This window comes from Arthrobacter yangruifuii (genome assembly GCF_009192775.1).
Classification (GTDB): Bacteria; Actinomycetota; Actinomycetes; order Actinomycetales; family Micrococcaceae; genus Arthrobacter_B; species Arthrobacter_B yangruifuii.
In genome coordinates this window covers 227,274-283,154 of record NZ_VTFX01000006.1, presented here as the reverse complement: position 1 = coordinate 283,154, position 55,881 = coordinate 227,274, and the positions used below count along the sequence as shown (strand labels likewise).

Below are 55,881 nucleotides of genomic sequence, written 5' to 3'. Positions count from 1 at the left end.
GCGCGGCGTTCCGGGACGATGACGCCGTGGGCGCTGAAGGCCGAGGCGGACCGGATAATCGCGCCGAGGTTGCGCGGGTCCGTGATGCCGTCCAGCGCAACGAAGAGCGGCGCGTTGCGGATGTGGCCCTTCTTCCAGGCCTCCAGGGTCTCGGACGCCAGATCTGTGGGGTCCGCGTACTCGTACGGCGGGATCTGCAGGACCAGGCCCTGGTGCACGGCCTCGTTGGTCATGCGGTCCAGCTCGGGCTTGTGCGTCTCCATCACCGGCAGGCCGCGCTCGGCGGCCATCTTCAGCGATTCGCGGACACGGTCATCCATGTCGATCCGGACGGCAACGTGCAGGGCCTTGGCCGGGATGCCGGCACGCAGCGCCTCGACCACGGAGTTGCGGCCGGTGACAACCTCTTCAGCCACCTTGCCGCGGACGTTAGTGCCGCTGCGGCCGCCGGCGCGGGCATCGCCGCGCTTGGGGTCACCGCGTTTGGCGGCGGAGCGCTCGGCGAGCTGCTTGTTCTTGAACGCCTTGTGATAGGGGCGCTCTTCAGCCTTGGGTGTGGGGCCCTTACCCTCGAGGGCCTTGCGGCCGAGCCCACCGGTACCGCCGCTGGGACCCTTCTTGGCTTTGCGCATTGCGCCGGGACGTCCATTGTTGGCCATCGGTTACACCTTTACTAGAAGAAAGCATTCTCTTCCAGTTTACGCAGTCCTTCGACGGGTTGGCGGACAGGTGGGCAGCAGCTCAGGCCAGGCTCCATGTTGCGCCGTCGGCAGAGTCCTCCACGGTGATGCCGGCGGCGGCCAGTGAATCCCGGATGGCATCCGCCCGGGCCCAGTCCTTCGCGGCCCGAGCGCTGCGGCGCTCCTCCAGCTGCGCCTGGACCAAGGCATCGAGGGCACCGTGCTCCTGGCCGCCCTGCATTGCAGGCTGCTGCACGGCATCAAGTCCGAGGACGTTGGTCATCGCCAGCGCCGAATGGAGGGCAGCCTTCACGGCTTCCGCGTCATCCTGTGCCAGGGCGGTGTTCCCGGCCCGCACGGTTTCGTGCAGCACGGCCAGCGCCTGCGGAACGTTGAGGTCATCGTCCATGGCTTCGCCAAAGGCCGGCGGCATGGACCCGTGGGTGTCCACAATGAATCCGTAGTCCCCGGGACCGTAAGTTTTCAGGTGCGCCTTGGCAATGAACCCGTCGATGCGTTCGACGGCGGATGCGGCCTCCTGCAGGGAGGTGGGGCGGTAGTCCAGCACGGAGCGGTAATGCGCCTGCCCCAGGTAGTAGCGCACCACCCGCGGTGACGCCTCGGCCAGCATCTGCGCGGGGCTGACCGTGTTGCCGATGGACTTGGACATCTTCTCGCCCTCGAAGGTCACCATGCCGTTGTGCATCCAGTAGTTGGCGAACCCGTCCCCGGCGGCCTGCGACTGGGCCATCTCGTTCTCGTGATGCGGGAAGCGCAGGTCCAGTCCGCCGCCGTGGATGTCGAACTGCGCGCCGAGGTACTTGGTAGCCATGGCCGAGCACTCCAGGTGCCAGCCCGGCCGGCCCCTGCCCCACGGGCTGTCCCAGGCGGCGGTTTCCGGCTCGCCTTCCTTGTGCCCCTTCCAGAGGGCGAAGTCCCGCGGGTCGCGCTTGCCCCGGGGGCCGGCGTCGGGCGCGGCCTGCATGTCATCAATGTTCTGCCGGGTCAGGGAGCCGTACGCATCCCAGGACCTGACGTCGAAATAGACGTCGCCGGAGCCGTCCAGCGCCGGGTACGCGTGACCGGCCTCGATGAGCCGGGCAATCAGGGCGTGCATTTCCGGGATGTGCCCGGTGGCCCGTGGTTCATAGGTGGGACGCTGCACCCCGAGGATGTCATAGGCCTTGGCGAATTCCTGCTCGAACCGGTAGGCCAGCGCCCACCACGGCTCGTTCGGAACCACGTCGTCCCCGGCCGGGGCGTCCAGGCCCATGGACTCGGCGGACTTCGCCAGGATCTTGTCGTCAATGTCCGTCACGTTGCGGACCGTGGTGACCCGGTAGCCGCGGAACTCAAGCCAACGGGTGAGCTGGTCGAAGACGATGGCGGAGCGGATGTGCCCCACATGCGGACGGCCCTGCACGGTGGCACCGCAGTAGTAGAGGCTCACCTCCCCCGGCTTCAGGGGAACGAAGTCCCGGACCTGCGCGGTTGCCGTGTCATAGAATCTCAAGCTCACTGCTCTAGGCTAGCCGAAACGGCGGACCCTCAGCCTGCGGCGGTCCCGGCTGCAGCCACGACGGCGGTTGCCACCGCCGCAATTCCTTCCCCGCGTCCGGTGAAGCCCAGGGCATCGGTGGTGGTGGCCGACACGCTGACCGGTGCGCCCGCGGCCGCGCTGAGCACTGCTTCGGCCTCGGCCCGGCGGGGGCTGAACTTGGGCCGGTTGCCGATGAGCTGGACGGCAATGTTGCCGATCTCGAAACCGGCTGCCCGCACAATCCGTGCCGCTTCCCGCAGCAGCACCGTCCCGGCGGCACCGGCGTATTCCGGCCGGTCGGTGCCGAAGTGGGTGCCGAGGTCCCCCAGGCCGGCGGCGGAAAAGAGGGCATCGGCTGCCGCGTGGGCCACCGGGTCGCCGTCGGAGTGTCCGGCCAGGCCGCGTTGGCCCTCCCAGTGCAGCCCGGCCACCCACAGCTCGCGCGGCGCGTCGTCGGGCGCGAAGGCGTGGACGTCCACGCCTATTCCGGTACGGGGCAAAGCCATGTCAGTTCTCCTGGCGGTGATGTCCGCCGGCCAGGATCGCTTCCGCGAGCACCAGGTCCAGCGGGGTGGTGATTTTCAGGGACAGCTGCGAGCCTTCAACCACGTAGACCTCGGTCCCAAGGGACTCCACCAGCATGGCGTCATCGGTGACCGCGGCCGCCGTCCCGGCGTCGAAGCTCAGGGCTGCCGCATGGGCCCGGCGCAGCAACGCGGCAGCAAAACCCTGCGGGGTCTGCACCGCGCGCAGCCGGGACCGGTCAGGCGTTCCGGTGACAACGCGTGCGGCGGCGGCCGCAGCGGCAGGTGCGGGAGCCGTGTCCTTCACGGTGTCCACGACGGGCACGGCGGGGATGACGGCGTCGGCACCGGCGGCCAGCGCGGCGGCGACCCGGTGGAAGACCTCCGGCGGAGTGAGGGCACGGGCAGCATCGTGGACCAGCACGGCCTCCAGATCCGCGGGCAGCACCCCCAGGGCGGCCCGGACGGAGTCGGAGCGGGTGGTTCCGCCGTCGACGACGGAGACCTCTCCCGGGAAGCGGGCGCAGATGGTGCGCATCAGGGTGTCACCGGAGGGAACGGCAACGGCGATCACCGCGTTCGGCAGGGCCGCCTGCACGGCGCGCAGCGCATGGAGGAGCATGGGTTCGCCGGCAAGCGGAACCCGGGCCTTGGGTATGCCGTAACCGAGCCGCTGGCCGGATCCGCCGGCTACTACGACGACGCCGGTCCGGAGCGGGCGGGAAAGGGAAGGGGACACAGTTCCACCCTAACGCCGGCGGACCGGTGCTTAAAAAGCGATTGCCGGCCCCGAAGGACCGGCAGTCACAGGAAATACTTTGGCAGCCTAGCTCGCGAGAACCTCGTCGAGCACGGCTGCGGCCTGGTCTTCATCCGTCTTTTCAGCAAGTGCCAGCTCCGAAATCAGGATCTGGCGTGCCTTGGCGAGCATTCGCTTCTCGCCGGCGGACAGCCCGCGGTCATGATCGCGGCGCCAGAGGTCGCGGACGACCTCCGCTACCTTGACGACATCACCGGACGCGAGCTTTTCCAGGTTCGCCTTGTAACGGCGCGACCAGTTAGTGGGCTCTTCGGTGAGCTCGGCCCGCAGAACGTCAAAGACGTGCTCCAGACCTTCCTTGCCCACTACATCGCGCACCCCAACGAGGTCGACGTTTTCAGCCGGTACTTCAATGGTCAAATCACCCTGGGCCACCTTAAGCTTGAGATACATTTTCTCTTCGCCCTTGATGGTTCGCATCTTGATCTCTTCGATCATCGCGGCACCGTGGTGAGGATAAACTACTGTTTCGCCAACCTCAAAAACCATGTGGTCTTTCCCCTTTCCCGGCCCTCAGTTTATCAGAGATGCGACACGCCGAGTAGAGTTTTCGCAGGTCAGGTACCTCATGGGGGTTGGTGTAGGTAGTATTCCGCCTTTCACGGGTAGCCGAAGCCTGTCCCTGCGGCCTCCAGATGTCCGTCCGGAGCCGCCGTAGAATCCAGTTTTTCCGCGTTTTACGGATAGGCTAGGCAGCAAAGATAGCCTTAGGTCGGTAGACCGCAATACTTCAGGAGTTTGTGCTGTGAGATTCACACCCAAGAACCGGGTCCGGCGCACCGCTGCCGCCGGTGTCATCGCGCTGGCCATGCTGGGCTCGGCAGGCTGCAGCGCTGTGAACGAGCAGGCAACCACCATCGAGTACTCCCCGTCCGACGGGATCGTGGAGAACGCGGGCGATCTGCAGCTGCGCAACATCCTGGTGGTCAGCAACGGCTTCGGCGAGCCCGGCCGGCTGATCGGAACGGTGATCAACGACGGCGACGCAACGCAGGAGTTCACCCTGACCGTCGGCGGCGCCCCGCTGACCTTCGAGCTGGATGCCGGCGACAAGGTCGTCTTTGAAGACGAAGACGAAGAAGCGGTGTACGTCCCCGAGGTAGAGGACGAACCCGGAACCGGCATCGAAGCGGAGCTGGACGCCAGCGGCGAAACCACTGCCCTGAACATTCCGGTAGTCAACGGCGACCAGCCGGATTACCGCCCGTACCTGCCCGCCGAGTCGGACTACACGCCGCGGCCTACCGAGGAGCCGTCCAGCGCTGCCGAGGGCCACTAACCAGCACTCCCTGTCTGGCAGGCACACCTGACAGACGCAGAGCCTGACAAACACAGAGAAGGGGCCGGCGCCGCGCGCCGGCCCCTTCTCTGTGTCCGGGTTACGCCTCGAACTTGTAGCCCAGCCCCCGGACGGTCACGAGGTGCTGCGGCGCCGAGGAGTCGGCTTCGATTTTCGCCCGCAGCCGTTTCACATGGACATCCAGGGTTTTGGTGTCCCCCACGTAGTCCGCTCCCCAGACACGCTCGATCAACTGGCCGCGGGTCAGGACCCGGCCGGAGTTGCGCAGGAGCAGTTCCAGCAGTTCGAATTCCTTCAGCGGCAGGGCCACCCTGGTGCCGTGGACCTGCACCTCATGCCGGTCCACGTCCATCCGGACCGGACCGGCCTCCAGCGCCGCGCCGGCGAGGTCGCCGTTCTCCCCCCTTCGCCGCAGCACCGCCCGGACCCGCGCCAGCAGTTCGCGGGAGGAATACGGTTTGGTGACATAGTCGTCCGCCCCGAGCTCCAGCCCCACCACCTTGTCGATTTCGGCGTCGCGTGCGGTCAGCATGATGACCGGGACGTCCGAACGCTGGCGGATCCGGCGGCAGACTTCCGTGCCGGAGAGCCCGGGCAGCATCAGGTCCAGCAGGATCAGGTCGGCGCCCGCACGTTCGAAGACCGCGACGGCATCGGTGCCGTTGTCCACGATGTCGACGTCGAAGCCCTCCCGCTCCAGCAGGTAGGAAAGGGGATCGCTGAAGGACTCCTCGTCTTCGACAATCAGAATTCTGGTCAAGCGGTAACTCCCTGTTTCGCTTCGCGGATGTCCGCGGGGTCCATTTCCGGCAGCCGTACGGTGAAGGTGGATCCCTGTCCCGGGCGGGACCACAGGTCCACCTCTCCGCCGTGGTTGGCGACGACGTGTTTGACGATGCTCAGCCCCAGCCCGGTGCCACCCGTGTGCCGGGACCGGGCGGAGTCGATCCGGTAGAACCGTTCAAACACCCGCTCCTGTTCCTCGGGGGCGATGCCGGGACCCTGGTCCGTGACGGCCACCTGCGCCATGCCGTTGCGGGACTGCAGCCCGATCCCCACGCTGCTGCCTGCGGGTGAATAGCGGATCGCGTTGTCGATCAGGTTCCGGAAGGCGGTGGTCAGCATGGGGGCGTCGCCGTAGACCGCGGCGTCGGACCTGCCGCCCAGGACCACCTCGATGTTCTTGTTCTCGGCATTGAGCCGGTTGGCTTCCACGGCGTCCTCGAGGATCCGGTTCACGTCCACGGGCTTGGCCCGGTCCACAATGTCCGTGCTCTGCAGGCGGGACAGCTCGATGATGTCCTGCACCAGGGCGGTAAGGCGGGCGGATTCGCGGTGCATCCGGCCGGCGAACCTGCGGACGGCTTCCTCGTCGCCCGCAGCGTCGTCCAGTGCTTCGGAGAGCAGCGAGATGGCACCCACCGGTGTCTTCAGTTCGTGGGAGACATTGGCAACGAAGTCGTTGCGGACTTCCTCGGTGCGGGTGATCTCCGTGCGGTCGTCGGCCAGGATCAGCACGTATTCCTCCCCCACGGTGGCTACCCGGACCTGCAGGATCAGGGAGCCTTCACCGAGCGGCCCGCGGGGAAGCTCCAGCCGGGCCTCCTCGATGACGCCGTCGCGGCGGACCCGCGCGCTGATCTCCAGCAGCCGGTCATTCACGATGGTGTGCCCGCGCACCAGGCCAAACGCGTAGGCGCCGGGGCTGGCCCGGACGACGCCGTCGATGGCGTCGGCAACAATGTAGGCCCGTCCAATGACGCCGAGCACCTCTGCGGCACCCTCGGGGACCGAGGGCTCGGAGATTTCCGTCAGCTCCCGCCGCTGCCGCTGGCTGGCTCCGTACGCGAGGACACCGAAAACGCCCACAGCCAGTCCGAGGGCGCCGGCCAGCAAGGCCAGCAGTACAGGATTCACTCTCTTAGCTTAGGCCGCTCTTGGCTCCCCGGGACGAAAGCCGGTGGCTTTGGACCATTCGTTAAACTAACGTTCATCTAAGGGGACCGTGGGGTTCACGGCCGGCTGGCATCCTGATAGTGCGGCAACCGGTGCAGGATGTATGCCGCACCGCCCCGCAGACCGCCTACGATCCACCCGTTTTTTGAGAGGACCCTTCAGTGCGCAAGGTTTTCCAGGCCGAGCTTCACCAGATCGGTGAAGAACTGACTCAGATATCCCAGCTCGTCACAGAGGCGATGCGCAAAGCGACGCTCGCCTTCGAAGGCGCCGATATCGAACTCGCGCAGGACGTGATCGCCGCCGACGCGCGGATTGATTTCCTGCAGAATGACCTCGACGAGCGGGCCATCGACGTCCTGGCCCTGCAGGGTCCCGTGGCCAGTGACCTGCGCATGATCGTGGGATCGCTGCGGATGAGTGCCTCCCTGGAGCGGATGGGGGATCTGGCCCGGCACATTGCCCAGCTGGCCCGCCTGCGCTACCCGGCCAATGTGGTGCCGGAGGCCATGGTGGACACCTTCCGCGAAATGGCCCAGCTGGACATCCGGATTTCCGAGCAGCTCAGCGAACTGCTGGAGACCCGCAATCTGGAAATGAGCAAGGACATTTATGCGGCCAACAACCGCATCAATGAACTGCATGCCGGGGTTTTCAAGTCCATCGCCTCCCCCGACTGGGACGTTCCCGCCGTCAGCACCGTGGACCTGACCCTGGCAAGCCGCTACTTCGAGCGTTTCGCGGACCACGGAGTATCCGTCACCCGCAAGGTCAACTACCTGGTGACCGGCGAATGGCACCCGTTGTCCGAGTCGGGTGTGTAACCCGCACACCCTTCCGTAACCGGCCGGCACTGAACCGGCACTGAACACAGATAAGGGCGGCCCCCGCACGGGGACCGCCCTTATCCGGTGCCGGGGCCAAGGCCCTCCGGAGCAGTGCTACTTCTTTTTGCCCTGGTTGGCTACGGCCTTGATGGACGCGGCGGCAGCCTCGGGATCGAGGTAGGTACCGCCGGCCTTGATGGGCTTGAGGTCCTCATCGAGTTCGTACACCAGCGGAATGCCGGTGGGGATGTTGACGGCGGCGATATCGGCGTCGCTGATGCCGTCCAGGTGCTTGACCAGTGCGCGCAGCGAGTTGCCGTGCGCAGCGATCATCACGGTCTTGCCGGTGCGGATGTCCTTGGAGATGTCCGATTCCCAGTAAGGCAGGAACCGCTCCAGGACGTCCTTGAGGCACTCGGTGCGGGGCAGCTCGCTGGGATCCAGGTCTGCGTAGCGGGGATCATGGGCCTGGGAGAAATCGCTGTCATCCGGCAGGGGCGGCGGCGGGGTGTCGTAGGAACGGCGCCACAGCATGAACTGCTCCTCGCCGTATTCGGCGAGCGTCTGGGCCTTGTCCTTGCCCTGGAGTGCACCGTAGTGCCGCTCGTTCAGGCGCCAGCTGCGCTTGACGTCGATCCAGATGCGGTCAGCGGCGCCCAGGGCCAGGTTGGCGGTGTTGATGGCCCGCTGGAGCCGGGAGGTGTAGAGGATGTCCGGAAGAACGTTGTTCTCAACCAGCAGCTGTCCGCCCCGGAGAGCTTCCTCACGTCCGAGGTCTGTCAGATCCACGTCCACCCAGCCGGTGAACAGGTTCTTTTCATTCCATTCGCTCTGCCCGTGGCGCAGAAGGATCAGTTTGTAGGTCATATAAGCATGGTATCCGAGTGCGTACCGGGCAGGGAGGGCACCTGCCGCTGAACCGGGCGGGCAGCGGTTTCCGGTGGCTACCGTGAAAAATGCCTCCCCCGCCGGCCGGTAACCTTGGTTGGTGCAAAAACCGCTGAAACCCGTAGGAACTGTGACCCGGGGCACCACAAACCCCAATCGGCTCCGGCGGGTGGACCGCTGGCTGGCGGGACCGGCACGGTGGCGGCTGCGGCAGGCCTCCGATCCCCTGATTGTGGATCTGGGCTACGGTGCCGCCCCCACCACCGCCGTCGAACTCCACGGCCGCCTCGGCCGGGTGCGGGCTGACGTGGAAGTGATCGGGGTGGAGATTGATCCCGCCCGGGTCCGGGCGGCCAAACCCTTGGAACGGGCGGGCCTCAGCTTCCGCCAGGGCGGTTTCGAACTGCCGGTGGACGGGCGGCGGCCGGTCATGGTCCGGGCTTTCAACGTCCTGCGGCAGTACGCGGAGGAGGACTATGCCCAGCATTGGGAGATGGTCTGTTCCCGTCTGGCACCGGGCGGGATATTCGTGGACGGCACCTGTGACGAAATCGGCCGGCGGGCAACTTGGGTGGAACTGGACGCCTCGGGACCGGTATCGCTGAGCATTTCCCTCCGGTTCGGTGCCTTCGAACGCCCTTCCGATGTGGCCGAGCGGCTGCCGAAGGCCCTGATCCACCGCAACGTGCCCGGGGAGCGGGTCCATACCTTCCTGCAGGCAATGGACCGGGCGTGGGAGGAAGCCGCACCGATGGCCTCCTACGGAAACCGGCACCGGTGGCTCGCCATGTGCGCCGCGTTGAAGGGCGCCGGCGTTCCGCTGCTGACCGGGCCGTCCCGCTGGCGGCTGGGCGAGATCACCGTGGCATGGGATGCCGTGCGCCCGTCCTAGCCGTCCGGGTTAACGACGTCCGCCCCGGAAGGAACCCCTCTCGGGGCACCTTCCGGGGCGGATCAAAACCGGAGGAAGGACTACCAGGGTCCGTAGGGGCCCTGGTTGCTGCCGCGTCCCCGGGAGGTGCCGATGGCGGGCTTCACATCGGCCAGGTAGACGCAGGCGGCAATAACGGCGGCCAACTGGAACAGGATCAGGCTCAGCGACGGCACCACTGCGGAGAGCACGCCAACCGCTGCGGCTCCGCCGGTCAGTCCCAGCCAGAATCCCTTGGTCCGCTTCGAGGCGCGCTCGAAAACTGCGGGCTTGCGCCGGGCGCAGTCGAAAAGCGCCCAGAGTTCAATGCCCAGCGCCACGAGGCCGAGCGCGAGGTAAAGGTAGTACTGGATCATGATCATTAGGGCCACAGCGCTAGCCTACCGTGTAAGTGCCTGCTGTAGGTCCCTCCAGAGGTCCTCAGCATTTTCGATTCCGACGGAAAGCCGCAGCAGCCCCTCCGGAACCGTGTGCGGCTCCCCCGGCTGCCGGCGTCGTCGTTCAATCAGCGACTCCACCCCGCCGAGCGAGGTGGCCGGCAGCCACAGTTCCACGGCTTCGGCCACCTTCTCCGCCGCGGCGGCACCTCCGGCCACCTCAATGCAGACAATGGCCCCGAACCCGGACATCTGCGCCGCGGCCCGCAGATGCCCCGGGTCCTCCGGCAGGCCCGGGTAGCGGACGCGTTCCACCTGCTCCAGCGCCTGCAGCCGGCGGGCGAGTTCCAGGGCGGTGGCCTGCGAGCGCTCCATCCGCAGGGCCAGGGTGCGCAGGCCGCGCAGTGCCAGCCACACCTCGAACGGTCCCGCCACGGCCCCGTGCAGGGACCGGTGCCGGAGCAGGCGCTCACGCAGGTCCGGGTCCGAGGTCACGGCCGCGCCCAGCACGACGTCGGAATGCCCGGCCAGGTACTTTGTCACCGAGTGGACGACGACGTCGGCCCCGAGGTCCAGGGGGCGGGTCACCAGCGGCGTGGAAAACGTGTTGTCGGCAACCACCAGGGCGCCGGCGGCGTGCGCCGCCGTCGCCAGCACCGCGATGTCCGCGACCTCGAGCATGGGGTTGGTGGGGCTCTCCACCCAGAGCATGGACGCGCCGTCGAGCTGCGCGATCACTTCCCCGGTGTCCGCGATATCGACCGTCCGCACGGAGAACCGGCCGTTGGCCGCTTCCTCCGCGGCAAGCAGCAGCGACCCCTGGTAGCTGTGCCGCGGCATGACAACCACCCCGCCCGCGGGCACCAGGGACAGTGCGGCGGTGACGGCCGCCAGCCCGGAACCGAACACCAGGGCCGGCAGGTCTGCCCCCTCAAGCCCGGCGAGCGCCTGTTCAAAGGGATCCCAGGTGGGGTTGGAGTACCGCCCGTAGCCGCGCTCCCCGGGAACGGGTGTTCCGGTGCCGAAGTACGTGGAGGACAGCACGATCGGCGGATTCACCGGCGCATCGTGCCCGCGGACCGGTCGGCCTGCGGAGACAACGAGGGTATCGGGCGAAACAGCGGGTCCGTTCGGGGAGGTGTGGCTCATAGCAATCAGCCTAGCCCGGCATGGTCCGCAGCATCCGGCGGCTCTCCCAGCCGGACTAGGTAGGCTAGGCGGGTGAGCAACTCTATTCTCCCCGGAACCCGCGGCCTGTTTATTGCCATGGAGGGCGGAGACGGCGCCGGTAAATCCACCCAGGCGCAGCGGCTGGACGCCGCCCTGCAGGAGACCGGCCGAACGGTCCTGCGCACCCGAGAGCCCGGCGGCACGCCGGTGGGTGAGGCGCTGCGCACCCTGGTCCTTGAACACGGCAACGGCGAAATCGATGCGCGCACGGAGGCACTGATTTTCGCGGCTTCCCGCGCCGCGCACGTCCAGCAGGTCATCGAGCCGGCGCTCGCCGCCGGAACCGTGGTGGTCTGTGACCGTTACGTGGACAGTTCCATTGCCTATCAGGGTGCCGGCCGGCAGCTGGGCACCGAGACGGTCCGCACCCTGAACGAATGGGCCACCGGCGGCCTGCAGCCGGACCTCACCATCCTGCTCGACGTCGACCCCGAGCGCGGACGGGACCGCCGGACGGCCGGCCGGGCTGCCGAAGACCGGCTGGAATCCGAGCCGGACACCTTCCACCAGCAGATCCGCCTGGCATTCCTCGAAGCGGCACAGACGGCTCCGGACCGGTACCTGGTGCTGGACGCCGGCCGCCCGGTGGACGAACTCGCCGCCGCCATTCGGCGCCGCGTGGAAGAGCTGCTGCCGTGAGTGTCTGGGACGATCTGCAGGGGCAGGACCCCATCGTGGAGCAGCTGCGCCGCGGGGCAGCCGAAGCCCGACCCAACCACGCCTGGCTGTTCACCGGCCCGCCCGGCTCGGGCCGCTCCAATGCCGCCCGCGCCTTCGCCGCGGCGCTGGTGTGCGAGCAGCAGGACCCGGCCCTGCGCGGCTGCGGCGAGTGCAAGGCCTGCCGGACCGTCCTGGCCGGCTCCCACGCCGACGTCACCTCCGTCACCACGGAAAAGGTCACCATCAGCATCGACGAGGCCCGCGAGCTGGTCCGGAAGGCACAGGACAAGCCCTCCACCGGCCGCTGGCGGGTTCTCATTGTGGAAGACGCGGACCGGATGCAGGAGCGCAGCACCAACGTGCTGCTCAAAGCCATTGAAGAGCCCCCGCCGCGGACCATCTGGCTGCTCTGCGCCCCCAGCCCGGGCGACGTCCTCGTCACCATCCGCTCCCGGTGCCGGCCTGTGGGGCTGCGGCTGCCGCCGGTGGAGGACGTGGCGGAACTGCTGATCCGGCGCGACAACATCGACCCGGACGTGGCCCTGGAGGCCGCCCGGGCCGCGCAGAGCCACATCGGCGTCGCCAAGCGCCTGGCCACCGACGAAGGGGCACGGCAGCGCCGCCAAAGCATCGTGCGGCTGCCGTTGGCGCTGCGGAATGTCTCCGGGGCGATGAAGGCCGCCGCGGATCTCGTGGCCCTGGCCGAAGCGGAGGCCGCCAGTTCCTTTGAACAGCGCGACGCCGCCGAAAAGGAAGCACTCCTCGCCTCGCTGGGCGCACCCGCCACCGGCACCCTGCCGCCGTCGCTGCGCAGCCAGGTGAAACGGCTCGAGGAAGACCAGGTCCGCCGGGCCAAGCGGTCCAAGAACGACTATTTCGACCGGGCCCTCACGGACCTGCTCTCCTTTTACCGGGATGTGCTGATGATCCAGCTGGGCGGCGGCGGCCCGCTGGTGAACGAGGGGCTGCGCCGCGAGCTGGAGGAATTCGCTGCCTACGGCTCTCCGGAACAGACCCTGATGCGCATGGAGGAAATCAACACCGTGCGCCGCCGGCTGGTGACCACCAACGTCGCACCCCTGCTGGCCATCGAAGCGATGGCAGTGAGCCTGCTGTAATGTCCATTTATCCGCCGCGTCCCGCCAGCCCGGCCGGCCCGCGTCCCCAGCCGTTCCAGGAGCAAGAATGAGCACTGCCACCGCCCGCCGCCGTTTTACGCGGCTGGCCGCCGCCGCCGCTTCGGTGGTGCTGCTGGCAGCTTCCGCCGCCTGCACTCCGGATCCCGGGCCTGATCCCGGGCCGGACGCCGCCGGGACCGGGGGCGGGAACGTCTCCACCACCGCGCCGGCCAACGTGATCGGCGACGTGCCCGAGGAGCTGCAGGAGTTCTACGGCCAGGAAGTCACGTGGACGGAATGTAACGGGGACTTCCGCTGCGCCACCATCACCGTTCCGATGGACTATGCGGATCCGGACGCCGGAACAGTGGAACTGGCGGCCATCCTGGCCGAATCGGACAAGGACGCCCAAGGCACCATCCTGATCAATCCCGGCGGTCCCGGCGGATCGGGTTACGACCACGTCAGCAAGTATCTCGAAGACGTCACGAGTGACCGGCTGCGGGAGAACTACAACATCCTCGGGTTTGATCCGCGCGGCGTCGGGCGGTCCACCCCGGTCCGGTGCCTGGATGATGAGGAAATGGACGAGGCCCGGGCCGAGTACTTCGATCCGGGCACCCCCGAGGGGCTGGCCGCCTCCCGGATCAGCGCGAAGGAATTCGCGGATGCCTGCGCGGCGGAGACCGGCGAACTTCTCGGCTTTGTCGATACCGCCAGCGCGGCCCGTGACATGGACATCCTGCGCGCCGTTGTGGGCGACGAGAAGCTGAACTACCTCGGCTTCTCCTACGGCACCTACCTCGGCGCCACATACGCCGAGCTTTTCCCGGAAAAGACGGGACGGCTGGTGCTCGACGGCGCCCTTGACCCGGCGTCCACCAATGAGGAAGTCACGCTCGGGCAGGCCGCGGCCTTCGAGAAGGCCATCCGCGCCTATGTGGAGGACTGCGTGACGGGCAGCAACTGCCCGCTCGAGGGCAGCGCCGACGAGGGCGTGGAAACGCTCCAGGCGCTGCTGGCCTCCGTCGAGGCAAGTCCGATGACGGCGGCGGACGGGCGCGTAGTCACCGTGTCCACCTTCGTGAGCGGCTTCATTGTTCCCCTGTACGACGACAGGAACTGGCCCGTCCTCTCGCAGGCACTAAAACCTGCAATGGAAGGCGATCCGACCCTCATGCTCCGCCTGGCGGACCTCAGCGCCGACCGTGCACAGGACGGCACGTACCAGTCCAACAGCACCGAGGCCTTCAACGCCGTCAACTGCCTGGACTACCCCATGGTCAGCGACGACGCGGAGATGGCAGCGGACGCCCGGGACCTCCAGGCGGCTTCCCCGACCATCGGCAGGTACCTGGCTTACGGCGGGATCACCTGCGAGGCCTGGCCGTACGCTCCCGTGAACGCACCGCACGCCATCAAGGCGGCCGGTGCGGCAGACATGCTGGTCATCGGCACCACCGGCGATCCCGCCACCCCGTACGAGTGGTCCCAGGCCCTGGCGGCCGAGCTGGAGTCCGCAGTCCTGGTGACATGGGAGGGCGAAGGCCACACCGCCTACGGGCGCGGCAGCCGGTGCATCGAGGACGTGGTGGACAACTACTTCGTGGACGGAACCGTGCCGGAGGACAACACGGTCTGCTGAGCCGGCACGGCCGCCATTTTGACCCGCGCCCCGGGGACGTATAAAGTAGTTCCTTGTGGATTCTGCCCGGTAACGGACAGGTGAAGCCCGCCTCCTTAGCTCAGTTGGTAGAGCGTCTCACTCGTAATGAGAAGGTCGCCAGTTCGATTCTGGCAGGAGGCTCAGACAAACCCCCGGCATTTTGTGCCGGGGGTTTTCTGTTGCTGGGTCAAACCGGAGGCGCCGGCGTCTTGCGGAAAAGCTGCGCAGATTTTGTGACCGTCTTGCGCAGATCTTTAGGGTTTTCTGCTGTCCGCACCCATAGTGTCGTGGCAGTCGCGGCGAAATACAGCATGTCTCAGCCGCCGGCTCCTTGATACGCCCGGCCGTCCCCGGGCAACAGACCAGGAACCCCCGCCGTTTTCCCCAAGAAAGGGCGGGGGTTCCTGCTGTCCGGGGAACGCCTCAGAGGCGGGGATTGCCGAGGATAAAACACTCAGCACGTAAAAGGTGATGGCCGGCTCCGGCTACGAAGCAGGCGGTCCGGTGACGGGCGGATCCGTTTCGGGCGGAAGCATCCTGCCCGCGAGCAGCGCCTTGATGCGCTCTTCGGCGTCCGGCGCCGCGGCACTGGCGGCCACATTGGCCTCTTCCACTGCCCGCAGCACCTCCTGGCGCTGGATTTTGACGCCCCGGGGAGCATCGATGCCGATGCGCACGCCGTCTCCGCGTGAGTCCAGGACGGTAATGACAATGTCATCCCCGATCAGGATCTGCTCCCCGGACTTGCGTGTAAGCACCAGCATCCGCCCACTCTACCCCACACCGGTGCCGATCCCACGAGCTGTCACGGCGCCGTGAGCGGACTGTGCGCTGCCGCGCGGCACAGATGTCAGAGCACCGGCACGGGCGAGGGGCCGCCGTCGAGCCAGCCGATCGGCAGGCCCAGTGCGTTGACGGACTGCGGTGTCCCGGTGGTGTCGATGCCTTCGACGGCAACGGCATCCACCTCTGCCGCGGAACGCACCGCAGCCACCCAGGCGGCGGTGTCTTCCGGTTTCCGCCCGGCGTCCACCGCGACCCAGACCTGGTCGGCAGCCAGCGCGGAAATCAGTGCCGAATGCCGGCCCATCCCGGTCCCGGAGCGCCCCAGCCCGTAGGCGAGGAAGATGCTGTGGTCCGCCATGACGCCGGCAGCCCGTGCGGTGGCCACCGCACGCCGGTCCCCGGCCCGGCCCTGGCCGTCGGTTTCCAGGACGCCGGCCACGCGGACGGCTGCCGCCCCCGCGCCGGATAGCTCAGCCATGGACCGGCACACTTCCAGGGCGTCATCGCCCAGGCCAACCACCATCACCAGGTCTCCGGCACCGTCCAGCGGTACGGGAGCCGCAGGCACTCCGTGGCGCTGGGCCGGTTCCAGGCGTTGGTGAATCCAGCCCGCAGACGCGGGGTCCGGCTGCGGGCCGGGAGCGGGGGCAGGGGCACCCGTTGCCTGGGTCTCCGCCGGGGTTCCGGTGTTCGCGGCGAGGGCGTCCATCAGCTCGGCGAACGCGTGGGAGCCGGTGGAGACGGCAGGCGCCGCCGGAAAATCCGGAAAAACCGGAGCCGGGGGCGCGGTCGGGTGCAGGGTGGATTCGGCCCGTTCCGCTTCTTCAAGCAGGGCAGAAATTCCGGCTTTGCCGGGCACGGTCCGGGCGGGCAGGTCCGCTTCCACCGGGGCACGACGCCGGCCGCTGGGCGGCAGCTCCACGGTCACCTCGTAGTGCTGGCGGGACAGGAACCCGCCGATCCCGCCGACGGTCACCTTCTCCGCGGCGATAATCCGCGCCCGGGGGCCGTGTTCGGCCAATACCTGGGCCTTCAGGACGTCAAGCGACGGCCCCTCAAGCTGAAATCGTCTCGGTTCCACGCACCACCCCTACAGTCTCGATACCGACATTACCTGCTGTGGCTTCGGAGTAGGACAGCACCGGCAGGCCGCCGGTCTGCGCCGAAACCAGCCGCCGGATCGCCGGGCGCAGCGCCGGAGCGCAGACCAGCACCGCGTTGTAGCCGGCGTTTTCGGCACCGGCCACGGCGGTCTTCAGCGAGGCCAGCACGGTTTCCAGGCGAGCCGGGTCAAGCAGGATCTGGCTGCCCTGGTCCGAGGGCCGCAGGGCTTCGAGCATGGACTGTTCCAGTGCCGGGTCGATCATGATCACGCGCAGGACGCCGTCGGCAATGTACTGGGCAGCCAGCGCCGGGCCGAGAGCGGTCCTGGCGGTTTCAATCAGTCCCTCCGGGTCCGGGGAGACCTTGGCGCGCAGCAGCAGCGACTCGTAGATCCGCGGCAGGTCATTGATGGGGATCTGCTCCGCCAGCAACCCCTGCAGCACCCGCTGCACTTCGGCCAGCGAGAGCACGTTGGGGATCAGTTCCTCCACGGCGGAAGGGTTCACCAGCTTCACCCCCTCGGTCAGCACCCGGACGTCCTCCCGGGTGAGCAGCCGGGCGGCGTTGGCCGTGATGACCGCGGAAAGATGCGTCACCAGGACGGAAACCCGGTCAATCACGGTGGCTCCGGACATTTCCGCGGCGTGCTGCATTTCCGCCGGAACCCATTTGCCCGCCAGGCCGAACACCGGTTCCACGGTGGCGGTGCCGGGCAGCCCGTCCAGATAGTCGCCCAGTGCCAGGATCCTGCCGGCCGGGGCATCCCCCCGCCCGGCCTCCACGCCGGCGATCCGGATGACGTAGGTGGAGGCGGGCAGGTCCACGCTGTCGCGGGTGCGGACCGGGGGCACCACAATGCCAAGGTCCATGGCGATCTTGCGGCGCAGCGACCGTACCCGGGCCAGGAGGTCATCGGAGCCGCCGGTGACAATATCCACCAGGTCCGGGGCCAGCAGGATCTCCAGGGCGTGGACACGCATCTGTTCGATCAGGTCCTCGGTGGTCTCGGAGACGGGCGGTGAGTCCAGGGCCGCCTGTGCCAGGTCCTTGTCCGCCTGGTCGGATGCTTCCTTCGTTTTGATCCGCTGCGAGATGAAGATCAGCAGCGCACCGATGACGATGAACGGGAGTTTCGGCATGCCCGGAATGAGGGCCATGACAATGGCAGCTCCGCCGGCGATCATCAGGGCGTTCCGGGACTGGCCCAGCTGCGCGCCGGCCGTGGAGCCCATGTCCGCCTCGGCGTTGGACCGGGTGACGATCATGCCGGTGGAGACGGCCATCAACAGGGCCGGGATCTGGGTGACCAGGCCGTCGCCGATGGTCAGCAGGCTGTAGGTGCTGACCGATTCGCCGACGGACATGCTCCGCTGGAGCATGCCGATGGCGATGCCGCCGATGAGGTTGATGATGATGATGATCAGCCCGGCAATGGCGTCACCCTTGACGAATTTCGACGCACCGTCCATGGCTCCGTAGAAATCCGCCTCGGCGGAAACCTCGGCCCGGCGTTCCCGCGCCTGGGTATCGGTGATGAGCCCGGCGTTGAGATCGGCGTCGATGGCCATCTGCTTGCCCGGCATGGCGTCTAGCGTGAACCGTGCCCCGACTTCGGCCACGCGTTCGGCACCCTTGGTGACCACCACAAACTGGATGACCACCAGGATCAGGAAGATCACCGCGCCGATGATCAGCGAACCGCCCACGGCCACGTGCCCGAACGCTTCAATCACCTGCCCGGCGTACCCCTCCCCCAGCACCAGGCGGGTGGAGGCCACGTTCAGGCCGAGCCGGAACAGGGTGGCCACCAGCAGCAGGGACGGGAACACCGAGAAGTCCAGCGGCTTGCGCACAAACATGGTGGTCAGCAGGATCACCAGGGCCAGCAGGATGTTGATGATGATCAGGATGTCCAGCAGCGCCGCGGGGATGGGCACCACCAGCAGCAGGATGATGCCGATGACGCCCACGGGGACGGCGAGTTTCAGGAGGTTGCGGTTGCGGTTCACGACGCGGCCTTACGGTGTTGTGGGGTTCGGGTATCGGGCGGCGCGGGCGCCATGGTGTGGACGCCCTGTGCGGCGCCGCGCCGCTTCAGGGCCATGACAAAGGCCAGGACGCGGGCGACGGCGTTGTAGAGTTCCACGGGAATTTCCTCGTTGAGCTCGCAGGCGCTGTGCAGGGCACGGGCCAGCGGAATGTCGGAGACCATGGGGACGCCCTGCTTTTCGGCTTCCTCGCGGATGCGGGCGGCAATGTTGTCCGCACCCTTGGCCACGACCCGCGGCGCGGATTTGCCCGGCTCGTATTTGAGGGCCACGGCCACGTGCGTGGGGTTGACGAGGACGACGTCGGAATCCGCCACGGCGGCGATCATCCGGTTCCGGCTCATGGCCAGCTGCCGGGACCGGCGCTGGGACTTGACCATCGGGTCGCCGTCGCTGTTCTTGTTTTCGTCCTTGACTTCCTTTTTGGTCATGCGGGTGCGTTTGCGGTTGCGTTTCATCACCACGAAGATGTCCGCCGCGGCGAGGATCAGGCCGGCGGCGACGGCGGCCTGCAGCAGGGACGCGGTGCCGCCCGAAGCCGCTTCCAGGACGGCCGAGACCGGCAGCCCGCCGGCGGACATGAGCACCGGCATCAGCTGCTGGATCACGGCGTACAGGACCAGGCCCACCACGGCCGTCTTGAGCAGGGATTTGGCTCCGTTCCACAGGGCCTGCGTACCGAAAACGCGTTTGACGCCGGCGAGCAGGTTGAACTGTTCGAACTTGCCCTTGAATTTCTTCAGGTGGATTCCGCCCTGGACGGCGGCGGTGAGCAGCACGGCGGCGGCAACCACTCCCAGCAGCGGGCCCAGGATGAAGCCCAGTGTGCCGAGCCCCTCGTACATCTGGGTCAGGGCCAGTTCCGGATCGGGAGCCGCGATGGTGGTGGCGACGCCCGCCAGGATCTCTCCGGTGGCTTCCGCGCCGCGGGAAATGGTCAGCGGCATCATCAAAGCGGCCGCCCCTACGCCCACCCAGGCGGTCAGGTCCTCAGACCGGGAGAGCTGGCCCTTGGACCGGACTTCCTTCATCCGTTTGTCGGTGGCCTGCTCGGTCCGTTCTCCGGTTGGCTGTTCCGGCATCTATCCCACCCCCGCCAGCGCGCCTTCGATGGCGGAGACCAGCGCGGATACGATGCGCGGCAGGGCCAGGAAAACCATGGAGGCCAGGGACAGGGTGAGCAGGATCTTCAGCGGGAAGCCGAGGGCGAAGGCGTTCAATGCAGGGGCCACCCGGGTGAGCAGGCCCAGCCCGGCATCGGCCAGGAACAGGACCACCAGGAGCGGACCGGCAATCTGCACCGAGGCCAGGAACATCTGCGACACAGCCCCGGTCAGTGCGGAGACCGGTTCCGCCAGGTCCAGCCCGCCGGTCAGCGGCAGTGCCGTGAAGCTGCGCATCAGCCCGCCGATGATCAGCTGGTAGCCGTCCGAGGCGAAAAGCAGGGCCAGGGCGGTGACCTGGAAGATGCGCGTGAACTGGGCGCCGTTGACCATGGACTGCGGGTCGAAGGCCTGGGCCAGCTGGAAGCCGCCGAAGGTATCAATCAGGTTGCCGGCGGACTGCACGGCGGAGAACACCACCATCACCAGGAACCCCAGGGCGGCGCCCACCAGCAGTTCCATCACGACGGCCATGAAGAACGCCCCGGTGCCCAGGGCGTTGTATCCCTCGCTCACCTGCGGGGCGATCGCCAGGCCCAGGCCCAGCCCGAGCATGGCCTTGATCCGGGCCGGGAACGCGTTGTAGGAGAACGGCGGGGCGATGATCAGAAAGGCCACCATCCGCACCGACGCCAGCAGGAACGCCTCAATCCAGTCCTGGTCAAGGGTGATCTCCATCTAGCCTCCGCCGAGCAGGGACGGGATCCTGGCGAACATCTCGTGGGTGAAGGACACTATTTCCGAAATCATCCAGTGTCCGCAGACCAGCAGGGCGACGGCCACGGCGAGGGCCTTGGGCACGAAGGAAAGGGTCACTTCCTGGATCTGGGTGATGGACTGCAGCAGCGAGATGCCGAACCCCACCACCAGTGCCGTGATCAGCACCGGGGCGGAGAGCTTGGCCGCGACCCACAGTCCCTGCATGGCGATGTCCAGGACGGCGCTTGTATCCACTAGGTGCCGCCCTGATAGCTGTTGACCAGGGAGGTGATGATCAGTCCCCAACCGTCCACGAGGATGAACAGCAGGATCTTGAACGGCAGGGAGATCATCACCGGCGGAAGCATCATCATGCCCATGGACATCAGCGCCGCGGAGACCACCAGGTCGATGACCAGGAACGGCACGAAAATGACGAACCCGATAATGAACGCCGCGCGCAGCTCCGAGATCATGAACGCCGGAATCAGCGTGGTCAGCGGAACGGACTCGGGGGTTTCCGGGTTCTCCTGCCCGGCCGCGCGGGTCATCAGGGCAATGTCCTCTTCGCGGGTGTGGGCGAGCATGAACTGCTGCAGCGGGCCGGTGCCGGTGTCGAGGGCTGCGTCGAAATTGATGTCGCCGTTGAGGTAGGGCTGCACGGCGAGGGAGTTAATTTCGCTGATGACCGGCGCCATGATGAACAGCGAGAGGAACAGGGCCAGCCCGGCCAGGACCTGGTTGGGCGGGATCGACGGCAGCGACAGGGCGTTCCGCGTCATGGCCAGCACCACGAAGATCTTGGTGAAGGAGCTCAGCATCAGCAGCAGCGACGGCGCCACGGAAAGCAGGGTGATGCCGATCAGGGTGGTCACCGCGGTGGAGGACCCGCCGTCCTGGCCGTTGATGTCGATGCTCAGGCCGCCGCCGTCGCCGTCGGGCGCGGCGGGAGCGGAAGGGGCCGCGGGTGCGGACGGAGCCGGCGGATCAAAGGTGGTGGCGTGCCCGGCGGCTGCGCCCAGCAGCAGCAGCGCAGCTATGGCGAAAAGCAGAACGGCGGCCAGTGCAAGGCCGTGGCGGGCCCGGCGTACGTCGACGGCGGCGCTCACCCTTTGCGTCCCCCGCGCAGCGCGGCACCGGCCTGGCGCCAGGTTTCGGGGGCCAGGATGGAGCCGGCCAGCGCGGATTTTTCCGGCACAGGTGGGGCGGACGGCAGGGCATGGGCACCCCGTGCGGTGCGGCGCGGCGACGGCCCGGCGTAGGACGCGGGATAGGGACCCGCGGTGCCGGCGGACGGCTGATAGGCATCGGCGGTTTCCGCCGTTTTCAGCGACGCGGCGAACCCGGCGTCGGATGCCGGCGCCGCCGGGAGGCCCATGGTGTGCAGCAGGTTGACCGATCCTTCGGCCACCCCGAGCAGGAGGTGCTTGCCGTCGGTCTCCACTATCACCAGGGAGGTTTTGGGAGTCAGCGGCTGGCGGCTGATCACCCGGACGGCGGCGTTCGCGCCGGCGGATCCGTTGGCGCGGCTAAACCGGCGCTGCAGGAACCACAGGAGTGCCAGCACGGCGCCGAGTGAAACCAGGACGCGGAGACCCAGGAACAGGGTGTCCACTAATTGAGCCCCTCGACCACGTCCAGGATCTTGGTGATCCGCACCGCGTAATCCTGGTCGATGACCACCACTTCGCCGTTGGCGATCAACCGTCCGTTCAGCAGGATGTCGGCGGGCGCACCGGCGGAGCGGTCAAGCTCCACCACGCGGCCGGGCTCCAGGTTCAGCACGTCGCGCACGGACATGCGGGTGTGCCCGATCTCCACGGTCAGCGCCATCTCGATGTTGTTGATGCGGCCCATTTTGCCGATGATCGAGGGGTCCGTGTCCGCGCCGGTGGCACCCGGGGTGTCGCGCAGCCGGATGGCGAACCACCCGGCGGTGCCCTCCGGGGAGCGCAGTTCAAAGACGACGCTGTCCGGATCCGAGAAGAGGGCGGAGGCGTCCTCGGTGCGGGCTTCGCCGAGCACACCGACACCCAGCGTGGCGCTGGCAGCTTCGAGCGAGGGGCGCAGCACATCGGCCGCCGAGACGAGCGCCGAATCCGTGCCCGCGACGTCGGCCAGCGGTGTGGAGCTGTCCAGGACCAGGGCGAGGTCCGCCGATTCGGTGCCCACGAAGGACGCGGTGACTGCAGTGGCGGCGTGCGACGCCGGCACTCCCGCGCCGTTGTGCGGGATGGGTTCCAGGACAAGGGGCGTGGGCAGGCCGCGCACAAGTGCGGAAACGGCGTCTGCGTGCAGGCTGTGGGGGCTGGACATGGGTTACTTCTCCTCGATACTGACGATGCTGCCGGCAAGGCGTGACCCGCTGGCTCCTACTGCTGCCTGTGCCAGCGTCTGACCGTCAACGGTGACGTTCAGCGGGCGGTGGCGGGGGTGTCCCAGGTTCAGGACGTCGCCGACGGCGAGATTGAGCACCATGGCGGGCAGGACCGTGATGGGTTCCAGCTGCAGGCAGACCTTGACGGGCACGTGTGCCACCTGCCTCCTGACCAGTTCCGCCGGCGGCGCGGTGCTGGACTGGGCGCCCAGCGGGTCCAGACGGGGAAGGATGGCGGCGGCCGGGATGGCGATGGTGGCGGCTGCGGCGCTCTCCCCCACCAGCATTTCAAAATTGGCAACGATCATGGCGTCCCGGGCGGCTGCCGCCTGCGCGAACTGGGAGTTGTAGTGGATGGATGCCAGGCTCAGCGGTTCCGGCATCAGGTGCCCGAGGGAATAGTGCAGGTCCTCCACGGCGTCATCCATGATTCTGTCCAGCAGGGCCTGTTCGATATGGGTGAATTTCCGCTCCGGGGCCGACTGGGCGCCGGTGCCGCCGAGCATGTGCCCCACCCAGGTCAGCGCCGCTGAAATGGGGAACTGGATGACGGCTTTGGCCGGAATTCCGGCCACGTCAAACAGCACCATGCAGGTGTTGTCCGGCAGGGACCCGGAGTATTCGTCATAGCTCAGCACCTGGACGTCTTCCCGGGTTACCTGGGAGAGAACCCGGACCTTGGCCGTGAGCTGCGTGCCCCACTGCCGGGCAAAGGTTTCGAAGGCCATCTCCAGCACCCGGGTATGTTCACGGGCGAGGGTGGTCGGGCGGCTGAAATCGTACGCCACTACGGGCTTGGCATCTTGGGGCACAACTAAGGAAAGTGAATCTTGGACCGTCACAAGAGCAACTATCGGCACCGGCCGCCGGGAAGTTAGCAGCTCGGCCCCGGCCGCCTCGGCGTGTCAGGACGCCGGGTCATCCGCCTGTTCGGCGGCAATGGCGGGCAGGAGCGAACGCACGTCCTCGCGCTGTCCGGAGAGCACCACAATGTCCACCCGCCGGTTGCGGGCCAGCTCCTCCGGGGTCTTCCCCGGCGTCAGCGGACGCGCTTCCCCGTAGCCCACTGCCTTGACGCGTTCCTGGGTCACTTTCCCGTTGGAGACCAGGTACCGCAGGACGTTCACCGACCGGGCGGAGGACAGCTCCCAGTCCAGGGCGTTATCCGCGAACTGCCGCACCTGGGCGGTGTGGCCCTCCACGGACACCTCATAGGTGGTGGGAGCCAGGGCGGGCCCCACGGTGTCCAGCACCTGCACGGCCTCCGCCGTGAGGTCCGCCATGTCCGGGTCGAAGAACATGTCGGAGCTGACCAGCCGGATGGTCAGGCCCCGCTCGTCTATTTCAAACCGGACCGAGTCCTCCAGGCCCTTTTCCTGCAGCCCGGCGTAAATGGCGTCCCGCAGTTCCGTCAGGTCCTCCACTTCCTGGGCCGCCAGCGCCGCCAGGGACGCCTCGGGTTCAAGGGTTTCCTTGTCATCGACCATGTCCGGAGGAACAACGACGCCGACGGCGGTATCCACGGTCTGGGTTTCCGCAGCACCGAAGCCGGTGGCCAGCGATTCCTTCAGCTGGGCGAACTTCTCCGCATCCACCGTGGACATGGCAAAAAGCACAATGAACATGCACATCAGCACGGTCACCATGTCCATGTAGGACGCCATCCAGCGTTCGTCGGGGTGGTCGTCCTCCTCCTGCTGTTTGGGACGCCGGCGCCGGGTGCTCACGCTGCGGCCTGGACCTTATCCGCGGCGTCGTCCTTGTCTGCTTTGCCGCCCAGGCTGTGGGCGGGAACCATGGCCCGCAGCCGCTCTCCGAGCAGGCGCGGCTGGCTGCCGGCCTGCAGGGCCAGGACGCCTTCCATCAGCAGGTTCAGATCCTCCGCTTCCAGGTCCGCCAGCCGCTTGAGCCGGGTACTGATGGGCAGCCAGATGAAGTTCGCCGAGAGCAGGCCCCAGAGGGTGGCCACGAAGGCGGTGGCGATCATGGGTCCCAGATGGTCCGGGGTGGAGAGGTTCTCCAGGACGTGGGTCAGGGAAACGACGGTGCCGATGATGCCGATGGTGGGTGCGTAGCCGCCGAGGCCGTTGAAGAACTTCACCGGGACCTTGTCCGTGGCGGCCTTGCTGGCGATTTCGTCTTCGAGCAGCACCCGCAGCTCCTCGCTGTCGGTGCCGTCGGCGATGTTCTGCAGGGCCGTGCGCAGGAAGGGATCCTCCGCTTCCGCGGCGTCCTGTTCCAGGGCGAGGAGGCCTTCGCTGCGGGCCTTTTCCGCCAGCAGCACCACCTTGTCAATGGTCTCCTGGGGGCGGGGCGTCTTGCCCGTGAAGGCCCGGGGCAGGGACTTGAAGGAGAAGATGAAGTCCTTCAGGGTGCCGCCGGCCAGTCCCACGGCGATGGTGGCGCCGAACACGAGGATCATGGGGGCCGGCAGCAGGAGCGCCGAAACGTGGGCTCCTTCGAGGGTGATCATGGCGTACAGCGACCCGAAGGCGAGGACTAAGCCGATAATTGTTGCTGGATCCATTAGTCGTTCCTAAGGCGTTGGGGCACGGTCTTGCGGGCGGATGCTTCATCCGCGGCGGGGGTTGCCGGAAAAGCGTCGGGAACCAGTTCCAGGGGGCGTCCGGGACCGCGCGGAGGGATGTCACGGGCCATGGAGATCACCAGGGCCCGGTAGGCGGCAATCCGCGCGATGACTTCGGACAGGCTCTCGGTCACGATGTACTTGGCGCCGTCGACCATCACCAGGGTGGTGTCCGGATTCTCGTGGATCCGTTCGATCAGGTCCGGATTGATCGCAAATTGGGCATCGTTGAGACGCGTTAGAACAATCATTGCCCCGTCCAGGCTGGTTCGGCAGGGCTCCCGTGGGCCCTCACTCTTACTTTCGGCCGCTGCAGCGCCGTCGTTAGGAAACACCGGCGTCCGGCGCGGCGGTCCGGCAGGTCCCTAGACGACGCGGCGGGCTCCGCCTGAAGATTCTGCAGGAGGAGCCCGCCGAGTGCGCGGAAGAGGGGTTAGCGCTTGAGGTTGGTGAGTTCCTGCAGCACTTCATCCGAGGTGGTGATGATGCGGGCGTTGGCCTGGAAACCGCGCTGGGCCACGATCAGGTTGGTGAATTCCTGGGACAGGTCCACATTGGACATTTCCAGCATGCCGCTGGTGATGCCTCCGGCACCGGCCTCGCCGGCCCCGCTGATGACCGGATCGCCGGAGTTCACGGTGGCGGTGTAGCCGGAGTTGCCGGCCTTTTCCAGCCCGGAGGTGTTGGCGAAGGTGGCGACGGCGATGCGGGCCAGGGCCTGCTGGGCACCGTTGGTGAAGGTACCGGTCAGGGTGCCGTCCTTGCCGATGGAGAAGGATTCCAGCGTGCCCGCGCTGCGGCCGTTGGCGGTGACCGAAGCCGTGCTAACCCCGGCGTAGCTGGTCAGTCCGGTGAGGTTCACGGCCACGCCGCCTACGGTGATGGTGCCGGCATTGGCAGCGGGCTGGGCGCCGTTGGCGAAGGCCAGGTTCACCGGGGCCGCGTTCGGGGCGCTGACGCTCCAGCCGCCCTCGGTGCGCGTGAAGGTCAGGGGAACCACCGAGGCCGCGCCATCCGCATCGTAGACATTCATGTCACGTACCACCGTGCCTCCGGCGAGGGTCTCGCCGGGCAGGTTTCCGGCCATGGTGGCGGCATTGGTGGCTGCGGCCGGGGCGACGGCGCCGTCCGGGAAGACAATGTTGCCTAAGGCGCCGCCGGTATTGATGGCACCGTCGCCGTTGGCGGTCCAGCCCTGGACAATGCTGCCGTCGGCGGCGACCAGGCGGCCGTTGCCGTCGAGGTTGAACGCACCGGAACGGGTGTAGGTGGAGGTGTTGCCCTGGCGGGTGACGAAGAAGCCCTCGCCGCTGAGCATCAGGTCCTCGGCCCGGCCGGTGGCCTGCGCCGATCCCTGGCTGAAGTTGGTGCTGATGCCCGAAACCAGCACGCCCAGCCCCACCTGCGCCGGGTTGGAGCCGCCGTTGGCGGCACGCGGGGCGGTGGCGCCCTGGGTCAGCTGGGACAGGGTGTCCTGGAACTGCACCGCAGTGGCCTTATAGCCCGCCGTGTTGACGTTGGCGATGTTGTTGCCGGTGACATCCAGCATGGTCTGGTGTGAGCGGAGGCCGGAGATACCGGAGTAAAGGGAGCGAAGCATGGTGGCGCCTTTCAGCTGTGGTGGTGCCGGGAGGAAGGGTTAGGCGGAAGGGGCGTCGGGGGTTTCGTCGGCCTGGGCGTCGACGACGCCGGAGACCTGGTCCAGCAGGACGTCCTCGCCGTTGATGTTCACGGTCGGGACGCCGCCAGCGTAGGAAACCGATTTGGCGGTTCCGGTGACGGACACGCCCTCGGCGTTGGTGTACGTGACGCTCTGGCCGATCAGGGCCGCGGCGGCGATGCGCATCTGCAGGGAGAAGTTCTCTTCATCCGTCTTCGCCATGGCGGTGAGCTGTTCCATGGACGCCAGCTGGGTGGTCTGGGCGATCATCTCGTTGGTGTCCATGGGCGAGCTCGGGTCCTGGTTGCGAAGCTGGGTGACCAGCAGATGCATGAAGACCTCACTGTCCATGGTTTGTTTCGGCGCACGGGCGGTCGCCGCGGTGGCGATACCGCCGGATGCCGCTACTGCTTCTACGGGCACGGGGGTCTCCTTTTCTAGGCCAAAAGATCAATGGTCGACGCCGACGCCGGGAATCCGGGACGGTAAGTGCGTGGGGGGTCCGCCGGTGGACGGCCGGGGTCCGGCGGGGTGGCCGCGGACCGGTTCCGGTCCGCTCCGTCACGGTGGTCCATCCCCTGATCCATTCCCCGGCCCATTCCCCGATCCGGAGTGTCCTGGTTGGAAAGGGAAAGGGTGGCGGTCATTCCGGAGCCGGACAGGTCACGGCGCAGATCCGTCATCAGGGCGCGCAGGGCCTCACGGCCGGTGTCGGAGGGGGCGAAGAGTTCAATCCGCACCCCGTCGGCACCCACATGGGCACGCACGGTGACCGGGCCGAGGGTGTCCGGAGTGACCCTCAGCGTCATCACGTGCTCACCCTGCGAAGCTGCCGCGAGGGAGAACAGCGGCTGCGACACCTGGGGCAGGAGCGCGGGGGCGGCCGGCACGGGGGCTGCCGGAGCGGAAGCTGAAGGTGGTGCGGCGGGCAGTGCCGCCGGACCGGCGACAACCGGCAGCGGCGGCAGCGCGGGAAGGACCGGCGCTGATCCGGAGGCGGACTCAGCCGCTGCTCCGGCCGGGGCCGGGGCTGCGGAGTCGCCGGCAGGAGCCGGAGCGGCCAGGTCTCCGGCGGTGCCCGACACGGCCCCGTTGAGCGCACTGAAAGCTGGAGCTGCGGCGGCGGATCCGGAAGCCGGTGAGGCAGCGGGAGCCGCTGCGTGCGGAACCGTCCCGGACTCGGCAGTGTCCCCCTCAACGGTCCCTAATGTGCTGGCTGCCGCATCCGCTCCCGTCGCTCCGGAACCCGGGATGCCTGCGGGGGTGGCCGGAACGGCCGGAAGCATCATGGAGACAACCACGGACGGGGGCATGCCGGGCCCGGGCTGCAGCGGCACAACGGTGTCGGACGTGCCTTCAGCAGCACCCGGAGCGTCGTCGGGCGAGCCGTCGCCGGTGCCGTCTCCCGTGCCCGCGGCGAGAGCATTGACGGGCTTCGAGCCGACCTGCGGCATCCGACCGCCGTCGTTCTGCTCCGCCCCCGGTTTCCCGGAGCGCGAAGCACCCGGAGCGCCGGGAGCTCCGGGAGCTCCGGGAGCTCCGGAGACGTTCGCGGCAAGGGCGTCCTGCAGCGAGCTCCCGAAGGAATCCGCACCGAACCCGGGCACGGCGGACCCCGAAGCAGCGGTCCGGGAAGCAGGAACCGGGGCAGCCGCACGGCTCAGGCCGGCGGAGACGCTCATGCTGCCGAACCCATCATTGCGGCCTGTGCCGCGCGGGCGGAAGCGACCAGGTCCGAGAGACCGGCGGCGGCGGAAGCGCCGGCAGCACCGACGCCGGAAGCACCCGCGCTTTCGGTCGGCAGGATCCGCCGGATGGTGGTGAGGTTGGCGTCGGTTTCCCACATATCGCGGATCTCGATGGTCTGGCCCGGCTGCGGGGCATCCACCGCCTTGCCGTTGCCGAGGTAGATGGACACGTGTCCGCCCTCGTGGCTGAACATCAGGTCCCCTGGCTGCGCCTCGGCCAGGGAGGCCACCTGGGTTCCGGAGTTCATCTGGTCCCAGGTGACGCGCGGCAGCGTGTAGCCGAGGTCCTTGTAGACGTTCTGCACAAAGGAGGAGCAGTCCAGGCCCTGTGCGGGGTCATTGCCGCCCCAGATGTAGGGCAGTCCCAGATATTTCTGGACGGCGTCGAGCACTTTGCCGTCCGCTGCGGTTCCGGCAGCCGCGCCGCCGGTTACTCCTGCAGCACCCGTCGGCGCGGCGGAAGCCGCAGCGGTCAGGGAGGACAGGGTGGAGGCGAAGTCCGCATCCGTTCCTGAAGCAGCTGCCACGGAGGCGGTTGCCGGTTTCGCAGCGGCGGCGCCGGAGAGCTGGCTCAGCGTGCTCCGGATTTCCTCGATCCGCCCCAGGGCGTTCGTCATGCTCATGTGTTGGCTTCCTTCTGCCGGCGGTGCCAGACGGTGCCGGCGAGTTCGTCCAAAATAGTCTGTTCGGCGCGCAGGTCCTCGGCGGCCTCGGCCTCGGCGAACTTGCCTTCGAGCTTTTCCAGCCCCACGGAGCGGGCCCGGGCGGCGGTAAACCCGGTCCGGGCCGTTTCCAGTTCCGCCGCGTAGCGGGTGTCCAGTGCGAACAGGTCCGCGAGCATGCTGCGCGAGGAGGAGCGGGCCGCGGCAATGGCGTTCATTGTGGTGGCGTCCACCGGCTCGCTGAAGGACGTTTCGAGGGCGTTGTACATCCCGGCACGGGCCTCGCGGGTTTCCCGCATCCGGAGGTTGGCTGCCGCGAGTTCGCCGGCGGCCTTCTCCTGCTGCAGCTGGCGCAGCCGGAGCAGGCCGGCCAGGGGAAAGGCGCGGGGCATCAGGAGACCCCCAGCATCCGGGTGAGCTGGTGAAGCTGCGCCCAGGCGGTTTCCGCCGGGGTCTGTTCGTCCATGCGCTGCTGCAGGAACGCGTTGATGGCGTCCTGGTTGTCCACGGCCGCGTCCACCAGCGGGTTGGTGCCGCGCTGGTAGGCGCCGACGTCGAGCAGGTCCTGCGCGGCCTTCCGGGCAGCCATCACCCGGCGCAGCAGGGACGCGGCGTCGCTGCGTTCGCGCGGGTTCACCCGGGAGGCGACGCGGGAGATTGAGGCGAGGGCATCGATGGACGGGAAGTGGCCGGAGACGGCGAGCTTGCGGTCCAGGACCACGTGGCCGTCAAGGATGGACCGGGCACTGTCGGCAATGGGCTCGTTGTGGTCATCGCCGTCCACCAGCACGGTGTACATGCCGGTGACGGATCCGCGTTCGTCGGTGCCGGCCCGCTCGAGCAGCTGCGCGAGCACGGAGAAGGTGGAGGGCGGATAGCCGCGGGTGGCCGGTGGTTCGCCCACGGACAGGCCGATTTCGCGCTGCGCCATGGCCACGCGGGTCAGCGAATCCATCATGAGCATGACATCGGCGCCGCGGTCGCGGAAGGACTCGGCGATGCGGGTGGCCACGAATGCGGCGCGCAGGCGCATCAGGGCCGGTTCGTCCGACGTCGAGACCACCACGATGGACCGGGCCAGCCCTTCGGCGCCCAGATCGTCTTCGAGGAATTCGCGGACTTCACGGCCGCGCTCCCCAACCAGGGCAATGACGGACACTTCGGCGTCCGTGCCGCGGGCAATCATGGACAGCAGGGAGGACTTGCCGACGCCGGAGCCGGCGAACAGGCCCATCCGCTGTCCGCGTCCCACGGTGGTGAGGGTGTCCATGGCCCGGACGCCCAGCTGCAGCGGGGTGTCGATGCGGGCGCGGAGCATGGCGGAGGGAGTGTCGTGGTCCAGCGGCACCAGGGCCTCGATCTGCAGCGGGCCCTTGCCGTCGATGGGCCGGCCCAGGCCGTCCAGCACCCGGCCGAACAGCCCGGTGCCGGTGGGGACGAGCAGCGGGGTGCCCTTGGACCGGGCCGGGGTTCCTGCGGTGAGTCCGGTGAGCCGGCCGAACGGCATGCAGCGGATGCCTTCCTTCGTGGCGGCCACGACTTCGGCATCCACCTCGGCGCCGGGGTGCCCGATGGACACCAGGTCGCCTACACCGCAGTCCAGGCCGGTGATTTCCACACTCAGGCCCAGCACGGAGGACACCCGTCCCACCCGCTGCGGTGCGGCGGAACGGAGGGCGGCGGCAAAACCTTCGGCGCGGGGCCGCCATGTGGTGGCGGTCATGCGTCCTCCCCCAGCAGTGCCTCGCGGGCACGTTGGATGGCGGAGCCCAGCGAGGCGTCCAGGTAGCCGTCCGGAAACTCGGTGACGGCGTCCCCGCGGTTCAGTCCGGGGTCGCCCACGAATTCCACCCGGGCACGGCGCAGCGTGTCCTCGTCCAGGGACGCGAGATCCACCGGATGCATCCGCACGCGCTGGACGAGTTCCGTGTCCACGCCTTCGAGGGCGCGGGTCAGCGCCGCCCGGGCGGACGTATCGCCGTCGGCCAGTTCCCGGCCCAGCAGGGCTTCGGCCAGCTCGAGGGAGGCCGCTGCCAGGACATCCTGCATGTCGGTGATCAGCGCCACGGTGGATCCTTCGAGGCTGAAGACCGCCGAATTCAGGGCGGCGAGGCTGCGGTCGATGCGTTCCTGCCCGCGGCGCATGCCGTCGTCGTGCTGCTCCCGCAGGGTGCGGCGCAGCACTTCGGTGTCCGCGGCGGCGGCGCGGAGGCCGGCGGCATAGCCGGCAGCGTGCCCGCGTGCCTCCACCTGCGCGTTGAGGTGGGCTTCGTCCGTGGCGCCCAGTGCCGTGTAGACCAGGCGGGAGAACGCCTGCTGGTCAGTAGACATATTCCTCCTCGTCCGCCCGGTGCACCTCGATGATCCCCTGCGCCTCCATTTCCCGGATGGCGCGGACAATGTTGGCGCGTGCTTCTTCGACCTGCGACAGCCGGGCCGGGCCCGCCGCCTTGATTTCGTCGTCCAGGAGGATCCGGTTGCGTTCGGACACGTTGGACCGGATGGTCTCCAGAAGCGCCTCGGTGGCACCCTTCAGGGCCAGGGCCAGCGTGCCCACGTCAATGCCGCGCAGCACCAGCTGCACGTCCCGGCGTTCGAGCTTGACCAGGTCCGCGAAGGTCAGCATGCGTGAACGCACTTCTTCGGCCAGATCCGGGTCGCGTTCCTCCAGGGCCTCCAGCAGGGCCCGTTCGGTGCCGGCGTCGGCGCGGTTGATGATGTCCACCAGCGGCTGGATGCCGCCGATGGTGTCCGAGGCTTCACGGGACGCACCGAGCGCGGCGGCCCGGGATTTGAGTGTTTCGGCCACCACGCGCACCGCTTCCGGGGTGGCGCGGGCCATGGTGGCAATGGCCTGCGCGACGTCGGTCCGCAGCTGGGCGTTCAGGCCCGTGAGGACGGCGGAGGCGCGCTGGGGGCGCATGTGCGCCAGGACCAGGGCGATGGTCTGCGGGAGTTCCCCGTCGAGGAGCGAAATGACCTGGCCCGGTTCGGCGCTTTCCAGGAACTCGAAGGACCGTCCCGCCGGCGAGGACCCGAGGCGTTCCATGACGCCCGAGGCACGTTCAATGCCGAAGGACGCCTGGAGCAGGCCCATGGCACGGTCCCGCCCGCCGAGGGCGCGGCTGCCGACCTGGGCGGTCATCTCATAGAACTCGTTGAGGGTCTCCTCGGCAATCGCCGGGTCAATCCGTTTGAGCCGGACAATTTCCGCGGCAATGGTCTGCGCCTCGGCCTCGGTGAACTGCTGCATCACGACGGCGGCACGCGAGGTTTCCAGCTGCATCAGGACCACTGCGGCCTTCTGGACACCGGTGAGCTCGGCGGGTCCCCCCTGCTGGTGGCGCGGCCCGGTCCTGCGGGACGGGGCGGCCGGCATAGCTGTGGTGGCGAGTTCGGTCATACCCGGCTCTCGTCCATCATGTTGCGCAGGTAGTCCGCGGTGCGGACCGGATCCTGGGCGGCGAGGGCATCGAGTTCCGCGCGCTTGCGGTCATGCTCGGTGGCCGCGGCGGCGGCGACAATCTGCATCGATGCCGTGTCCAGGGGCTCAGCGGCCGGCTCGGGAAGCATGGCCAGCGCGGTGGGCGGCGCCAGCGGGTCCAGCTCCGGCAGTTCACCGATGTCGATGGCTTCGCGGTTCTGCCGGCGGGAGCGCATGGCGTAGGCGATGAGGGCCAGGATGAGGACCAGGACAATACCTGCCACGATGATGCCCATCCGGAGCATCTCGGCGCGGCGTTCGGCGTCTTCCGCCGCCTGCGCATCGGCCAGGGCGTCCCGGGCGCTGGTGGCGCCGTCCGCGTTGAAGGAGACCATTTCCACGGTGATTTCATCGCCGCGTGCGGCGTTGATGCCGGCGGCGCTGGCCACGAGGGCCTCCAGGTCCGCGACGTTCAGACCGGCGGCGGCATTGGTGTTCAGTGCCACGGAGACGGTCTGGCGGTTGAGGGAACCGGCCGGGATCTCCCGGGTTTCCGTCACCTTGTTCACCGCGTTGTTCTTGGTGCTGTTCTCGGACCGGAAGGTGCCGTCCTCGCTGGTTCCGGCGGGCGCGGCAATGTTGTCCGATCCCAGGATGCCTGCGGCTCCGCCGGCACCGCCGGTGTATTCCTCGGTGCTGCTGGATTCGTTGAGTGCGGGGGTGTCCTGCGGTGCGGTGAAGGATTCCTCCACCCGGTTGGCGGATTCGTAGTTCATGTCCGCGGCGACGGCGACGGTGGCGTTGCCGGGGCCGACCACCCGGTCCAGCATGGTCTGCACCGAGGCGGTGATCCGCTGTTCATAGTCGGTGGCCTGTTTGTCCGCGGATCCGGTGGCGCCGACGCCGACGGCGGAGAGCACGGTGCCGCTGGCATCGATCACGGCTACGTCGGTGGACTGCATGCCGTCAACGGAGGCCGAGGTCAGGTGCACAATGGCCTGCACCTGGTCGGAGCTGAGCGTGGTGCCGTTCTGCGTTTCCACGAACACCGAGGCGGTGGGATCGGCCTTTTCGGAGACAAACACGGTGTCTTCCGGAATGGCCAGCTGCACCGAGGCGTTCTTCACGCCGTCGATGGCTCCGACGGTTTTGGCGATTTCGCCTTCGAGGGCCCGCTTGTAGGTCACCGATTGCTGGAATTCGGAGGAGGTGACTCCCATTTCGTCCAGCAGCGAATAGCCGCCGCTGGATTCGGAGGGCAGGCCGGCGCCGGCGGCCTTGAGCCGCTGGTCGTACACGGATTCCTCCGGAACCATGATGGTTCCGCCGCCGTCGGCCACCTCGTAGGGAACGCCGTCGGTCTTGAGCTGTTCCACAATGCTGTTGGCATCGGTGGCCTCCAGGCCGGAAAACAGCGGGGTGTAGGCCGGCTTGGTCAGCCAGGAGGTGAGCAGCGCGATGCCCAGTGCCACCACGGCGATGCCGATAATGGCGATGGTTTTCTGCGCCAGGGTGAACTGGCCTGCCGTCTTACCCAGCCGGCCGGTCATTGCGCTCAGGGGTCCGGGCATCAGGCCTGCATCCGCATGATCTCGTTGAACGCGTCAACGCCCTTGTTCCGGACGGCGGCAACCAGTTCCAGGGTGACGGAGGCACGGGTGGAGGCGATGGTGGCGGCATGGATGTCATCCAGGTCCCCGGTCACCGCCTGCACGGCCAGGGTTTTGGAGGCGGACTGCAGTTCGGTGACGTTGTCCACGGCTCCGGAGAGCTGCGTTGCGAAGGAGGAGCCGTCCGTGGAGGCGGCGGGCCGGGCGGCGTCCACGTAACCCGTCGGAAGGGTGGCGCTGACTGCGGCGATGGCGGGAACGGGCATTAGGAGCGTCCAATCTGGAGTGCTGCTTCGTAGGTGCTCTTGGCACGGTCAACCACGGCGGCGTTGGCTTCATAGCCGCGCTGGGCAAGGATTAGGTGGCCCATCTGCTCTGACAGGTCAATGTCCGGGTAACGGACGTATCCCTCGGCATCGGCCAGGGCATGGTCGGGCTGGTACACCACCCGGCCTTCGGCGTCGCCGTACTGCACGCCGGCAACCTGTACCCCGGTGCCTTCGGCGCCCTCCTGTGCCACGATGTAGCGGGCCTGGAAGGCGGCACCGTCAGTGCTGGAGACGTTGTTGGCGTTGGCCAGGTTGTCGGAGACTGCATCAAGCCACTTGCGGTGGGCGGTGAGTCCGGTGCCGGCGATGCCGATGGCATCAAAAGTCATTAGTTGGTCCTCATTGCGGTGCGGAGGGAGTTGGCTTCCCCGCCGACGGCCTGGGTGGCGAATTGGTAGCGCAGCACGGTGTCGATGTTGGACAGTGTTTCGGTGTCCAGGTTGACGTTGCTGCCGTCCAGGCGGGTGGGTTCCTGGGAACGCACGGTGGTGGCGGCTACTGCTCCGCTGCCGGCTTTTACCGATTTGGCGAGGGCGTCCTCGAAAGTGACGCGCTGGGCGTGATAGCCGGGAGTGTTCACATTCGCAATATTGTTCGCGATGGTCCGCTGGCGGAGGGCAAGGCCGTCCAGGGCGCTTTGCAGCGCAATTGAGGAGACGGAATCGAACACGGTTGAACCCAGTTCTCGCTAAAGGTGCAGTGCGGCCGATCCGTGGCCTATGAAGTGAGCCATCCGTGCCCACTACAAAGAGTTATCGGCACCGTTTTCCGGTTCGTAAGTCATAACCAAGTAATTATTTGGTTTTAACCGGGTATACGGTATAAGAAAACGTAAGCACCCTTTGCATTTACGGCTTTCTAGCCGTCCACTTCCAAATAAACGGCCGGCGGCACCGGGCCGGACAGGCTGTTGATCAGCTTTGATTGTTTGCGGTTGCTCCGCGATTCATTCCGCAACTGCGCGTAGGCCCGGTTCTGTGCCTTGGACAGCAGCCGGGCGCGGACCAGCAGTGACTCCGGAAGGGCCCCGAGCTCGGCCGGAGGATCCCAGTCAGCGACCGCGCCGCGGGCCTGTTCTGCAACGGTGCCTTCAAGGAAGGTTTCCAGGTTGTCTTCGAGCTGAGTGAGGACGGCGCCCCAGAGCGCGAGGTTGGCCAGCTCCTCGGGGGTGCCGAACGGCTCTTCCGGTTCAGCCGACACCGAGGACCCCTCCCGGAACGCCTGCCGCGGAGGGTACGGCACCTGCGAAGGGCGCACTGGCGGCGGCGGGGATCTGGGCTGCGGCTTCATGCCAGGCCAGCCGGAGCGGCTCCAGCAGGTCGATGCATTCGCGGGTCAGCTTCGCGTTCCGGCCTACATTCGCGTTCACAAGGGCGGACAGCGAGTAGGTGTAGATGGCCTGCAGGTTCTCCGCGCCGTCCCACACGTCGGTTTTCAGTGTGCCCAGCAGCTCGGTGATGATGGCCTGGGCGTGGATTAGGTTCTCGGAGGCCACCGGCCAGTTGGCGTTCTGCTGGGCTTCTTCGGCACGTACCAGATCCAGCAGAAGCCGGTCGTAGAGCATGGTCAGCAGGCGGGCGGGTGAGGCGGAGAGCACGGCATTGCGTGCGTATTCGGCGCGTTTGGCAGCAAGTCCGTAGTTCACATTCACTTCTTACTCGAGTTGGCGGACAGGGAATCCAGCTGGGAGGTGAGCCAGCTCATTTGGTTGTTGAGCTTGCCGAGCGTGACTTCAAGGGTGCTCCAGGTCCGGGACAGCGTGGCCTCGCGGGACGCCAGCCGGCGGTCCCAGTCCGCAATCTGGGTGTTCAGTGACCGGACTTCGCTCTCCTGGCCCTTGATCCGCAGGGTGATGGTGCCGTCGTATTTGTCCGAGGCCTGCTTTCCGGCAGCTTCCACCCGGGAGGCGATGGTCTGCAGTGCGGCCTGGGTTTTTTCCGGGTCGGCTTTCAGGGCGGCGGCGAACTTTTCGGCGTTGAACTCCACGGTGCCGTCCTTGGTGAGGACGATGCCGATCTCCGACGGGGACCGTCCGTCCACGGGGGACGTGGCAGCGCGCATGATGGAATCCTTGAGTGCCCGTACCCCCGAGTCTCCGGTGAACTGGCCGCCGGAGGCCTTGGTGGTGCCGTCGGCGGTGGACACGCTCACGGCCGAGTTCCGGTTCATATAGCTGAAGACGTCCGCCAACCCGGCCACGAATTTCGCGGCGACGTCGGCGACGGCCTTTTCGTCTCGGCTGACACTCACCGTGACCGGCGCGGGGGAGGCCTCTTTGACCGTGACGTCCACGCCGGGGAGCAAGGACCCGAAGGTGTTCGTGGCGGAGGTAATGCTTGTTTCCGCGCCGGGAACACCGACCCACAGCGTGACCTGCGCGTCCTGCGCCGGCCGGATACTGCCCAGGTCCGTGCCGTTGTGTGAAATGCTGAATGCGCCCTCGCTGCCGGTGGCAGCGGCGCTGAACTGCAGGCGGTACTGCGCGACGCCGTCCACGCTGCCGGCGGCGATTTTCACGGCCGTGACACCAAGGTTGGCCTTATTGACCGTGCTGATGACCTCGTCCAGGCTCTTGCCGGCAGTGTCGAGTTCGGTGACGGTGCCGTCCTTCGTGATGGACAGGGCGTCTCCGTTAGGCCAGGCCGCCAGGGCTCCGGAGAGGGATACCTGGGCGGTGGCGAGCCGGTCCACGCGGATATCCAGGGCACCTGCGGCGGCACCCGCTTTGGTCGCCACCGTGACCTTGTCGGAGGAACTAACAGCGGTGTAAAGGTCCGTTTCGGCGGGTTTGGCCACCTTGCCCGCGGACTCGGCCAGCGAGGCGATCTTCGTGTTGAGGTTCTGCAGGGCGCTGACAAAGGTCTGGCTGGAGCTGACCTTCTGTTTCAGCATCGCCTGGGGGCGGGCTTCCACCTGCATGAGCTGGGCGATCATGGCGGTGGTGTCTGTACCCGTGGTGATGCCGTCTATGCCGGCCATGCCTGCTCCTTGTGCTTCTGCTGCGCTATCCGGCCGAATCCGTCTCAGTGCCCGGATAGAGGAACGGCAGGTACCGGGCTGACGGCGGAGGCTGTGAGGTCCAAGTCATTGCCTCCGCCGCCAGCGGCCATTTACCTGCCGGTGTTACTGGTGGTGCTAGTTACTACTGCAGGAGCTGCATCACGCCGGAGTTCATCTGGTTGGCCTGGGCCAGCATTGCGGTGCCGGCCTGGGACAGGATCTGCGAACGGGTGAAGCTTGCCATTTCCTGGGCCATGTCCGTATCGGTGATGCGGGACTTGGCGGCGGAGAGGTTCTCGACGGAAACGTTCAGCGACTTGGTCACCGATTCGAGCCGGTTCTGGGACGCACCAAGTTCGGAGCGCTGGCCGGAGATGGCCTTGATGGCCGCATCGAGGCTCTCGATCGTCACCCCTGCCTCCGCAGTGGTCCCTACCTTGAAGGCCGTCGCGCCGGTGGCGGCACCGAAGGAGTCCTTTATTTCTTCGCCATCAATTGTGGTGGTGGTCTTGGCCGTCAAGCTGGTGGTGACGTTGCCGAGGTTCACCGCGATGGTGTCAGCGGCGCTCCCGCCCGCACCCACCTGGATGTTGATCGTGCCGCCCCCACCTTCCGAGTCGGCCACTGCTGCCGTGCCGGCGCTGCCGTTGAGCAGGTTGATGCCGTTGAAGTTGGTGCCCGAAACGATGCGGTTGAGTTCCTTGCCGAGCTCATTCGCTTCCGTTTGAATCGCAGTCCGCGACTCTTCATTGTTCGAGTCGTTGCCGCCCTGGACCGCGAGGTCGCGCATGCGGTTCAGGATGGAGTGGACCTCGGTCAGGGCGCCTTCAGCGGTCTGGATGACGCTGATGCCGTCCTGGGCGTTGCGGGCTGCCTGGGTCATGCCGCTGACCTGGTTCTTCAGGCCTTCCGAGATGGCCAGGCCGGCTGCGTCATCGGCAGCACGGTTGATGCGCAGGCCGCTGGAAAGCTTCTCCAGGGACTTGGCCTGTGCATTCTGGTTCATGTTCAGGTTGCGGTAGGCGTTCGTTGCCGCGGTGTTGGTGTTGATTGTGAAACCCATGATGTATTCCTCCGTGAGTGGGCTGTGTTCGCAGGCCCATCCATGGGCCTACACCACTAGTTATCGGCGGAGCATCATTCGGTGTTAGGAGTTTGCCAAAAGATTTTTCCCGGCGATTGCTCTCCGGGATAAGAGCCTAGGAAGCGGCCGGCTTGAACGCCGCAGCACGGGCGGGCAGCCCCGAAGGCAGGCCTTGCGCTCCGAGGTAGGCCGGTGCCAGATGGTGCCGGGTGATGCCGCCGGCAGTGCGGTCCCCCACCGAGGTGAGGTACGCGTTGCGGCGGGCCGGAGCGATTCGGGACTGCAGCTCCGGTGCGGCATTGGTATCCGAGTAATGCGTGCCCAGTCCGTCGCGGAGCAGGCGCACCGCCTCGGCGCGCTGCTGGGACACGGCGGAGTGGGTGCTGCCCAGTTCTTCGGCAAGCTCCTTGACCGAGCGGTCATGGAAGTAGATCTCCTCCACGACATACCGCATCTTTTCCGGGAGGGCGGCAACGGCGGCCTGCAGGTACTTCACGCGTTCCGAGGCCAGGAGGGACCCCTCCGGCGACGGCATGTCCGCCACCAGGAAATCCGTGACGGATTCATCCAGGCTGGATACGGTGCGGGAGGCATCGGACAGTGCGTCCTCGGCTACCGTCCGGTCAACACCCAGAGCGGAGGCGATTTCATCCACGTTCGGGGTGCGGCCCAGGGCTGCCGTCAGGGTTTCCTTCACCGCAAGGGTTTCCTTGATCCGGCGGCGGGCGGAACGGGTGGCCCAGTCGCTGGACCGCATTTCGTCCGCAAACGCTCCGATGATGCGGCGGCGGGCATAGGCCCCGAAGGGCACGCCCAGATCCGGATCGAAGGCATCGGCCGAGGTGATCAGGGCGATGGAGCCGACGGAGGCCAGGTCATCACGCGAAAGATGCGTGGCCTTGGCACAGATTTCGGAGACAAGATAACCAACCAACGGCAGATTTTCCACCACCATGGCATTACGAGCAGCACGATTCATATTTGGACCCCCAAGTCCGCAACGGTCCCCAATGTGACCATTTGCGCGCCGGCTTCGTGGTCAGTGGCTGAGTCCGCTGGTTAATCCACGCTTGAGCGCTTTAGCTGAAACATACCACTAACATTCGAGACGAACCGGCCGATAGTGTTTTGTGGCGGACATATTGGAATATGACCGCCAATTCAAAGACTTTTGCCGCAGGTTGGGGCCTGAAATCAGACGTCTTATTCCCATTCAGAGACATTCAGTGCACAACCGATGGAGGTGAGCCAGGCATGGGTACCCAGAAACTCTCCGCCCTTCTTTGGGAGGAGCGTGAATTGTTGGAACTTCTTGTGTTCAAGCTCGAAGAAGAACAACTGCTGCTCACCTCGGGGAAAACGAAATGGCTGACGCACGCCACGCGCGAGGTTGAACAGGTTCTCGAGCGGCTCCGTGCCGCCGATCTGGGCCGGGCCGTGGCGGTTGCCGGACTGGCTATCGAGTGGGGCACGTCGGAAGACGCCACCCTGCGGGAACTGGTGGCCGCCGCCCCTCCCGGCCCCTGGACGGAAATCTTCAACGCCCACCTGCAGGCCATGACGGAACTGACCGTGAAGATCCGCGAACTGCGCGACATCAACGAGCAGTTCCTGCGCGCGGCAGCACGGTCCGCGCAGGAAACCCTGGCAGGGCTGAACCCCCAGGCAAACACCTACACGGCAGCCGGCACCTCGGCCGCCCGCACGTCAGCCGCCCGGCTGGTGGACCAGAGCATTTGATATTAGGGACTCCTAGACAATGAGCACCTTCAGCGGCCTTAACACGGCCTACACCGGCCTGTCCGCCGCGCGAAAGGGCCTGGACGTCGTCGGCCAGAACGTGGCGAATGCCAACGTTGCCGGCTACACCCGGCAGCGGCTGAACACGTCCGCCGCACCCGCACTCGCCCCCACCGGCCCGTTGGCGGCCGGCACCGGCGTGGGCCAGGGCGTCTCGGTGGATTCCATCGCCCGCCTGGGCAGCCAGCAGCTGGACACCCGCGTCCGCAGCACCGCGGGAGCAGCGGGCTACTCCGCGGTCCGCGCCAACGCCCTCCTGGAACTGGAGGACGGCTTCCGCGAGCCCGGCTCCGAGGGCCTCTCCGCCTCGCTGCAGTCCCTCTCGGCGGCCTGGCAGGGAATGTCCAACAAACCCGGCGACAACGCCGCCGCCGCGGTGCTGCTGTCCGCGGCCACCGGCGTCGCCGCCCAGATTGCCGCCGGCTACAACGGGGTGGCTGAGCAGTGGACCAGCACCCGCAGCGCACTGAATGAAATGGTGACCGAGGTCAATGCCGGCGCAGCCCGGCTCGCCAACCTCAACAGTGCCATCCGGTCCACGCTCGCCTCGGGAGCTTCCGCGAATGAACTCGTGGACCAGCGCAACACCCTCGCCACCACCCTCTCGGCCCTGACCGGAGCAACCGTCCGCGAATCCTCCGGCGGCATGGTGGATGTCCTCATTGACGGCAACGCCCTGGTGTCCGGCACCTCCGCACGCTCACTCACCGTCACCGGCGGCAGCTCCATGACGGACCCGGCGGAGACGGTGGTGGGCTGGGCGGACCGTCCCGGCTCGGCGGGCATTTCCAAGGGCGAGATTGCCGGCGCCGCCTCCCTGCTGGCACCGGCCGGCAAGGGCGGAACGCTGGCGAAAGCCGCCGAGTCCTACAACGACGTCGCCGCCGCCCTGGCCGGATCCGTCAACGCGCTGCACCGGCAGGGAGCCACCACCGCCGGGACCGCCAACCTGGATTTCTTCGCCGTGGGCAGCCCCGCCGCCACCACGTTGAAGGCCATCCCTGCCGATGCCTCCGGCATTGCCGCCGGCTACCCCGGCGCTGACGGCAAGGGCAGCCTGGACGGCCGCCTGGCGGACGCCATTTCCCAGCTGGGCTCCAAACCCGGCTCGGCCGACGCCGTGTGGAGCGCCTTCGTGACGGCCACCGCCTCCCAGAGCCGCACCGAACTGCAGCAGGCCGCCCTGGCCGACGTCGCCGCCTCCTCGGCCGTGGACCTGCAGCTCTCCAATGCCTCCGTGGACCTGGACGAGGAAAACGTGAACCTGCTGATGTACCAGCAGGCCTATCAGGGAGCCGCCCGGGTCATGACGGCCATTGACGAAATGCTGGACACCCTCATCAACCGCACCGGAATTGTCGGAAGGTAACCCGTGATTACCCGCACCACCAACCAGACCATCGCCCGCGCGGCGCAACAGAACCTGCAGGCCAGCATGTCCCGCATGGCCAAGCTGCAGGAACAGGTCAGCTCCTCCGCCGCCATCGCCCGCCCATCGGACGATCCGACCGGCACGGCCAACGCCCTCAAGGTCCGCACCGAGATCCGCGCCGTCGCGCAGTACAGCTCCAATGTGAGCGACGCCGACGGCTGGCTCAGCGTGACGGACAATGCGCTGACGAACACCACGGATATCCTCCGCCGGGTCAAGGACCTCACGCTCAGTGCCACCACCGGCACCATATCTCCCGCCGACCGCAAGGCCATCGCCACCGAACTCACCGGGCTGAAGACGGACCTGCTGCGCGAAGCCAACACCACCTATCTGGGCCGGACCGTGTTTGCCGGCACCTCCGACGCCGGCAGGGCTTTCACCGAGGACAGCGGTTCCTACACCTACAGCGGAAGCGGCACCCCCACCTCACGCCGGTTGGACAGCGGCACGCTCATGCGCGTTGATACCGACGGTGCGGCCGTCTTCGGCAGTGGAGACGGATCGGTTTTTAAACTGGTCGACAGCCTGGTCGCCGACCTGAACGCGAACAAGGACGTCGGCGGTTACCTGTCGAAGATTGATGCAGCCGCCGCCACCGTGAACATTGAACACTCGGCGCTGGGCGTGCGGCACGCCGCCACGCTGAAAGCAAAGGACACCCTTATGGACCAGTCCGTCAGTCTGGAAGCACGGCGGTCCGGCATTGAAGACCTGGATACCGCCAAGGTCATCCTGGACATGAAGCTGCAGGAAGTTGCCTATCAGTCGGCACTCTCCGTGACAGCCCGGGCGCTGCAGCCCACTCTGATGGACTTCCTGCGATGAGCACGGCCCTGACCTTCCTGACCCCGCCACCCGGGTTTGCTCCGGACGTGGACTTCCTGCTGGACGATATCGACGGTGCCAACGGTCTGTACGCGCTGAGCTCCGCGGCAACCGCAGCGGGTACGGCCCACCGGCTGTTTGTCCTGGACGCGGCCGTCTACCTGCCGCAGTACCACCCGGAAATCACCGACTTCCAGCGCCGCCAGCTGGGGCTGGAAGCCCCGGAGGACGCCGTCGTACTGGTGGTGGCGAATCCGACCCTGGACGGCACCACCGTGAACCTGCTGGCGCCGATTGTGGTCAACGCTTCCACCGGCAGCTGTGCCCAGGTGATCCTGGAAAACCAGGACTGGCCGGTCCGTGCTCCCCTGGAGCCCGTTGCGGCGTAGGGTCCACGAAGCAGGTCCTTAACGCACAAAGGCGCACGTTCCGCGGAACGTGCGCCTTTGCTGCTTACCCGGGGGTTTAGGCGAAGTCGGCCGTGGCCGGATCCGCGCCGTAGCGGGTGCCGTTGTCGAGGGCGTTGAGGGCCTCGATGTCCTCAGCGCTGAGCGTGAGGTCCAGGGACTCCCAGTTTTCCCGGATGCGGGATTCCGTGACGGACTTGGGGATCACGATGTTGCCCAGGGCCAGGTGCCAGGCGATGACCACCTGTGCCGGGGTGGCGCCGTCGTACTTCGCGGCGATTTCCACGAGCTTGGGATCCTCGAGCAGGCCCTTGCCGGAGCCCAGCGGGGACCAGGACTCGTGCAGGATGTTGTGCTCGGCCTCGAAGGCACGCAGATCAGCCTGGTTGAGGTACGGGTGGGTTTCCACCTGGTTCAGGACCGGGACAACGCCGGTGGCGTCGATGATTTCCTGCAGGGCTTCCTTGGTGAAGTTGCAGACGCCGATGGACTTGACGCGGCCCTGCTTCTGCAGCTCAATGAGCGCCTTCCAGGTGTCCACGTACTTGTTCTGCTTCGGCTGCAGCCAGTGGATCAGGTACAGGTCCAGGGTTTCCAGGCCGAGGCGCTCCATGGAGGCGTCGAAGGCCTTCAGGGTCTCTTCGTAGCCCTGGTCCGCGTTCCACACCTTCGTGGTGATGAACATGTCCTCGCGGGGAACGGAGGTGGCGGCAATGGCGCGGCCGACGCCGGCTTCGTTGCCGTAGATCTTGGCCGTGTCGATGTGGCGGTAACCAACCTCGAAGGCCTGCCCCACTACCTTCTCGGCAACGTCATCCTCAACCTGCCACACGCCGTAGCCGAGCTGGGGGATGGTGTTGCCGTCATTAAAAGTCAAAACCGGTGATGTAGTCATAGACACATCCTTGTCCCGTTGCCGGGCAGGTCAAAACGGATAAGCTCACCGCGGAATCCGCTGTGACGTATTCCCGGTTTGGCAAAGATTTTTCCGGAATTTCGGGCCGGGTACCGTTTTTCCGTACAGAGACCGGGCTTTTACCGCTTCGTGATTCCCGCTTCGCGGGCGCTGGTCAGGGCGCGTTCCGCCTCCACCACGTCCTCCTGCACCAGTTCCGCGCGGCGCCGCACATTGTCCAGGCCGGCCGAGGCGATCCCCCAGCGTTCCCCTTCGAGCCGGGACATGGCTGCCGCCTCGGCGGCGGCGGCCAGGGAATTGCCGCTGCGGGACAGTGCCCGGTGGACTGCCGTCAGCGCCCCGGGGATGTTCTGGCCGGTGCTGGGCAGTTCACGCTGCGCGGAGGAGCAGACGTCGCGGACGCGCGGCAGCAGTCCGGCGAGCTCGTTGGCCACGGTCACCAGCTCGTTGTAGATGGCGTCATCCTCCACGCCTTCGAGCATCTGGTAGTACCGGTCCAGCCCGCGGGTGAACCGGTCATGGGCACGCCGCCAGACGCCCTTGCCGAGCTCAGAATCATCTTTCCGCCCCTGCCGGGCGGCTGCAAAAAGTGCCATCTATGTCCTACAGGTACTGGCCGGGGCTCGTTTGTGGTTCCTGCCGCGGGCTGCCGGCCCCCTGGGGTCCCTGCGCGCGGTGCGGTTCCCCGTCATCCCCGATCACAAGACCCGGCGCCAGCATGGTTCCGGGCGGCAGCTGCCGCAGCTGCAGGCGCCCGGCGGCGTGGGTTGCGCTCTGCTGCGCGGCGATGGCCGTCTGGATGCCGCGGAACAGGCCTTCGAGCCAGCCCACCAGCTGGGCCTGCGCAATCCGCAGTTCCGCGTCGGTGGGGGTGGAATCATCGCCGAACGGGAGATTGATCCGGTGCAGCTCGCTGACCAGCTCCGGCGCCAGCCCGTCCTCGAGCTCCTTCAGCGACCGCTCATGGATCTCGGCCAGCCGGTTGCGGGCGGCATCGTCCAGCGGTGCGTTGCGTACCTCGTCCAGCAGCTGCTTGATCATGGTGCCGATCCGCATGACCTTCGCGGGTTCGTCCACCAGCTCGTTGAGTTTGGGCGGACCGGTTTTGCCCTTGGCCTGGCCGGAGGCGTCCTTGGTGTCCGCGGCGGGGTCCGCCTGCCCGCCGGTCTCAGTGCCGGCCGCGGCGGAGGGCGCAGCAGGGAAAAGGCCCGTTCCGTCCCGGTCCGGTGTCTGCGCTGACTTCTGCCCAACAGGAGCGTCCGGGGCCGCCTCGCGGCGGTCGGAGGATCCGTTCTGTTCAGTCATGGCATCAATGCTCTCACGGTTGGCAGTGGTTGCCCCCGGCGGATCAGCTTTCCAGGCGTCTCTCCACCGTTTTTCGCGTAATCACCGTGCAGGCTCCACCCCGCCCGGCATCCAGGCATCCGCGCGAGGTCACACAAGGACACAACGACGGCGGCACCGCACCCGAGGCAATCGGGTGCGGTGCCGCCGTCGTACTCCCGGACAGGCTGGCCGAAGCTAGCAGCAGCGGCCCTCCGGATTGGCATCCTGCCGGTCCATCTTGTCCCTCCAGAAGTCACGCTCGCTCATCAGCGGGGAGCTGCAGCCGGACCGGGCGTGGAAATCCGTGTATTTCCGGTAGGCGTCCTCTCCCATCACGTCACGGAAGAACCGGACAAACCCGGCTACCCCCTGCCGGACGGCGACGGCGGCGCTCATCAGTGCGCCGCCCGTTGGGCGGGCCGATCGGCCTCCGGCAGGGCCTGCCACTGGGCCATGATTTCCTTTTCCGCCGGCGTGGCCAGGAATCCGGCCGGCGCGAACGTCCGGGATGCCACGGCGGGATCTTCAGCGCTCGGAGCGCCGCCGGAACGGAAGGACCGGATGGTGGCCATGATCGCCGTGATGATGACAATGATCGCCAGGGTCACGAACACCACCGAAAGCGTGGTCTGGATGAACGTGTTGCGCACCACCGCTTCCATGGCCTCTACGGTCTTGGCGGTGCCGAAGCTGGTCTTTCCGTCCGCCAGGGCCTGCTGGAACGCCTCGTGGTTGGCCCAGTAGCCGACCGACGGGACCGGGGAGAAGATCTTGTAGAACGACGCCGTGATGGTCACCACCGCGGCGAAGGCCAGCGGCACGGCCACGATCCAGAGCCACTTGAAGGCGTTCTTCTTGGCAATGATCGCCATGCAGATGGCCAGCGCAATGGCGGCCAGGAGCTGGTTGGCAATGCCGAACAGCGGGAACAGCGTATTGATGCCGCCCAGCGGATCGGTGACCCCCATGATCAGGATGGACCCCCAGCCGGCAACCATGATCGCCGTACAGATCCAGGCGCCGGGGCGCCAGGACATGTCCTTGAACTTCGGGGCGACGTTGCCGATGGTGTCCTGCAGCATGAACCGGGCTACGCGGGTTCCGGCGTCCACCGCGGTGAGGATGAACAGGGCCTCGAACATGATCGCGAAGTGGTACCAGAAGGCCATCATGGAAGGCCCGCCGATCAGCGAATGCATGATCGTGGCCAGGCCGACGGCGAGGGTGGGCGCCCCGCCGGTGCGCGAGACGATGGATTCCTCGCCCACGCTGGAGGCCAGCGAGGAGAGCATGTCCGGGGTGAGGTTCACTCCGGCCAGGCCCAGCCCGTTGACGAAGGCGACGGCGCCCTCCACGGTGCCGCCGGTGGCACCGGCGGAGGAGTTCATGGCGAAGTAGATGCCGCGGTCAATCGAGAGGGCGGCCACCAGGGCCATGATGGCGACGAAGGATTCCATCAGCATGCCGCCGTAGCCGATGAAGCGGGTCTGGCGTTCCTTCTCCAACATCTTCGGGGTGGTGCCGGAGGAAATCAGCGCGTGGAAACCGGAAAGCGCGCCGCAGGCGATCGTGACAAAGAGGAACGGGAAAAGCGGTCCGGCAACCACCGGGCCGTCGTCGCGGCTGGCGAACTCGCTGACCGCCGGAACGCTGATCTCCGGGCGGACGATGATGATGGCCACGGCGAGCATCACGATGGTGCCCACCTTCATGAAGGTGGAGAGGTAGTCGCGCGGGGCCAGCAGCAGCCAGACCGGCAGGACGGCGGCAATAAAGCCGTAGATGATGATGCCCCACGCGATGGTGGTGGGTTCCAGGGTCAGGGCGTCGCCCAGCGGGGTGTCGGCAACCCAGCCGCCGGCAATGATGGCCGCGAGCAGGAGCACGAACCCGATGATGGAGACCTCGGTGACCTTGCCGGGACGCAGATAGCGCAGGTACACGCCCATAAACAGGGCGATGGGGATGGTCATGCTGACGGAGAAGACACCCCACGGGCTTTCAGCGAGGGCATTGACCACCACGAGGGCGAGGATGGCCACGATGATGATCATGATGACCAGGGTGGCGATCAGGGCGGCGGTGCCGCCGATGAGTCCCAGTTCATCCCGGGCCATCTGTCCCAGGGACCGTCCGCCGCGGCGCATGGAGAAGAACATCACCAGGTAGTCCTGGACGGCGCCGGCGAGCACCACGCCCACAATGATCCAGATGGTGCCGGGGAGGTAGCCCATCTGCGCGGCCAGGACGGGGCCGACCAGCGGTCCGGCGCCGGCAATGGCAGCGAAGTGGTGGCCGTAGAGGACCCGGCGGTCCGTGGCGGCGTAGTCCTTGCCGTCAGCCTTGTACTCGGCCGGGGTGGCGCGGCGGTCATTGGGCTTGAGCAGCTTCGCTTCGATGAGCTTGGAGTAGAAGCGGTAACCGATGAGGTAGGTGCACACGGCCGCGAACACGAACCAGATGGCGTTCACGGTTTCCCCGCGCACTATGGCGAGCATGGTCCAGCTGAGGCCGCCCAGCAGTGCAATGCCCGCCCAGAGGGCGATCTTTGCGGGCGTCCAGCGCCGGTCCTCCGCGTCGAGGGTTTCCGGGTCCACGGCCACCGGCGGCAGTGCCGGGTCCTGTTCCAGGACGTCGCCGTCCTGTCGCTGCCGGTTGTCGGCCCGGCGCCGTTGATTCTCGCTCATGATGATCCCTTTGGTCTGCGGTGGGTGTCTGCGTTGACATACGTACCGAATGGGGCAGGGAGTGGCCCTGCATCCAAGAGGTTATCAGCGGCTGAGACGGCCGTCACAGACGTACGAAACGGCGGCCGTAATGCTGCGCGGCCGCCGTCGTCGTGGGATCCGGGGGTTTGCCTACACCGTGAGCAGGATTTTGCCTGTGTGCCGGCCGGAATCGAAATACTCGTGGGCGGCGGCAGCTTCGGCCAGCGGGAAGGTGCGGTCCACGAGGGGGCGGATTTGTCCGGCCTCCAGCAGCGGCCAGACGTATTCGCCGACGGCGGCCATGATGGCGCTCTTTTCCTCCACGGGCCGGCCGCGGAGGGTGGTGCCGATAACGGCGGCGCGTTTGGTCATGAGCTGGTTGAGGTTCAGCTCCGCCTTGATGCCGCCCTGCAGGCCAATGACCACCAGGCGGCCGGCGACGGCGAGCGCGTCCAGGTTCCGCTGCAGGTATTTGGCGCCGACCACGTCGAGGATGACGTCCGCCCCGTGCCCGTTGGTTGCGTCCCGGACCGCGTCGACGAAGTCCTGTTCCTTGTAGTTAATGAGCACCTTTGCGCCGAGGGATTCTGCCAGTTCGAGCTTTTCCGCGGACCCGGCGGTGACCATCGGAACGGCATCGAAGGCGGTGACCATCTGGATGGCCATGGTGCCGATGCCGCCGCTGGCGCCGTGGATGAGGACGTAGTCCCCCTCCTTTACCCCGGCGGCCATAAAGAGGTTGGAGAACACAGTGGCAGCCGTTTCCGGCAGGGAGGCGGCCGTGACAACGTCGACGCCGTCCGGCAGGGGCAGCACCTGTCCGGCGGGAACGGCAACCTGTTCGGCATAGCCGCCGCCGGTCAGCAGGGCCACCACTTCGGTGCCCACGGCGAAGCCTTCAACTCCCTCGCCCAGGGCGGCAATCCGGCCGGAGACTTCCAGGCCGGGATATTCGGACGCTCCGGCGGGGACCGGGTAGTGGCCCTGCCGCTGCATCACGTCGGCGCGGTTGATGCCGGCGGCAACGACGTCGATCAGCACCTCGCCCGGTCCGGCCTCGGGTGCGGGCACCTCCTGCAGTTCCAGTGCTTCCGGTCCCCCGGGCGTTCCAATGACAATGGCTTTCATGCTGTCCTTCCTGGTTTAGGGAATTTTGGTGATTTCATCCCTTCTGCCAGACTACATAGTGAGGAAGGTTGTCCGAGCGGCCGATGGAGCTGGTCTTGAAAACCAGTGTGCGGTAACCCCGTACCAAGGGTTCGAATCCCTTACCTTCCGCGCCGACAAGAAAAGCGGCCCCATTCGTGGGGCCGCTTTTCTGTTTAACGGCGAGGAGCGGGTCTCGGGCAGCGGCCGCAGCAGGACGTCGCCTCGCAATAACTTAGGCTTATCCTAAGTAATTGCGTCCTCAGTCCCCCAGCGCATCGGAGCCGCAGCATGTCCCCCCGCATTCAGCCCAACCCTTTCCCGACGCCGGTCCGCATCACCGCACTCACCCTCGCACTTGCCGCTGCGCTTACCGGATGCGGCGCCGGGGACGACGAAGAACCGGCGTCGAACACCGGCGTGCACGGGGTCTCCGAACAGACCGCCGAGCGTGTCCTCCAGGTCAGCTCCGTCCATCCCGAAACCGGCATGACCCTCATCGAAGGCCCGACGTTCGGGCCCGACGGCGGCCTGTTCGTTGTCGATGTCACTGCACCGTCCGGCGACGCGAAGGTCATGCGGGTGGACGTCGAGGAAGGGACCGTTGACCCTGTCTTCACCGAGGGCAACGGCGCCTACACCTCCGCGCAGTTCAGCCCGAAGGACGGCCGGCTCTATCTGACGGACTTTGCCGCCGGAAAAATCGACAGCATTACCGCCGACGGGCAGGACCACCAGACCTTCTTCACCGGCGACGTCGACGGTTCCCCCATGCGCCCGGACGATCTGGCCTTCGACGAGGAGGGCAACCTCTTCGTCAGCGATTCCACCGGCTACGCCGATCCGGCCTGGGAGGCGCAGGGCCGGGTGGTACGGATCGACAAGGACACCGCGGAGGCCACCGTCCTGGCCGGGAACCTGGCTGCCCCGAACGGCATTTCCTTCAGCGAGGACTTCAAGGCGCTGTGGGTCAGCCAGTACATGGACAACCGGATCGACTATCTGGTGCTGAACGAGGACAAGACCGAGGTCACCACCTCCCACCCCGGCATGCACTTCGACGGCGGCACCAGCCAGACGGATTCCAACGCCGTGGATGCCGACGGCAACGTGTACCAGGCCGTCCACGGGCAGCCGCGCATTTTCGTCTACAGCCCCACGGGTGAGCTGCTGTCCACCGTCACCGTCCCGGCCGACGACGACGAGGACGGCCTCACCTCGGCCACCAATATCGCCATCAAGCCAGGCACCAACGAGGCCTACCTGACGGTCAGCGGCCCTTCCGGCGGCTTCATCTACGAATTCGACGCTCTGTCCAACGGCATCCGCCAATCAAACGGCGGCTAACCAATACGCCCCACCAACAGCAGCACGGATAAGTTTCGGGCGGTTGATCCTAGGAATGCCCACACTGAGTGCCAGGCGTGTGTACCCCCGCAGGGGCCTGGCGGAGGCGGCTTTAATATTCCAAGCGAGCTCTGCGAGCGCCGGAATTTCGTTGCCGCCGGAGCCAGGCCCCGCAGGTGAGCGGGGCTGCCGCCGGGCTCAGCAGGTGAGCCGCGGCGCGGCCTGGCCCAGCAGACGGCGCAGCAGGCGAACCTTACGCCGGCACCCCGGCAGCCTCCGTCACCAGCACCTCATCGATGCTCTCCTCCCGCCACTGCTTCAGCAACCGGTGGAACACCACCGGCCCGGGGCTGAAGGAGAAGCTGACGGGCGGCGGGTTGCCCTCTCGGTTGTAGTAGCCCGGCGTGCATTCGGCGGCGAACTTGCGGTTGTCCGCGGAGGTCCGCTGGATGGTTTCGCACCAGGCAGCCTCGGCTTCCGCCGTCGGCTCGATGTAGCGGGCTCCTGCCTCCCGTCCGGCGCCGATGACGGCGGCAATGTGGTTCGCCTGTTCCAGCAGGATGTGGGCGAAGTTCACCGAGTTGGCGTTCTGCATTGAGCCGAGGTGGAACAGGTTTGGGAAACCGTGCGTGTAGAAGCCGTGCAGGGTGCGCGGTCCGCGGCTCCACGTTTCCAGCAGGGTGGATCCGCCGCGTCCGGTCACCGGCAGGGCGCCGGAGGTGACACCGGAGATGCCTACCTCGAAGCCCGTGGCGAAGACGATGCAGTCAACCTCGTATTCCTCGTCGCCCACAACGATGGTGTTCTCGGTGATGCGGGTGATGCCGCCGAAGTCCGCCGTGTCCACCAGCGTCACGTTGGGAAGGTTGAAGGTCTCCAGGTAGTAGTCGCTGAAGGTCGGGCGCTTGCACATGTAGCGGTACCAGGGCTTGAGCATCTCAGCCGTCTTCGGATCATAGACTTCCTCGTCCACCCGGGCACGGATGGAGTTCATTTTCCGGAAGTCGACGAGTTCGTCGAGGCGTTCGCGTTCTTCTGCAGATACGGATTTGTCGACGGCGCCGCTGATCATCTTGCGGTGCAGCTGCGGGACGGAGGTCCAGCCGTCCCGGGTGAGGTCCTGTTCCACCGGTTCCCCGGAGACCACGGCAAGGAAGTTCTCCATGCGTTCCTTCTGCCAGCCCGGCTTCAGGGAGGCGGCCCAGGCCGGGTCGGTGGGGCGGTTGTTCCGGATGTCCACGGACGACGGTGTGCGCTGGAAGACCAGGAGCTGCCCGGCGTCGCGCGCCACCATGGGAATCACCTGGATACCCGTGGCGCCGGTGCCGACCACGGCCACCTTCTTGTCCGCGAGTCCCGTGAGGTTACCGGACTGGTCTCCCCCGGTGTAGCCGTAGTCCCACCGGCTGGTGTGGAAGGTGTGCCCCTTGAAGGAGTCGATGCCCGGGATGCCCGGCAGCTTCGGCTGGGTGAGCGTTCCCGAGGAGGTGATCACGTAGCGGGCACGCATTGAGTCCCCGCGGTCGGTGGTGACGATCCATTCCAGCGCTTCGTCGTCCCAGGCCAGGCCGGTGACACGGGTGTGGAAAACGGTGTCGCGGTACAGGTCGAAGCGTTCGGCGATGGCCACGGCGTGCCGGCGGATTTCCTCGCCCCGCGCGTAACGCTCGGTGGGCATGTAACCCACTTCTTCGAGCAGCGGCATGTAGACGTAGGACTGAATGTCACAGCGGATTCCGGGGTAGCGGTTCCAGTACCAGGTGCCGCCGAAATCCCCGGCCTCATCCATCATGCGAATGCTCTCGACGCCGGCCTCCCGGAGCCGGGCGCCCGTGGTCAGGCCGCCGAAACCGCCGCCGATCACCAGCACCTCCACGGCGTCGGTCAGCGGGTCCCGTTCGGTGCGCGGGGTGTAGGGATCGGTGGCGTAGTAGCCGAACTTTCCCTTGGCTGGCTGGTACTGGGTGGCGCCGTCCGGACGGATCCGCCGGTCCCGTTCCGCCTTGTACTTTGCCCGAAGGCCCTCTACATCCAGTCCTTCTTCGGTGTGCTCGTACGCTATGGGGGTTTGCGTGCTGCTCATGTGTGTCCTTACTTAGCTTGCGCATGCCCGGGGCAGGATCCGGGGGAAGGACAACGACGCCGGTGCGCGGAGTCCGTCTCGCTCCGAACGCCGGCCGCCGGGGACGCCGGTATATCTCAGACCGCCAAAAACGGTTAGTCCCACACTAACTAATTTCGCGGGGTGTTTGCTGACACCGTGTTTGCCGGCACGTCCGGGGCCACTACGGTGAACTCATGACCGACGGAAGTAATGTGCAGCACGAGCGCGAACGGGTGCTGCACAGTCTCGAACAACTCACCGACTCACTGCAGTCAACGGCCCTGCCCGCTTTCCTCGATCCACTGCTGGCCACGGACCTGACGGTGCGCCAGTTAAAGGTCCTGACCGTTCTGGTGGCCACGGAGGAGGGCGCCACAGGCCGGGGCCTCTCGGAGTCCTTCGGCGTCTCGATGGCCTCCATGTCCGGCCTGATCGACCGGCTCGTTGCCCAGGGCGTCGCCGTCCGCTCGGAGGACACCCGGGATGCGCGCGTACGGCGGGTGAAGGCGACGCCGCTGGGCCGGACAGTGGTGCGCCGGCTCGTGGCCGGACGCCCGGAGCTGAATCTGGAGATTCTCTCGCGGTTGTCAATGGACGACCTGCGGGCGCTCGAGCAGGGCATGCGCGCCGTTCATACCGAGGTCAACCGGGCAGAGGGCGCCGTCTAGGCCCGGCCGGACGTTGTCCGCCCGCAGCTCGTCCACTACCTGCAGCACGCGCTGGTTCGATCAGGTTCACGCGCCCCGGTGCGCGCCAAACGGCGTCGGGCGCCGCCCTTTCGTTACCGAGTAGTAACCGTGGCCGGAAGTGGGAGTGCCAGCCCGTAGACTGTGCTGGCGATCACTTTTCCGCCTCCTCGGGGGACGCGGCGGAACCTTCCCGGCTCGTGCATTGACGGACGACACCGGACGGACACCTGCTCGTAACCTGCCCCACCTAGCATCACCATTGTCACCACTCGCTGCATCCCCTGCCGCCATTATGCGCGGCCATTACCCGTCGGCCCCAGCGGCCGACCAAGGAGTATGAGGCATGAGACCTTCAATCCGGAAGGCTGCGCTCGGAACCGCCCTGTCAGTCGGCCTGCTTGCCGCGCCGCTGACCGCGTTCCCGGCCTACGCCCAGGACGGCGCCGCTGCCGTTCCCGGCATCATCATCAACGAGGCATATTTGTCCGGCGGCAGCGCCAATGCCCCGTTCACCACCAAATTCGTTGAGCTCTACAACCCCACGAGCGAAACGGTAAGCCTGGACGGCTGGTCCCTCCAGTACCGGGCCGCAAACGCCACCGCCGCTCCCACCGGAATCGGTTCCCTCTCCGGCAGCATTGCTCCGGGCGGTTACTACCTGGTCTCCGGTGCCAGCAACGGCACCGCCGGTGCCGCCCTGCCGAACGCTGACGCCACCATCGGCGCCAGCTTTGCCGGCGGCGGCGGCACCCTGATCCTCTCCAACCAGGGCACCCGCGTTGACCCCCTGCCGACCGGCTCCGTTGTTGGCGCTCCGGGAGTGGTTGACCTGCTCGGCTACGGCACCTCCAACACCTTCGAGACCGCGGGCGCAGCAGCTCCCGCCGGCAACTCTGATCCGAAGTCGCTGAACCGCACCGGATTCCGCGATTCGAACAACAATGCCGCCGACTTCAGCCTCAGCGCCTCGGTCACCCCCACCTCCTCGGCCGGCACGGCTCCCACCGAGCCCGTCCCCACGCCTACCCCCACCCCCACGACGCCGGCGCCTGTGCCGCTGCCGGGGAACGTGGTTCCGATCGCCGAGATCCAGGGCACCGGCGCAGCCAGCCCGATGATCGGCCAGACCGTCACCACGCGCGGCAAGGTCACCGGTGTCTATCCCACCGGCGGTTTCAACGGCTACTACATCCAGACCCCGGGCACCGGCGGTGACATCACTCCCGCCACGCACACCGCATCGGACGGCATCTTCATCTTCTCGGCGGAAACCGCGGGTTCCGTGGCCGCCGGCGATTACGTCGAGGTCACCGGCACCGTCGGCGAGTACTACAACCTCACGCAGCTCACCGTCGCCGGCGGCGCCATGACCAAACTCAGCGAAGCAGCACCCGAGGTCAAGCCCGCCGCCACCACCTGGCCGGCAACGGAGGAACAGCGTGAAACCTTCGAGGGCATGCTGCTGGCACCCCAGGGGGACTTCACCGTCACCGACAACTTCTCCCTGAACCAGTACGCGGAAATCGGCCTCGCCGCCGGTACCGCTCCCCTTGTCCAGCCCACCGCGGTAGCCCCCGTCGGTTCCCCGGAGCACGCCGCCGTCGTCGCCGACAACGCTGCGCGCGCCGTGAAGCTCGACGACGGCGCCAGCACCAATTTCCTCAGCGCAGCGAACCAGGGCACACCCCTGCCGTACCTGACGCCGGAGAATCCGGTCCGGGTGGGCTCGGCCGCCACCTTCAGCACCGGCGTCATCCTGGACTTCCGCAACAGCGCCTGGAAATTCCAGCCGCTGACCGAACTGACGCAGGCCAACGCGGCCACCGTCACGCCGGCGTCGTTCACCAACACCCGCACCACCGCACCCGAGAGCGTGGGCGGCAACCTGAAGCTGGCGTCCTTCAACGTCCTCAACTACTTCACCACCACCGGTGACACCCTGTCCGGTTGCTCGTTCTACAAGAACCGCAGCGGCGAACCCGTCACCGTGAACGGCGGCTGCGACGCCCGCGGCGCCGCCAACGCCGCGAACCTGGAACGCCAGCAGGCCAAGATCGTCGCCGCGATCAACGCCCTGGGTGCCGACGTCGTTTCGCTGATGGAGGTCGAGAACTCGGCCAAGTTCGGCAAGAACCGCGACGACGCCCTGTCCCGCCTGGTAGCAGCCCTCAATGCGCAGGCACCGGGAACCTGGGACTACGTCCGCTCCCCCGCAGCCCTGCCCGCTGACGAAGACGTGATTCGCTCCGCCTTCATCTACCGCACTGCAACGGCTGAGACGGTCGGCGAATCCACCATCCTGAACAACGAAGCGGTCTTCTCCAACGCCCGCGAACCGCTGGCCCAGGCGTTCCGCCCCGCCGGCGGTGAAGACGGCACG

The 55,881-nt window shown here is 67.0% G+C and carries 60 protein-coding genes and 2 tRNA genes (2 of these 62 running past the window's edge); 15 read left to right on the top strand and 47 right to left on the bottom strand.

The window, feature by feature from the left end; translation table 11 throughout:
• From rlmB to GD627_RS15790, 5 genes are all read right to left on the bottom strand, one after another.
• Positions 1-659 carry the 5' portion of a 23S rRNA (guanosine(2251)-2'-O)-methyltransferase RlmB gene (gene rlmB / locus GD627_RS15810; protein ID WP_146364246.1) on the bottom strand. Its footprint begins 346 nt before the window's first position, so 659 of the gene's 1,005 nt are visible here — the first part of the coding sequence; its start codon is at positions 657-659; the stop codon falls past the left edge of the window.
• A gap of 82 nt (positions 660-741) precedes the next feature.
• Complete coding sequence (gene cysS / locus GD627_RS15805) at positions 742-2,199, bottom strand: cysteine--tRNA ligase (protein ID WP_152273321.1); 1,458 nt, start codon at positions 2,197-2,199, stop codon at positions 742-744.
• A 29-nt stretch (positions 2,200-2,228) separates the two neighbouring features.
• Positions 2,229-2,726 carry a 2-C-methyl-D-erythritol 2,4-cyclodiphosphate synthase gene (ispF, locus tag GD627_RS15800; RefSeq protein ID WP_152273320.1) on the bottom strand — a complete coding sequence of 166 codons (498 nt, stop codon included), beginning with the start codon at positions 2,724-2,726 and terminating at the stop codon, positions 2,229-2,231.
• Position 2,727: 1 nt separating this feature from the next.
• Positions 2,728-3,483 carry a 2-C-methyl-D-erythritol 4-phosphate cytidylyltransferase gene (ispD, locus tag GD627_RS15795; protein ID WP_152273319.1) on the bottom strand — a complete coding sequence of 252 codons (756 nt, stop codon included), beginning with the start codon at positions 3,481-3,483 and terminating at the stop codon, positions 2,728-2,730.
• An 87-nt stretch (positions 3,484-3,570) separates the two neighbouring features.
• Positions 3,571-4,053 (bottom strand): CarD family transcriptional regulator, encoded by a 483-nt coding sequence (locus GD627_RS15790; RefSeq protein WP_146364238.1) that lies wholly within the window; start codon positions 4,051-4,053, stop codon positions 3,571-3,573.
• 256 nt (positions 4,054-4,309) lie between these two features.
• Here GD627_RS15790 and GD627_RS15785 point away from each other — a divergent pair, with 256 nt between their 5' ends.
• Positions 4,310-4,843, top strand: a complete 534-nt coding sequence (locus GD627_RS15785; protein ID WP_152273318.1) for a hypothetical protein — start codon at positions 4,310-4,312, stop codon at positions 4,841-4,843.
• A gap of 100 nt (positions 4,844-4,943) precedes the next feature.
• Here the strand turns inward: GD627_RS15785 and GD627_RS15780 are convergent, their stop codons facing one another.
• Positions 4,944-5,624, bottom strand: a complete 681-nt coding sequence (locus GD627_RS15780) for a response regulator transcription factor (protein ID WP_152273317.1) — start codon at positions 5,622-5,624, stop codon at positions 4,944-4,946.
• Positions 5,621-6,781, bottom strand: coding sequence for a sensor histidine kinase (locus GD627_RS15775; protein ID WP_146364232.1), 1,161 nt, complete (start codon positions 6,779-6,781; stop codon positions 5,621-5,623). Before GD627_RS15775 ends, GD627_RS15780 begins: the two co-directional genes overlap by 4 nt.
• A 200-nt stretch (positions 6,782-6,981) precedes the next feature.
• Between GD627_RS15775 and phoU the strand changes: the two genes are divergently transcribed.
• Positions 6,982-7,644, top strand: a complete 663-nt coding sequence (gene phoU, locus GD627_RS15770; protein ID WP_146364230.1) for a phosphate signaling complex protein PhoU — start codon at positions 6,982-6,984, stop codon at positions 7,642-7,644.
• Between the two features lie 117 nt (positions 7,645-7,761).
• On the opposite strand, the gene GD627_RS15765 is transcribed toward phoU, so the two are convergent.
• Positions 7,762-8,514, bottom strand: a complete 753-nt coding sequence (locus GD627_RS15765) for a phosphoglyceromutase (protein WP_146364228.1) — start codon at positions 8,512-8,514, stop codon at positions 7,762-7,764.
• Positions 8,515-8,665: 151 nt separating this feature from the next.
• Here GD627_RS15765 and GD627_RS15760 point away from each other — a divergent pair, with 151 nt between their 5' ends.
• Positions 8,666-9,427, top strand: coding sequence for a class I SAM-dependent methyltransferase (locus tag GD627_RS15760; RefSeq protein WP_246165562.1), 762 nt, complete (start codon positions 8,666-8,668; stop codon positions 9,425-9,427).
• 80 nt (positions 9,428-9,507) lie between these two features.
• On the opposite strand, the gene GD627_RS15755 is transcribed toward GD627_RS15760, so the two are convergent.
• Together GD627_RS15755 and GD627_RS15750 are read right to left on the bottom strand one after the other, a co-directional pair.
• Positions 9,508-9,828, bottom strand: a complete 321-nt coding sequence (locus GD627_RS15755; protein ID WP_146364300.1) for a DUF2516 family protein — start codon at positions 9,826-9,828, stop codon at positions 9,508-9,510.
• A gap of 18 nt (positions 9,829-9,846) precedes the next feature.
• Entirely contained in the window at positions 9,847-10,992 is a 1,146-nt protein-coding gene (locus tag GD627_RS15750) for a trans-sulfuration enzyme family protein (protein ID WP_152273315.1), read from the bottom strand.
• 117 nt (positions 10,993-11,109) lie between these two features.
• On the opposite strand from GD627_RS15750, the gene tmk reads away from it, so the two are divergent.
• The 4 genes from tmk to GD627_RS15730 all read left to right on the top strand — a co-directional run bounded on the left by tmk (position 11,110) and on the right by GD627_RS15730 (position 14,658).
• A complete protein-coding gene (tmk, locus tag GD627_RS15745) occupies positions 11,110-11,712 on the top strand; it encodes a dTMP kinase (RefSeq protein ID WP_246165571.1) in 603 nt (200 codons plus the stop codon).
• Complete coding sequence (locus GD627_RS15740) at positions 11,709-12,851, top strand: DNA polymerase III subunit delta' (RefSeq protein WP_152273314.1); 1,143 nt, start codon at positions 11,709-11,711, stop codon at positions 12,849-12,851. Before tmk ends, GD627_RS15740 begins: the two co-directional genes overlap by 4 nt.
• A gap of 67 nt (positions 12,852-12,918) precedes the next feature.
• Positions 12,919-14,496: an alpha/beta hydrolase gene (locus GD627_RS15735; protein WP_152273313.1), complete on the top strand. Its 1,578-nt coding sequence runs from the start codon at positions 12,919-12,921 to the stop codon at positions 14,494-14,496.
• A gap of 89 nt (positions 14,497-14,585) precedes the next feature.
• Positions 14,586-14,658, top strand: a tRNA-Thr gene (locus GD627_RS15730).
• Positions 14,659-15,002: 344 nt separating this feature from the next.
• On the opposite strand, the gene csrA is transcribed toward GD627_RS15730, so the two are convergent.
• From csrA to GD627_RS15580, 30 genes are all read right to left on the bottom strand, one after another.
• Positions 15,003-15,281: a carbon storage regulator CsrA gene (gene csrA, locus GD627_RS15725; protein ID WP_146364218.1), complete on the bottom strand. Its 279-nt coding sequence runs from the start codon at positions 15,279-15,281 to the stop codon at positions 15,003-15,005.
• 86 nt (positions 15,282-15,367) lie between these two features.
• Positions 15,368-16,384: a hypothetical protein gene (locus GD627_RS15720; protein ID WP_152273312.1), complete on the bottom strand. Its 1,017-nt coding sequence runs from the start codon at positions 16,382-16,384 to the stop codon at positions 15,368-15,370.
• Positions 16,359-18,416 (bottom strand): flagellar biosynthesis protein FlhA, encoded by a 2,058-nt coding sequence (locus GD627_RS15715; protein ID WP_152273311.1) that lies wholly within the window; start codon positions 18,414-18,416, stop codon positions 16,359-16,361. The genes GD627_RS15720 and GD627_RS15715 overlap by 26 nt, the downstream gene beginning before the upstream one ends.
• Positions 18,413-19,537, bottom strand: coding sequence for an EscU/YscU/HrcU family type III secretion system export apparatus switch protein (locus GD627_RS15710; protein ID WP_152273310.1), 1,125 nt, complete (start codon positions 19,535-19,537; stop codon positions 18,413-18,415). Before GD627_RS15710 ends, GD627_RS15715 begins: the two co-directional genes overlap by 4 nt.
• Positions 19,538-20,296: a flagellar biosynthetic protein FliR gene (locus tag GD627_RS15705; RefSeq protein ID WP_152273309.1), complete on the bottom strand. Its 759-nt coding sequence runs from the start codon at positions 20,294-20,296 to the stop codon at positions 19,538-19,540.
• Positions 20,297-20,572, bottom strand: coding sequence for a flagellar biosynthesis protein FliQ (gene fliQ / locus GD627_RS15700; RefSeq protein WP_146364208.1), 276 nt, complete (start codon positions 20,570-20,572; stop codon positions 20,297-20,299).
• Positions 20,572-21,426 (bottom strand): flagellar type III secretion system pore protein FliP, encoded by an 855-nt coding sequence (fliP, locus tag GD627_RS15695; protein WP_246165561.1) that lies wholly within the window; start codon positions 21,424-21,426, stop codon positions 20,572-20,574. The genes fliQ and fliP overlap by 1 nt, the downstream gene beginning before the upstream one ends.
• Positions 21,423-21,932: a flagellar biosynthetic protein FliO gene (fliO, locus tag GD627_RS15690; RefSeq protein WP_152273308.1), complete on the bottom strand. Its 510-nt coding sequence runs from the start codon at positions 21,930-21,932 to the stop codon at positions 21,423-21,425. Before fliO ends, fliP begins: the two co-directional genes overlap by 4 nt.
• A complete protein-coding gene (gene fliN / locus GD627_RS15685) occupies positions 21,932-22,633 on the bottom strand; it encodes a flagellar motor switch protein FliN (protein ID WP_152273307.1) in 702 nt (233 codons plus the stop codon). Before fliN ends, fliO begins: the two co-directional genes overlap by 1 nt.
• Before the next feature lie 3 nt (positions 22,634-22,636).
• Complete coding sequence (locus tag GD627_RS15680) at positions 22,637-23,506, bottom strand: flagellar motor switch protein FliM (RefSeq protein ID WP_246165560.1); 870 nt, start codon at positions 23,504-23,506, stop codon at positions 22,637-22,639.
• Positions 23,507-23,599: 93 nt separating this feature from the next.
• Entirely contained in the window at positions 23,600-24,421 is an 822-nt protein-coding gene (locus tag GD627_RS15675; protein WP_152273306.1) for an OmpA/MotB family protein, read from the bottom strand.
• Positions 24,418-25,221, bottom strand: coding sequence for a motility protein A (locus GD627_RS15670; RefSeq protein WP_152273305.1), 804 nt, complete (start codon positions 25,219-25,221; stop codon positions 24,418-24,420). Before GD627_RS15670 ends, GD627_RS15675 begins: the two co-directional genes overlap by 4 nt.
• Entirely contained in the window at positions 25,221-25,532 is a 312-nt protein-coding gene (locus GD627_RS15665) for a flagellar FlbD family protein (RefSeq protein WP_152273304.1), read from the bottom strand. The genes GD627_RS15670 and GD627_RS15665 overlap by 1 nt, the downstream gene beginning before the upstream one ends.
• 182 nt (positions 25,533-25,714) lie before the next feature.
• Positions 25,715-26,881: a flagellar hook protein FlgE gene (locus tag GD627_RS15660; RefSeq protein ID WP_152273303.1), complete on the bottom strand. Its 1,167-nt coding sequence runs from the start codon at positions 26,879-26,881 to the stop codon at positions 25,715-25,717.
• 39 nt (positions 26,882-26,920) lie between these two features.
• Complete coding sequence (locus GD627_RS15655; protein WP_152273302.1) at positions 26,921-27,364, bottom strand: flagellar hook capping FlgD N-terminal domain-containing protein; 444 nt, start codon at positions 27,362-27,364, stop codon at positions 26,921-26,923.
• A gap of 14 nt (positions 27,365-27,378) precedes the next feature.
• Positions 27,379-28,623: a flagellar hook-length control protein FliK gene (locus GD627_RS15650; protein WP_152273301.1), complete on the bottom strand. Its 1,245-nt coding sequence runs from the start codon at positions 28,621-28,623 to the stop codon at positions 27,379-27,381.
• Complete coding sequence (locus GD627_RS15645) at positions 28,620-29,312, bottom strand: C40 family peptidase (RefSeq protein WP_152273300.1); 693 nt, start codon at positions 29,310-29,312, stop codon at positions 28,620-28,622. The genes GD627_RS15650 and GD627_RS15645 overlap by 4 nt, the downstream gene beginning before the upstream one ends.
• The gene (locus tag GD627_RS15640) at positions 29,309-29,743 is read right to left on the bottom strand and encodes a flagellar export protein FliJ (protein ID WP_152273299.1); all 435 of its coding nucleotides are present in this window, start codon (positions 29,741-29,743) and stop codon (positions 29,309-29,311) included. Before GD627_RS15640 ends, GD627_RS15645 begins: the two co-directional genes overlap by 4 nt.
• Positions 29,743-31,074, bottom strand: coding sequence for a FliI/YscN family ATPase (locus GD627_RS15635; RefSeq protein ID WP_152273298.1), 1,332 nt, complete (start codon positions 31,072-31,074; stop codon positions 29,743-29,745). Before GD627_RS15635 ends, GD627_RS15640 begins: the two co-directional genes overlap by 1 nt.
• Positions 31,071-31,682, bottom strand: a complete 612-nt coding sequence (locus GD627_RS15630) for a FliH/SctL family protein (RefSeq protein WP_152273297.1) — start codon at positions 31,680-31,682, stop codon at positions 31,071-31,073. The genes GD627_RS15635 and GD627_RS15630 overlap by 4 nt, the downstream gene beginning before the upstream one ends.
• The gene (fliG, locus tag GD627_RS15625) at positions 31,672-32,730 is read right to left on the bottom strand and encodes a flagellar motor switch protein FliG (protein WP_152273344.1); all 1,059 of its coding nucleotides are present in this window, start codon (positions 32,728-32,730) and stop codon (positions 31,672-31,674) included. Before fliG ends, GD627_RS15630 begins: the two co-directional genes overlap by 11 nt.
• Before the next feature lie 20 nt (positions 32,731-32,750).
• The gene (gene fliF, locus GD627_RS15620) at positions 32,751-34,346 is read right to left on the bottom strand and encodes a flagellar basal-body MS-ring/collar protein FliF (protein ID WP_152273296.1); all 1,596 of its coding nucleotides are present in this window, start codon (positions 34,344-34,346) and stop codon (positions 32,751-32,753) included.
• Positions 34,346-34,651, bottom strand: coding sequence for a flagellar hook-basal body complex protein FliE (fliE, locus tag GD627_RS15615; protein ID WP_152273295.1), 306 nt, complete (start codon positions 34,649-34,651; stop codon positions 34,346-34,348). Before fliE ends, fliF begins: the two co-directional genes overlap by 1 nt.
• The gene (gene flgC, locus GD627_RS15610; protein WP_146364179.1) at positions 34,651-35,043 is read right to left on the bottom strand and encodes a flagellar basal body rod protein FlgC; all 393 of its coding nucleotides are present in this window, start codon (positions 35,041-35,043) and stop codon (positions 34,651-34,653) included. Before flgC ends, fliE begins: the two co-directional genes overlap by 1 nt.
• Positions 35,043-35,384, bottom strand: coding sequence for a flagellar basal body rod protein FlgB (locus tag GD627_RS15605; RefSeq protein ID WP_152273294.1), 342 nt, complete (start codon positions 35,382-35,384; stop codon positions 35,043-35,045). The genes flgC and GD627_RS15605 overlap by 1 nt, the downstream gene beginning before the upstream one ends.
• Before the next feature lie 188 nt (positions 35,385-35,572).
• Entirely contained in the window at positions 35,573-35,914 is a 342-nt protein-coding gene (locus GD627_RS15600) for a hypothetical protein (RefSeq protein WP_152273293.1), read from the bottom strand.
• Entirely contained in the window at positions 35,904-36,359 is a 456-nt protein-coding gene (gene fliS, locus GD627_RS15595; protein WP_152273292.1) for a flagellar export chaperone FliS, read from the bottom strand. Before fliS ends, GD627_RS15600 begins: the two co-directional genes overlap by 11 nt.
• 2 nt (positions 36,360-36,361) lie before the next feature.
• The gene (gene fliD, locus GD627_RS15590; protein WP_152273291.1) at positions 36,362-37,693 is read right to left on the bottom strand and encodes a flagellar filament capping protein FliD; all 1,332 of its coding nucleotides are present in this window, start codon (positions 37,691-37,693) and stop codon (positions 36,362-36,364) included.
• 163 nt (positions 37,694-37,856) lie between these two features.
• Positions 37,857-38,777: a flagellin N-terminal helical domain-containing protein gene (locus GD627_RS15585; RefSeq protein ID WP_152273290.1), complete on the bottom strand. Its 921-nt coding sequence runs from the start codon at positions 38,775-38,777 to the stop codon at positions 37,857-37,859.
• Between the two features lie 136 nt (positions 38,778-38,913).
• The gene (locus tag GD627_RS15580) at positions 38,914-39,777 is read right to left on the bottom strand and encodes a sigma-70 family RNA polymerase sigma factor (protein WP_152273289.1); all 864 of its coding nucleotides are present in this window, start codon (positions 39,775-39,777) and stop codon (positions 38,914-38,916) included.
• Positions 39,778-40,052: 275 nt separating this feature from the next.
• Here GD627_RS15580 and GD627_RS15575 point away from each other — a divergent pair, with 275 nt between their 5' ends.
• From GD627_RS15575 to GD627_RS15560, 4 genes are read left to right on the top strand one after another with little or no spacing between them, the layout of a single operon-like run.
• On the top strand, positions 40,053-40,538 hold the full coding sequence (locus tag GD627_RS15575; protein ID WP_146364165.1) for a flagellar protein FlgN: 486 nt from the start codon (positions 40,053-40,055) through the stop codon (positions 40,536-40,538).
• Positions 40,539-40,557: 19 nt separating this feature from the next.
• Positions 40,558-41,967 carry a flagellar hook-associated protein FlgK gene (flgK, locus tag GD627_RS15570; protein WP_152273288.1) on the top strand — a complete coding sequence of 470 codons (1,410 nt, stop codon included), beginning with the start codon at positions 40,558-40,560 and terminating at the stop codon, positions 41,965-41,967.
• A 3-nt stretch (positions 41,968-41,970) separates the two neighbouring features.
• The gene (flgL, locus tag GD627_RS15565; protein ID WP_152273287.1) at positions 41,971-42,858 is read left to right on the top strand and encodes a flagellar hook-associated protein FlgL; all 888 of its coding nucleotides are present in this window, start codon (positions 41,971-41,973) and stop codon (positions 42,856-42,858) included.
• Positions 42,855-43,247: a flagellar assembly protein FliW gene (locus tag GD627_RS15560; RefSeq protein WP_152273286.1), complete on the top strand. Its 393-nt coding sequence runs from the start codon at positions 42,855-42,857 to the stop codon at positions 43,245-43,247. The genes flgL and GD627_RS15560 overlap by 4 nt, the downstream gene beginning before the upstream one ends.
• A 76-nt stretch (positions 43,248-43,323) precedes the next feature.
• Here the strand turns inward: GD627_RS15560 and GD627_RS15555 are convergent, their stop codons facing one another.
• The 6 genes from GD627_RS15555 to GD627_RS15530 all read right to left on the bottom strand — a co-directional run bounded on the left by GD627_RS15555 (position 43,324) and on the right by GD627_RS15530 (position 49,343).
• Positions 43,324-44,160 (bottom strand): aldo/keto reductase, encoded by an 837-nt coding sequence (locus GD627_RS15555; protein WP_152273285.1) that lies wholly within the window; start codon positions 44,158-44,160, stop codon positions 43,324-43,326.
• Between the two features lie 140 nt (positions 44,161-44,300).
• Positions 44,301-44,777, bottom strand: coding sequence for a hypothetical protein (locus GD627_RS15550; RefSeq protein WP_152273284.1), 477 nt, complete (start codon positions 44,775-44,777; stop codon positions 44,301-44,303).
• A 7-nt stretch (positions 44,778-44,784) separates the two neighbouring features.
• Entirely contained in the window at positions 44,785-45,486 is a 702-nt protein-coding gene (locus GD627_RS15545; RefSeq protein ID WP_152273283.1) for a bacterial proteasome activator family protein, read from the bottom strand.
• Between the two features lie 216 nt (positions 45,487-45,702).
• Positions 45,703-45,903: a YbdD/YjiX family protein gene (locus GD627_RS15540; RefSeq protein WP_146364151.1), complete on the bottom strand. Its 201-nt coding sequence runs from the start codon at positions 45,901-45,903 to the stop codon at positions 45,703-45,705.
• On the bottom strand, positions 45,903-48,194 hold the full coding sequence (locus tag GD627_RS15535) for a carbon starvation CstA family protein (protein ID WP_152273282.1): 2,292 nt from the start codon (positions 48,192-48,194) through the stop codon (positions 45,903-45,905). Before GD627_RS15535 ends, GD627_RS15540 begins: the two co-directional genes overlap by 1 nt.
• Before the next feature lie 171 nt (positions 48,195-48,365).
• Positions 48,366-49,343: an NAD(P)H-quinone oxidoreductase gene (locus GD627_RS15530; protein ID WP_152273281.1), complete on the bottom strand. Its 978-nt coding sequence runs from the start codon at positions 49,341-49,343 to the stop codon at positions 48,366-48,368.
• Between the two features lie 62 nt (positions 49,344-49,405).
• Here GD627_RS15530 and GD627_RS15525 point away from each other — a divergent pair.
• Positions 49,406-49,493 (top strand) — tRNA-Ser (locus GD627_RS15525).
• A 159-nt stretch (positions 49,494-49,652) separates the two neighbouring features.
• Entirely contained in the window at positions 49,653-50,708 is a 1,056-nt protein-coding gene (locus tag GD627_RS15520; RefSeq protein ID WP_152273280.1) for an SMP-30/gluconolactonase/LRE family protein, read from the top strand.
• Positions 50,709-50,961: 253 nt separating this feature from the next.
• Here GD627_RS15520 and GD627_RS15515 read toward each other — a convergent pair whose 3' ends face one another.
• A complete protein-coding gene (locus GD627_RS15515) occupies positions 50,962-52,791 on the bottom strand; it encodes a flavin-containing monooxygenase (RefSeq protein ID WP_152273279.1) in 1,830 nt (609 codons plus the stop codon).
• 215 nt (positions 52,792-53,006) lie between these two features.
• Here GD627_RS15515 and GD627_RS15510 point away from each other — a divergent pair, with 215 nt between their 5' ends.
• Together GD627_RS15510 and GD627_RS15505 are read left to right on the top strand one after the other, a co-directional pair.
• Positions 53,007-53,480, top strand: coding sequence for a MarR family winged helix-turn-helix transcriptional regulator (locus GD627_RS15510; protein ID WP_152273278.1), 474 nt, complete (start codon positions 53,007-53,009; stop codon positions 53,478-53,480).
• A gap of 364 nt (positions 53,481-53,844) precedes the next feature.
• Positions 53,845-55,881, top strand: partial view of an ExeM/NucH family extracellular endonuclease gene (locus GD627_RS15505; RefSeq protein ID WP_152273277.1) — the 5' end (the start) only. It continues 2,460 nt past the right edge of the window; only the first 2,037 of its 4,497 coding nucleotides appear in the window; its start codon is at positions 53,845-53,847; the stop codon falls past the right edge of the window.

Coding starts and splice junctions, on each gene's coding strand:
- GD627_RS15550 (WP_152273284.1), bottom strand. CDS start 44,777: ATGGCACTTTTTGCAGCCGCCCGGCAGGGGCGGAAAGATGATTCTGAG.
- GD627_RS15670 (WP_152273305.1), bottom strand. CDS start 25,221: ATGGATCCAGCAACAATTATCGGCTTAGTCCTCGCCTTCGGGTCGCTG.
- GD627_RS15635 (WP_152273298.1), bottom strand. CDS start 31,074: ATGACCGCCACCACATGGCGGCCCCGCGCCGAAGGTTTTGCCGCCGCC.
- GD627_RS15530 (WP_152273281.1), bottom strand. CDS start 49,343: ATGAAAGCCATTGTCATTGGAACGCCCGGGGGACCGGAAGCACTGGAA.
- GD627_RS15510 (WP_152273278.1), top strand. CDS start 53,007: ATGACCGACGGAAGTAATGTGCAGCACGAGCGCGAACGGGTGCTGCAC.
- tmk (WP_246165571.1), top strand. CDS start 11,110: ATGGAGGGCGGAGACGGCGCCGGTAAATCCACCCAGGCGCAGCGGCTG.
- GD627_RS15555 (WP_152273285.1), bottom strand. CDS start 44,160: ATGACTACATCACCGGTTTTGACTTTTAATGACGGCAACACCATCCCC.
- GD627_RS15750 (WP_152273315.1), bottom strand. CDS start 10,992: ATGAGCCACACCTCCCCGAACGGACCCGCTGTTTCGCCCGATACCCTC.
- csrA (WP_146364218.1), bottom strand. CDS start 15,281: ATGCTGGTGCTTACACGCAAGTCCGGGGAGCAGATCCTGATCGGGGAT.
- fliE (WP_152273295.1), bottom strand. CDS start 34,651: ATGCCCGTTCCCGCCATCGCCGCAGTCAGCGCCACCCTTCCGACGGGT.
- GD627_RS15650 (WP_152273301.1), bottom strand. CDS start 28,623: ATGAGCGTCTCCGCCGGCCTGAGCCGTGCGGCTGCCCCGGTTCCTGCT.
- GD627_RS15520 (WP_152273280.1), top strand. CDS start 49,653: ATGTCCCCCCGCATTCAGCCCAACCCTTTCCCGACGCCGGTCCGCATC.
- GD627_RS15515 (WP_152273279.1), bottom strand. CDS start 52,791: ATGAGCAGCACGCAAACCCCCATAGCGTACGAGCACACCGAAGAAGGA.
- GD627_RS15535 (WP_152273282.1), bottom strand. CDS start 48,194: ATGAGCGAGAATCAACGGCGCCGGGCCGACAACCGGCAGCGACAGGAC.
- GD627_RS15660 (WP_152273303.1), bottom strand. CDS start 26,881: ATGCTTCGCTCCCTTTACTCCGGTATCTCCGGCCTCCGCTCACACCAG.
- GD627_RS15755 (WP_146364300.1), bottom strand. CDS start 9,828: ATGATCATGATCCAGTACTACCTTTACCTCGCGCTCGGCCTCGTGGCG.
- GD627_RS15540 (WP_146364151.1), bottom strand. CDS start 45,903: ATGAGCGCCGCCGTCGCCGTCCGGCAGGGGGTAGCCGGGTTTGTCCGG.
- GD627_RS15640 (WP_152273299.1), bottom strand. CDS start 29,743: ATGCCCCGCGCCTTTCCCCTGGCCGGCCTGCTCCGGCTGCGCCAGCTG.
- GD627_RS15585 (WP_152273290.1), bottom strand. CDS start 38,777: ATGGGTTTCACAATCAACACCAACACCGCGGCAACGAACGCCTACCGC.
- GD627_RS15560 (WP_152273286.1), top strand. CDS start 42,855: ATGAGCACGGCCCTGACCTTCCTGACCCCGCCACCCGGGTTTGCTCCG.
- flgK (WP_152273288.1), top strand. CDS start 40,558: ATGAGCACCTTCAGCGGCCTTAACACGGCCTACACCGGCCTGTCCGCC.
- GD627_RS15630 (WP_152273297.1), bottom strand. CDS start 31,682: ATGTCTACTGACCAGCAGGCGTTCTCCCGCCTGGTCTACACGGCACTG.
- ispF (WP_152273320.1), bottom strand. CDS start 2,726: ATGGCTTTGCCCCGTACCGGAATAGGCGTGGACGTCCACGCCTTCGCG.
- GD627_RS15790 (WP_146364238.1), bottom strand. CDS start 4,053: ATGGTTTTTGAGGTTGGCGAAACAGTAGTTTATCCTCACCACGGTGCC.
- fliD (WP_152273291.1), bottom strand. CDS start 37,693: ATGGCCGGCATAGACGGCATCACCACGGGTACAGACACCACCGCCATG.
- GD627_RS15645 (WP_152273300.1), bottom strand. CDS start 29,312: ATGAGCATGACGAACGCCCTGGGGCGGATCGAGGAAATCCGGAGCACG.
- fliG (WP_152273344.1), bottom strand. CDS start 32,730: ATGCCGGCCGCCCCGTCCCGCAGGACCGGGCCGCGCCACCAGCAGGGG.
- fliN (WP_152273307.1), bottom strand. CDS start 22,633: ATGTCCAGCCCCCACAGCCTGCACGCAGACGCCGTTTCCGCACTTGTG.
- GD627_RS15735 (WP_152273313.1), top strand. CDS start 12,919: ATGAGCACTGCCACCGCCCGCCGCCGTTTTACGCGGCTGGCCGCCGCC.
- GD627_RS15705 (WP_152273309.1), bottom strand. CDS start 20,296: ATGGAGATCACCCTTGACCAGGACTGGATTGAGGCGTTCCTGCTGGCG.
- GD627_RS15665 (WP_152273304.1), bottom strand. CDS start 25,532: ATGATTGTTCTAACGCGTCTCAACGATGCCCAATTTGCGATCAATCCG.
- GD627_RS15765 (WP_146364228.1), bottom strand. CDS start 8,514: ATGACCTACAAACTGATCCTTCTGCGCCACGGGCAGAGCGAATGGAAT.
- GD627_RS15545 (WP_152273283.1), bottom strand. CDS start 45,486: ATGACTGAACAGAACGGATCCTCCGACCGCCGCGAGGCGGCCCCGGAC.
- fliF (WP_152273296.1), bottom strand. CDS start 34,346: ATGCCCGGACCCCTGAGCGCAATGACCGGCCGGCTGGGTAAGACGGCA.
- GD627_RS15710 (WP_152273310.1), bottom strand. CDS start 19,537: ATGCCGGAACAGCCAACCGGAGAACGGACCGAGCAGGCCACCGACAAA.
- GD627_RS15580 (WP_152273289.1), bottom strand. CDS start 39,777: ATGAATCGTGCTGCTCGTAATGCCATGGTGGTGGAAAATCTGCCGTTG.
- GD627_RS15575 (WP_146364165.1), top strand. CDS start 40,053: ATGGGTACCCAGAAACTCTCCGCCCTTCTTTGGGAGGAGCGTGAATTG.
- flgC (WP_146364179.1), bottom strand. CDS start 35,043: ATGACTTTTGATGCCATCGGCATCGCCGGCACCGGACTCACCGCCCAC.